The 57,087-nt window shown below is 62.4% G+C and carries 50 protein-coding genes, 1 tRNA gene and 1 pseudogene (1 of these 52 only partly in view); 22 read left to right on the forward strand and 30 right to left on the reverse strand.

Annotated elements, in window-relative coordinates:
• Positions 1–1,256: 1,256 nt before the first annotated feature.
• Both Q0R27_RS12630 and Q0R27_RS12635 read left to right on the forward strand, forming a co-directional pair.
• Complete coding sequence (locus Q0R27_RS12630) at positions 1,257–2,021, forward strand: hypothetical protein (RefSeq protein WP_293945386.1); 765 nt, start codon at positions 1,257–1,259, stop codon at positions 2,019–2,021.
• Positions 2,022–2,110: 89 nt separating this feature from the next.
• Positions 2,111–2,199, forward strand: a tRNA-Ala gene (locus Q0R27_RS12635).
• A gap of 270 nt (positions 2,200–2,469) precedes the next feature.
• Here the strand turns inward: Q0R27_RS12635 and Q0R27_RS12640 are convergent.
• The gene (locus Q0R27_RS12640) at positions 2,470–3,231 is read right to left on the reverse strand and encodes a M48 family metalloprotease (protein ID WP_293945388.1); all 762 of its coding nucleotides are present in this window, start codon (positions 3,229–3,231) and stop codon (positions 2,470–2,472) included.
• 500 nt (positions 3,232–3,731) lie between these two features.
• Here Q0R27_RS12640 and Q0R27_RS12645 point away from each other — a divergent pair, with 500 nt between their 5' ends.
• Positions 3,732–4,226: a DUF4440 domain-containing protein gene (locus tag Q0R27_RS12645; protein ID WP_293945390.1), complete on the forward strand. Its 495-nt coding sequence runs from the start codon at positions 3,732–3,734 to the stop codon at positions 4,224–4,226.
• 209 nt (positions 4,227–4,435) lie between these two features.
• Here Q0R27_RS12645 and Q0R27_RS12650 read toward each other — a convergent pair whose 3' ends face one another.
• From Q0R27_RS12650 to Q0R27_RS12665, 4 genes are all read right to left on the reverse strand, one after another.
• On the reverse strand, positions 4,436–5,467 hold the full coding sequence (locus tag Q0R27_RS12650) for an LLM class flavin-dependent oxidoreductase (RefSeq protein ID WP_293945393.1): 1,032 nt from the start codon (positions 5,465–5,467) through the stop codon (positions 4,436–4,438).
• Positions 5,464–6,381, reverse strand: coding sequence for an alpha-L-glutamate ligase (locus Q0R27_RS12655; protein ID WP_293945395.1), 918 nt, complete (start codon positions 6,379–6,381; stop codon positions 5,464–5,466). Before Q0R27_RS12655 ends, Q0R27_RS12650 begins: the two co-directional genes overlap by 4 nt.
• Positions 6,382–7,073: 692 nt before the next feature.
• Positions 7,074–8,309 carry an MFS transporter gene (locus tag Q0R27_RS12660; RefSeq protein ID WP_366080374.1) on the reverse strand — a complete coding sequence of 412 codons (1,236 nt, stop codon included), beginning with the start codon at positions 8,307–8,309 and terminating at the stop codon, positions 7,074–7,076.
• A gap of 6 nt (positions 8,310–8,315) precedes the next feature.
• Complete coding sequence (locus tag Q0R27_RS12665) at positions 8,316–9,092, reverse strand: aspartate/glutamate racemase family protein (RefSeq protein WP_293945397.1); 777 nt, start codon at positions 9,090–9,092, stop codon at positions 8,316–8,318.
• 180 nt (positions 9,093–9,272) lie between these two features.
• Between Q0R27_RS12665 and Q0R27_RS12670 the strand changes: the two genes are divergently transcribed.
• Positions 9,273–10,031, forward strand: a complete 759-nt coding sequence (locus tag Q0R27_RS12670; RefSeq protein WP_293945400.1) for a GntR family transcriptional regulator — start codon at positions 9,273–9,275, stop codon at positions 10,029–10,031.
• Entirely contained in the window at positions 10,024–10,911 is an 888-nt protein-coding gene (locus tag Q0R27_RS12675; protein ID WP_293945402.1) for a CoA ester lyase, read from the forward strand. Before Q0R27_RS12670 ends, Q0R27_RS12675 begins: the two co-directional genes overlap by 8 nt.
• 20 nt (positions 10,912–10,931) lie before the next feature.
• Here Q0R27_RS12675 and Q0R27_RS12680 read toward each other — a convergent pair whose 3' ends face one another.
• Entirely contained in the window at positions 10,932–12,101 is a 1,170-nt protein-coding gene (locus Q0R27_RS12680) for a CoA transferase (protein WP_293945404.1), read from the reverse strand.
• A gap of 104 nt (positions 12,102–12,205) precedes the next feature.
• Between Q0R27_RS12680 and Q0R27_RS12685 the strand changes: the two genes are divergently transcribed.
• Positions 12,206–13,741: a 4-hydroxyphenylacetate 3-hydroxylase N-terminal domain-containing protein gene (locus tag Q0R27_RS12685; RefSeq protein WP_293945406.1), complete on the forward strand. Its 1,536-nt coding sequence runs from the start codon at positions 12,206–12,208 to the stop codon at positions 13,739–13,741.
• 3 nt (positions 13,742–13,744) lie between these two features.
• Here the strand turns inward: Q0R27_RS12685 and Q0R27_RS12690 are convergent, their stop codons facing one another.
• Genes Q0R27_RS12690 through Q0R27_RS12700 form a run of 3 tightly spaced genes read right to left on the reverse strand, consistent with a single transcriptional unit; the run spans position 13,745 to position 15,936 of the window.
• Positions 13,745–14,383 (reverse strand): DsbA family protein, encoded by a 639-nt coding sequence (locus Q0R27_RS12690; RefSeq protein WP_366080354.1) that lies wholly within the window; start codon positions 14,381–14,383, stop codon positions 13,745–13,747.
• Positions 14,383–15,240, reverse strand: coding sequence for a TauD/TfdA family dioxygenase (locus tag Q0R27_RS12695; RefSeq protein WP_293945408.1), 858 nt, complete (start codon positions 15,238–15,240; stop codon positions 14,383–14,385). The genes Q0R27_RS12690 and Q0R27_RS12695 overlap by 1 nt, the downstream gene beginning before the upstream one ends.
• A 9-nt stretch (positions 15,241–15,249) precedes the next feature.
• Complete coding sequence (locus tag Q0R27_RS12700) at positions 15,250–15,936, reverse strand: isochorismatase family cysteine hydrolase (RefSeq protein ID WP_293945410.1); 687 nt, start codon at positions 15,934–15,936, stop codon at positions 15,250–15,252.
• A 92-nt stretch (positions 15,937–16,028) separates the two neighbouring features.
• Here Q0R27_RS12700 and Q0R27_RS12705 point away from each other — a divergent pair, with 92 nt between their 5' ends.
• Together Q0R27_RS12705 and Q0R27_RS12710 are read left to right on the forward strand one after the other, a co-directional pair.
• A complete protein-coding gene (locus Q0R27_RS12705) occupies positions 16,029–16,763 on the forward strand; it encodes a glutathione S-transferase family protein (RefSeq protein ID WP_293945412.1) in 735 nt (244 codons plus the stop codon).
• Complete coding sequence (locus Q0R27_RS12710) at positions 16,760–17,446, forward strand: glutathione S-transferase N-terminal domain-containing protein (RefSeq protein ID WP_293945413.1); 687 nt, start codon at positions 16,760–16,762, stop codon at positions 17,444–17,446. The genes Q0R27_RS12705 and Q0R27_RS12710 overlap by 4 nt, the downstream gene beginning before the upstream one ends.
• Before the next feature lie 129 nt (positions 17,447–17,575).
• Here Q0R27_RS12710 and Q0R27_RS12715 read toward each other — a convergent pair whose 3' ends face one another.
• Genes Q0R27_RS12715 through Q0R27_RS12730 form a run of 4 tightly spaced genes read right to left on the reverse strand, consistent with a single transcriptional unit; the run spans position 17,576 to position 21,759 of the window.
• Positions 17,576–20,125 carry a TonB-dependent receptor gene (locus Q0R27_RS12715; protein WP_293945415.1) on the reverse strand — a complete coding sequence of 850 codons (2,550 nt, stop codon included), beginning with the start codon at positions 20,123–20,125 and terminating at the stop codon, positions 17,576–17,578.
• A 25-nt stretch (positions 20,126–20,150) separates the two neighbouring features.
• On the reverse strand, positions 20,151–20,549 hold the full coding sequence (locus Q0R27_RS12720) for a nuclear transport factor 2 family protein (RefSeq protein ID WP_293945417.1): 399 nt from the start codon (positions 20,547–20,549) through the stop codon (positions 20,151–20,153).
• Positions 20,549–20,983, reverse strand: a complete 435-nt coding sequence (locus tag Q0R27_RS12725; protein WP_293945419.1) for a nuclear transport factor 2 family protein — start codon at positions 20,981–20,983, stop codon at positions 20,549–20,551. Before Q0R27_RS12725 ends, Q0R27_RS12720 begins: the two co-directional genes overlap by 1 nt.
• Positions 20,983–21,759, reverse strand: coding sequence for an aspartate/glutamate racemase family protein (locus Q0R27_RS12730; protein ID WP_293945421.1), 777 nt, complete (start codon positions 21,757–21,759; stop codon positions 20,983–20,985). The genes Q0R27_RS12725 and Q0R27_RS12730 overlap by 1 nt, the downstream gene beginning before the upstream one ends.
• A 60-nt stretch (positions 21,760–21,819) precedes the next feature.
• Between Q0R27_RS12730 and Q0R27_RS12735 the strand changes: the two genes are divergently transcribed.
• The 5 genes from Q0R27_RS12735 to Q0R27_RS12755 are packed head-to-tail and all read left to right on the forward strand — an operon-like array spanning position 21,820 to position 28,592.
• Positions 21,820–22,494, forward strand: a complete 675-nt coding sequence (locus Q0R27_RS12735; protein ID WP_293945424.1) for a GntR family transcriptional regulator — start codon at positions 21,820–21,822, stop codon at positions 22,492–22,494.
• 41 nt (positions 22,495–22,535) lie between these two features.
• Positions 22,536–23,444 (forward strand): hydroxymethylglutaryl-CoA lyase, encoded by a 909-nt coding sequence (locus Q0R27_RS12740; protein ID WP_293945426.1) that lies wholly within the window; start codon positions 22,536–22,538, stop codon positions 23,442–23,444.
• Positions 23,445–23,459: 15 nt separating this feature from the next.
• Positions 23,460–25,508, forward strand: a complete 2,049-nt coding sequence (locus tag Q0R27_RS12745; protein WP_293945428.1) for a hydantoinase/oxoprolinase family protein — start codon at positions 23,460–23,462, stop codon at positions 25,506–25,508.
• A gap of 13 nt (positions 25,509–25,521) precedes the next feature.
• Positions 25,522–27,396, forward strand: a complete 1,875-nt coding sequence (locus Q0R27_RS12750; RefSeq protein WP_293945430.1) for a hydantoinase B/oxoprolinase family protein — start codon at positions 25,522–25,524, stop codon at positions 27,394–27,396.
• A gap of 5 nt (positions 27,397–27,401) precedes the next feature.
• Positions 27,402–28,592, forward strand: a complete 1,191-nt coding sequence (locus Q0R27_RS12755) for a CoA transferase (protein WP_293945433.1) — start codon at positions 27,402–27,404, stop codon at positions 28,590–28,592.
• 261 nt (positions 28,593–28,853) lie between these two features.
• Here Q0R27_RS12755 and Q0R27_RS12760 read toward each other — a convergent pair whose 3' ends face one another.
• The 4 genes from Q0R27_RS12760 to Q0R27_RS12775 all read right to left on the reverse strand — a co-directional run bounded on the left by Q0R27_RS12760 (position 28,854) and on the right by Q0R27_RS12775 (position 32,116).
• Positions 28,854–29,687, reverse strand: a complete 834-nt coding sequence (locus Q0R27_RS12760; RefSeq protein ID WP_293945435.1) for a hypothetical protein — start codon at positions 29,685–29,687, stop codon at positions 28,854–28,856.
• Entirely contained in the window at positions 29,684–31,057 is a 1,374-nt protein-coding gene (locus Q0R27_RS12765; protein ID WP_293945437.1) for a HAMP domain-containing sensor histidine kinase, read from the reverse strand. The genes Q0R27_RS12760 and Q0R27_RS12765 overlap by 4 nt, the downstream gene beginning before the upstream one ends.
• A complete protein-coding gene (locus Q0R27_RS12770; protein WP_293945439.1) occupies positions 31,050–31,727 on the reverse strand; it encodes a response regulator transcription factor in 678 nt (225 codons plus the stop codon). Before Q0R27_RS12770 ends, Q0R27_RS12765 begins: the two co-directional genes overlap by 8 nt.
• 92 nt (positions 31,728–31,819) lie before the next feature.
• Positions 31,820–32,116: a PepSY domain-containing protein gene (locus tag Q0R27_RS12775; protein ID WP_293945441.1), complete on the reverse strand. Its 297-nt coding sequence runs from the start codon at positions 32,114–32,116 to the stop codon at positions 31,820–31,822.
• Between the two features lie 258 nt (positions 32,117–32,374).
• On the opposite strand from Q0R27_RS12775, the gene Q0R27_RS12780 reads away from it, so the two are divergent.
• The gene (locus Q0R27_RS12780) at positions 32,375–33,754 is read left to right on the forward strand and encodes an NAD-dependent succinate-semialdehyde dehydrogenase (protein ID WP_293945444.1); all 1,380 of its coding nucleotides are present in this window, start codon (positions 32,375–32,377) and stop codon (positions 33,752–33,754) included.
• Between the two features lie 10 nt (positions 33,755–33,764).
• Here the strand turns inward: Q0R27_RS12780 and Q0R27_RS12785 are convergent, their stop codons facing one another.
• Complete coding sequence (locus Q0R27_RS12785) at positions 33,765–34,766, reverse strand: hypothetical protein (protein ID WP_293945446.1); 1,002 nt, start codon at positions 34,764–34,766, stop codon at positions 33,765–33,767.
• A gap of 392 nt (positions 34,767–35,158) precedes the next feature.
• Here Q0R27_RS12785 and Q0R27_RS12790 point away from each other — a divergent pair, with 392 nt between their 5' ends.
• The 7 genes from Q0R27_RS12790 (at position 35,159) to Q0R27_RS12820 (ending at position 42,410) form a co-directional block, all read left to right on the forward strand.
• Positions 35,159–37,273 (forward strand): malate synthase G, encoded by a 2,115-nt coding sequence (locus Q0R27_RS12790; RefSeq protein WP_293945448.1) that lies wholly within the window; start codon positions 35,159–35,161, stop codon positions 37,271–37,273.
• A gap of 224 nt (positions 37,274–37,497) precedes the next feature.
• A complete protein-coding gene (locus Q0R27_RS12795; protein ID WP_366080360.1) occupies positions 37,498–38,490 on the forward strand; it encodes a sulfate ABC transporter substrate-binding protein in 993 nt (330 codons plus the stop codon).
• A gap of 110 nt (positions 38,491–38,600) precedes the next feature.
• Positions 38,601–39,425 (forward strand): sulfate ABC transporter permease subunit CysT, encoded by an 825-nt coding sequence (cysT, locus tag Q0R27_RS12800; RefSeq protein ID WP_293945449.1) that lies wholly within the window; start codon positions 38,601–38,603, stop codon positions 39,423–39,425.
• On the forward strand, positions 39,422–40,258 hold the full coding sequence (gene cysW / locus Q0R27_RS12805; protein WP_293945450.1) for a sulfate ABC transporter permease subunit CysW: 837 nt from the start codon (positions 39,422–39,424) through the stop codon (positions 40,256–40,258). The genes cysT and cysW overlap by 4 nt, the downstream gene beginning before the upstream one ends.
• A complete protein-coding gene (locus tag Q0R27_RS12810; RefSeq protein ID WP_293945451.1) occupies positions 40,255–41,298 on the forward strand; it encodes a sulfate/molybdate ABC transporter ATP-binding protein in 1,044 nt (347 codons plus the stop codon). Before cysW ends, Q0R27_RS12810 begins: the two co-directional genes overlap by 4 nt.
• Positions 41,299–41,409: 111 nt before the next feature.
• Complete coding sequence (locus tag Q0R27_RS12815) at positions 41,410–41,742, forward strand: DUF6481 family protein (RefSeq protein ID WP_293945552.1); 333 nt, start codon at positions 41,410–41,412, stop codon at positions 41,740–41,742.
• Positions 41,739–42,410: an MnmC family methyltransferase gene (locus Q0R27_RS12820; protein WP_293945454.1), complete on the forward strand. Its 672-nt coding sequence runs from the start codon at positions 41,739–41,741 to the stop codon at positions 42,408–42,410. The genes Q0R27_RS12815 and Q0R27_RS12820 overlap by 4 nt, the downstream gene beginning before the upstream one ends.
• A gap of 92 nt (positions 42,411–42,502) precedes the next feature.
• Here Q0R27_RS12820 and pnp read toward each other — a convergent pair whose 3' ends face one another.
• The 12 genes and pseudogenes from pnp to Q0R27_RS12880 form a co-directional block, all read right to left on the reverse strand.
• A complete protein-coding gene (gene pnp, locus Q0R27_RS12825; protein ID WP_293945457.1) occupies positions 42,503–44,884 on the reverse strand; it encodes a polyribonucleotide nucleotidyltransferase in 2,382 nt (793 codons plus the stop codon).
• 224 nt (positions 44,885–45,108) lie between these two features.
• Entirely contained in the window at positions 45,109–45,378 is a 270-nt protein-coding gene (gene rpsO / locus Q0R27_RS12830) for a 30S ribosomal protein S15 (protein WP_293945459.1), read from the reverse strand.
• A 14-nt stretch (positions 45,379–45,392) separates the two neighbouring features.
• Entirely contained in the window at positions 45,393–46,307 is a 915-nt protein-coding gene (gene truB / locus Q0R27_RS12835; RefSeq protein WP_293945469.1) for a tRNA pseudouridine(55) synthase TruB, read from the reverse strand.
• Positions 46,277–46,768, reverse strand: a pseudogene (locus tag Q0R27_RS12840) (GNAT family protein); the annotation flags it as partial. The gene truB and the pseudogene Q0R27_RS12840, both read right to left, overlap by 31 nt.
• 46 nt (positions 46,769–46,814) lie before the next feature.
• Complete coding sequence (gene rbfA, locus Q0R27_RS12845; RefSeq protein WP_293945471.1) at positions 46,815–47,207, reverse strand: 30S ribosome-binding factor RbfA; 393 nt, start codon at positions 47,205–47,207, stop codon at positions 46,815–46,817.
• Entirely contained in the window at positions 47,204–48,583 is a 1,380-nt protein-coding gene (locus Q0R27_RS12850; RefSeq protein ID WP_293945473.1) for an oligosaccharide flippase family protein, read from the reverse strand. Before Q0R27_RS12850 ends, rbfA begins: the two co-directional genes overlap by 4 nt.
• A 64-nt stretch (positions 48,584–48,647) precedes the next feature.
• Complete coding sequence (infB, locus tag Q0R27_RS12855) at positions 48,648–51,188, reverse strand: translation initiation factor IF-2 (RefSeq protein ID WP_293945475.1); 2,541 nt, start codon at positions 51,186–51,188, stop codon at positions 48,648–48,650.
• Complete coding sequence (locus tag Q0R27_RS12860; protein WP_293945554.1) at positions 51,185–51,841, reverse strand: DUF448 domain-containing protein; 657 nt, start codon at positions 51,839–51,841, stop codon at positions 51,185–51,187. The genes infB and Q0R27_RS12860 overlap by 4 nt, the downstream gene beginning before the upstream one ends.
• An 82-nt stretch (positions 51,842–51,923) precedes the next feature.
• Positions 51,924–53,597 carry a transcription termination factor NusA gene (nusA, locus tag Q0R27_RS12865; protein ID WP_293945477.1) on the reverse strand — a complete coding sequence of 558 codons (1,674 nt, stop codon included), beginning with the start codon at positions 53,595–53,597 and terminating at the stop codon, positions 51,924–51,926.
• A 3-nt stretch (positions 53,598–53,600) separates the two neighbouring features.
• Positions 53,601–54,137: a ribosome maturation protein RimP gene (rimP, locus tag Q0R27_RS12870; protein WP_293945479.1), complete on the reverse strand. Its 537-nt coding sequence runs from the start codon at positions 54,135–54,137 to the stop codon at positions 53,601–53,603.
• Positions 54,138–54,309: 172 nt separating this feature from the next.
• The gene (locus Q0R27_RS12875) at positions 54,310–54,798 is read right to left on the reverse strand and encodes an isoprenylcysteine carboxylmethyltransferase family protein (protein WP_293945480.1); all 489 of its coding nucleotides are present in this window, start codon (positions 54,796–54,798) and stop codon (positions 54,310–54,312) included.
• A gap of 22 nt (positions 54,799–54,820) precedes the next feature.
• Complete coding sequence (locus tag Q0R27_RS12880; protein ID WP_293945482.1) at positions 54,821–55,849, reverse strand: 3-oxoacyl-[acyl-carrier-protein] synthase III C-terminal domain-containing protein; 1,029 nt, start codon at positions 55,847–55,849, stop codon at positions 54,821–54,823.
• 64 nt (positions 55,850–55,913) lie between these two features.
• Between Q0R27_RS12880 and Q0R27_RS12885 the strand changes: the two genes are divergently transcribed.
• On the forward strand, positions 55,914–57,087 hold the 5' portion of the coding sequence (locus tag Q0R27_RS12885) for a PQQ-dependent sugar dehydrogenase (RefSeq protein ID WP_293945486.1). Its footprint extends 44 nt past the window's final position; only the first 1,174 of its 1,218 coding nucleotides appear in the window; it begins with the start codon at positions 55,914–55,916; its stop codon lies beyond the right edge, outside the window.

The raw sequence follows: 57,087 nt of genomic DNA on the forward strand, positions 1-57,087 counted from the left end.
CGGCCGTGGCGGTGGCCTATGGATGGGACCCCAGTATATCAACCGAGGAGGCTTTGGAGCAGCTCCTACAGCTAAACTTAAGTGCTATCGCCGCCAACGCGGCGAAAGTTTCTCGCAGGAAATAATATCAGTTTTGAAGACCCGGCTAAAGTGCGCTTGCCTCCCCAAAAGTTACTCTCGCCTCTATAAGCTTTAGGGAAGACAGTGACTTTTCTAGAAAACGGCCTCAACTGTAACTCATTCGGAGCAGTCTCGTTCTCATTCCTGAAACTATAGCGACCCAGGCGCTGGCTTCACTGGCTTTAAGGCTCAAAACACAGGGGTCTCCACTCTCTAAATCTACTCGTTGTGCTATCTTTTCGATGCTGGAAGCGTGTGAGAAAGCTCTCACTGGGGACCTCCCTCCAGCCTACTACCTAGCCTCCGTCGACCCAGGGCAGGGAAAGACCCTCGCCCTTGCCGAGTTTCTTAGAGCTTGGGGTGAACGAGGACACTCAAGGCAGGGAGGTGCACTAATTGGCGTCTCTCGCCTCGATGAGATTAAAACCTACATCGAAGCTGCGAACTTACGGGCGGACCAATTTGGGGTCTTCACCTCCACAGATGAAATGAATGCCCTCGGGGTCTCGAGGGGCAAGCTAGGAGAGGTCCCAATCCTTTTCACTACCCAGCAAATGATCCTATCGCGAACGAAGGGAAAGCAATTCCGAGAGGCCAGCGAGTTTCATTTTCAAGGTAAACCTAGGGCCCTCCGCATATGGGACGAGAGCCTAATTCCCGCTGCTACCCTTTCGGTTGGCCGGGATGACTTGGGGAAACTGCTGTCGCTTCGCCTTCGTAACCCTTGGTACGCTGATGCGATTGAGGGTCTAATGAATGTAATGGGTTCGGCTGCTGAAGGAACTACCGTTACCGTACCTATGGACTTCGCTAGTCGTCCCTCACTCGCAAGGTCGATTCTCGGCAAATCCGAGGCGGACGAGATAGAAAGGCTAACAAGCACACTGGTCTCCCTTGCGGGCAAACCAGCAATCCTCATGTCGGAGGGTGGTCTCGGTAGAGCGCTAGTCACTACCGATGAAGGACTTCCAGCCGATTTCGCCCCTGTTGTCATAGCTGACGCATCGGGCAGGGTCCGTGGAACCTACGCCGCATGGCAAAGGCATCGGGGAAACCTGGTCCGACTTCCAGCGGCGATAAGCGACTATCGGAACCTCCACGTTAGGCTGTGGCAACGGGCAAGCGGTAAGCAAGCGATGGAGGACCTTACCGCTAGGAATGAGGTGATTCAGGGCATAGCGGATGCGGTCAACGAAGACGACGACAAGGATTGGCTTGTAATCCATTATAAGCAGGATGAAGACCTAATAGATGACCTCAAGGCCCGCGTAGCCGATGGACCGAATCGCGTTCAGGGACTCCATTGGGGGAATCATCACGGCACAAATGACTTTAGGGACGTTCGCAACGTCGTACTGGTTGGTCAAATCACCTACCGCCGCTCGGGTTACATGGCGTTAGGGCTAGCGTCCGGCGTACCAGTGGATCAACTTTCCGACACTGACGCCGAGATGCGCGAGGGCGAGCGAGCCCACCATTATCTACAAGCCGCGTGTAGAGGCGCCGTTAGAAAGGTAGCGAATGGGATGGCTGGTGAAATGCGGCTGTTTCTGGTCGCCACCCCTTCACTCACCATTAAGGACCTTCTTTGGCGGACGTTCCCCGGTTGCTCGATTAGCGACTGGAACGCCGAGAATAACCTGAATGGCAAGGTTAAACTGGCCGCCGATTATCTTTTAGAGCGATTCGCCGACCCGTCGGTCATGCGAGTAAAGAAGGGAGAGGTTCGTGAGGCGGCAGGAATCAAACACAAAGGGACGTTCGCCAGCCATGTCATGCGAAACCCAGATTTCAGATCCTTCCTCAACGGCCGCTGGATTGACGAAAGTGGCCAATGGTTTGAGCGGGTCGAGCCATTTAAAGCTGTCGATGACTACGTCTTCTCACCTGAAGACGCTTGACACACTGGTGACACAACGCGGCCTTGCATTGACAGATAATCGGTCGTTACAAGCCACCCGAGCCTTACGTTGAGGGTCCGTTGCTCCTTGGCGCTTAGTAGCGACAGGTAGGTTGTCGATGGGGTCTCCTGCAATCGCACTGCAGAGGTCAGCGGTTCGATCCCGCTCAGCTCCACCACGCTCGGCCGTTGAAAGATAAGCAAAAAACTGCAGATGCGGCCCCGGGGAACGCATCCGAGTGTATCGCAACTCCTGAGACGCGTTCGCATCGCCGGGATTTCAACGATCAGTCAGAACCGCACGTTTGATGCCCTAGGTCGAGCACGAACGGCTGAAAGTGGTGGGAAGCGGACATTGGGCCGGGCCCGATTGTGCAAAGCCACTGGGCCCCGACGTGCCTTGCACGCATCGTTCGCTCATAGCGGGGGCACATCCGACCATCGCTTGCTCACGGCTTCCGCCCGACTCCTGTGCTGACTTCGACAGGCAGGACCTTACCCACCCAACAGAAATTGAAGAGGTTGTCGGCAGCGTTGCCTTCCAAGACCGGCCGCAAACCTGGCGGATCGTTCGCGGCAGCTGCTGTAAAACGGCGCGAGCGGTCAGCCATGCCGAAATGGACGCTGCGTTCCTGATCGCCAAGGTAAGTCCCCTGAAGCTGGGATATTCGCATTTGTTCGATAAGTGCAGCGACGGGCGCCAGCCGCACGTGCGCGCGTTTCATCATGCCTATCGCCGCCTCGTCCGCCACCCTCTCTTCTTCGCCCGAAAAACGCGCTCCAATCTGCCGCCGTTCAGGCCCGTTGAGCCAAGCGGCGAAAATACCGAGGTTGCCGTTGTAGCGAACCATGGCAGCGGTCGGATCGTCGTGACGCAAGTGCGCGAGTTCATGAGCGAGCAGGCCCGCAAGCGCATCGGGATCTATTTGTGACGTCGTATCGTGGAATAACAGGATCTTGTTGGACGGAAGGGCAAGCGCGAAAATTCCGCCTTCCCGAATGCCGATGATGTCAAGCTTCGGTCCGAGTTCCGGATCAAGCCGCGTGAGGATCGCGCGAACTGCGCTTTCACCACCGGGATGATCGCAGCGGACGGGCGCTTGGTTGTCAACATAACCATCGACGAGGCGGGAGCGCGCACTGGCGGACAGCGCCCGTGCTACCCAAGGGGCGGGAAGCTGTTCAAAGACGGTGGCGGTAAGGAATAGCATGCCTGCAACCGCTTTGAAGAGGTGGAGACGATGGAGCGGACGCATTAACCGAGCCAGCGGGCGAGTCCGGACATGCGAGAGCAGCGCTTGGTTGCCGCCGCCAGGAACCGATAACTCCCACCCCGGCTTCCCAAGCCGACCGAACCTGTGGATCGAACCTTGTCCCGGCTCGCGAAAGAGCAACCGCCACCTAACGCTGTCGACAAACGCGTTCGACCCAATGAGGCGGAGTTCGCCAGCATCAAAGTCCAGCTTCACCGAAAGGGGAGGATGGCGGCCCCCCTGCCGAAGGATCCCAATCTCATGCAAGGACGAAGGAAGCCGTGAACATGCCGGCGAATTGCGGCGTCATGCATGCCCCTAAAGGGCCGGGAAACGTTGAGGTGCTCATCATAAGCTGTTGTTCGCACTGTCTGCGAATGTCCGCAATGGGTGGAAATCGGACATTGCGTCTGATCCGCGAACGACTAGCATCTCCAGCTAAACGGGGAGATTTCGCCATGGTAAGATCGATCTGGATAGTCGTCGCGGTGCTCGCCACAGCGGCCTGCGGTGGCAGCCAAACTTCAAGCGACAATTCAAACGCGTTGAGAGCGGCCGATGCAGCGTTGCAAGAGGCTATAGCTAATCGTGACTTGGAGCGCGTTGCATCCTTCTACTCTGACGATGCGGTCCTGATGCCGACGGCCGAACCAATTGTTACTGGGAAAGACGCTATTCGCGCTGAGTGGAGGCACGTATTTGGCATCCCCGGTATGCAAAATAAGTCCGCGTTAAAGCAAGTAGACGTCTCTCAGTCTGGCGACATGGGCTACAGTCGAGGAACGTACACATCTCGCATGGTCGGAGCGGATGGCACACCTGTGACAGAGCCGGGCAAATGGGTTTCGATTTGGAGGAAACAGAGCGACGGCAAATGGCGCATCGTGGTTGACACCTTCAATACGGACATCATGCCTCCCCTCCACAAGCCCTCGACCGCCGACGCTCACTGACCGAACGTGTGCTTTGGGTCGTTTCCGGCCGTTCGTCTCCTCGGCGATCCCGTCGGCGAAATAAGCCTGGCCCGGGTCGCCCGACATGTTGGAGAAGCTCATCACCGCAAATCCGGTTCGATGCAGCCGCCGCGCCCGGCTTGAACAACGCCCAGCCGCCGAGATCGGCGTGGCACAATTCCACCAATCGGGTTTTCGATTTAACTCGATTACTTTTTTATCGGCGCAATGATCGTTTCGGCGAACCTGTCCATCTCCTCGGCCTGCGGGCTCATCTGCAGGAGCAGCAGGTCGAGTCCCGCGGCCTCATACGCCTCGATCTTTTGCCGGACCTGCGCCGGCGTGCCGACCAGATCGGGCATCAGCCCACGGTTGCTCACCGAATAGTCACGCAACTTGATGTCGCGCTCCATTTGCGTGCCCGACAGCCATTGCTCGAAATTGTCGAATCCCTTGGGCGGTGTGGCCGGCATCGCCGTGATCCGCGCCTGTTCCGCGCGCGCTTCCGGTTCGCTGTCGCGCACGATGGCATAGGCCGCCATCCCGAACTGCATCGGCCCTCGCTCCGTGGCGTCCCGGCGGCGCTTCATGTCACTGATCTTGCCACCAATCGCCTCGACGCTGTCGCCATGCATGACATAAGCGTCGCATTGCTCGGCGATCATGGTCTTGGCCGCTTCGCTTTCGCCCCCGGCGTAGACCGTCGGGCGAGGGACGGCGAGCGGCTTGGGCTCGCAGATCGCGTCCTTGAGGTGGTAGCGTTCGCCGTCGTGCGAAAAGCGCGGCTCGGTCCACAATCCGTCGACCACAGTCAACCATTCGCTGGTGCGTGCATAACGGTCGTCGTGCGCATCGAAGGCCAATCCATATTGGGTCGCCTCGTCCGCCCACCAGCTCGACACCACGTTCAGTGCCAGCCGGCCGTTGCTGATATTGTCGATGTTGGCCGCCTGCTTGGCGAACAGCGCCGGCTGATGGAAGTTGGGCCGAACCGCCACCATCAGCTCGATGCTCTGCGTCACTGCCGCCAAGGCCGCCGCGGTTGACCAGGCGTCCAACGCAGGCTGGTCGATACCCTTGATGTCGTTGAGGTTCAGTTCCGCGATCAGGGTCAGGTCCCAGCCGGTCTGCTCGCTGCGCTGGGTCAGCCGCCGGACATATTCCCAGCTTGCGGTCATTCCCTCATCTTCGATGTTGCGGAGCCAACCGCCGAATACGGGCATCCAGTAACCAAACCTCACGAGCGATTCCTTGCTTCGATCTTGTATTGGATGAAGTCGACCAGCCGATCGTGCGGATCCCATCCGAGCACGTCGAGCGGGTTCGCAACGAAGTTGGACAAGGCATTGATGTCGTAAAAGCGCGCCGTCCCGTCGCGGTCATCGATGACATATTCGACCCCGCCGACGTCAAGCCCGGCGGCCGCGGCGATCGCTTCGGCCGCCGCGACCATCTCGGGTGGCGGCTTCGTCGCGGTCATCGTCACCGAACGGCCGGGCACCTGGCAGGCGTCGGCCGGGCACAGGTCGAAGTTGCCGTCGACGGCAATGTCGATCGCGTAGAGGAACTTGCCGCCAAGGGTCTCCATGCGGCAGATGCGCTGCCCGCGCGGTTCGATATAGGCCTGGACGAGCAGCACCTGATCGACGCTTTGCGGCACCGTGCCGGCCTCGATTGCCGCATCGATTTCGGCCATCGCATCGAAGCGTACGATGCCCGCACCGGCACCGCCGATGTTGGCCTTCACGAGCAGCGGAAAGCCGATCGCGCGCGCCGCCACGGGAAGTTCGGCCAGACGGTGGATGACGCGGGTTGGCGGCGTCGCCAAGCCGAGCCCTTCGATCAGCGATAGCTGGCGTGCTTTCGACGCATCGATCGCCATCACCTCGTGCCCATTGATGATCCGCGCGCCGCGGAGGCGCCAATGGTCGAGCGCCGCCATCGCGTGAAAAATGCCATGTTCCGGATCGCGTTGAGGCGCGGACATGGCAACACGGTTGAAAATCAACTCGGCGGGGAAGGTCGGAGACGCTGGATCATATATCAGGCTTCGAGCATCGACCTTCGCCGCCGCTATGCCTCGTCGCTCGAGCGCGGCGAACAGCGGCTCGAACCAGCGCTGATGTTCATAAAGCACGGCAAGCGGAGCGGTCATTGAAGTCCTCGGATGGCGACCTGCCCATATTAGGGTCCTCTGGCTTTCGGACAAGGCGGAACCTGACTTGTGCTGGAGATTCGTGGCGTCCGGAACCCTCGCGGGGCCGCGGCGAAAAGACCGATTAACGCTGCCGCGGGGGCGCTCGATGGCGTCCTTCACTGCGGGTCACTTTTACGTCAGTTTGTTGCGCTCGATACTTGGACGATCCGTCCGATCGCGGCAGGATTAGGTCGTTTAATATATATGAGGATGACGAAGCCTCATTAAATTCCACTGCAGAAAAATGTCTTCGGTGGCGAAACCCTCGCCGATCGGCCGATGCATAGCATTGTTTGTGCACGAGGCTCTTGCCCTATCCCTCTGGTTGGGCGAATAACTACCCCGACGGCAGCTGACGTCCCCCCTGATTTTTCAGCCAGTTTGAAGGTTAGGATCCGGCGTTCTTGGGGTCCCCCAGTTTTTCATCCGGGTCGAAGGTTAGGATCCGGCCTTCATTCAGCGGCCATCGCGACCGCCGCGGCAGCATATTCGAGCGGCGACAGCCAGCCAAGAGACATGTGAGGCCGGCTCTCTCGGGCTTGGCAAAGGTGTCCACTGAATCGAGGGACCATCAAGCAATTGCGTGCCAAACGCACGGATACCCAAGGACGGAGATGTCCCGCCCGATGTTGAAAATCGGTTGGCGGGCGTCACCTGGTTGAGAGGTTATCCGATGAGCGGAGCAATGCGAAGCCCGCGGAAACGGCAAGGACCGCCAGCCCCGCCAAGGCGGCCCGCTTGCTGTCAATGGCGTGATCCAGTTGCACATAGATCAGCGGCGCAACAAGCACGCCCAGATAAGCAAACGATGTTCCGGTCGCGACAGCCTCGGCCGTCTTACCGCTTGGCGCCGCAAGCGCGATCTCGGCCAGTAGAATCCCGTTCCAGCCCATCGCGCTGATGCCAAGCAGAACGCTGCCGGCCATGAGCCGCATGAAAGATGGGAGAGGCCACAGCAACAAGAGCCATGCAAAGCCCGAAAGAATGCCAAGCAGGCCAAGGTGTAAATTGGCCCGGCCGAAGCGCGCGGTCGTCATCCCGAACACAATCCGCGCAGCCGCCCCGGCCATCGTGGCGATTGCAAGATAGCCCGCCGACCGACCGACACTCATTCCATGCAACCAGACCAGGCTTGGCACGAGGTAGGTCGTAAGGGCCGCCTGATTAATCCCATAGGAGCCCGATACCAGCGCAAGACGCCGTGTCGCGGGTTCGGCAAGCGATACCTGCAAGGCGCTTAAAACATGCTCCCTGCCCGGCGGATGGTTCGCTTTGGCTCCAAAGTCTCGCAGACCGCGCTTGGCCAGCAGCGCGGTGACTGCCACCAGGGCCCAAACCACCGCTGCCATATGTTGCCAGCCGTAATGGTGCGCAACAACGGGAGCGATGAGCGCAACCATCGCTGTTCCCACCGGAACGCCGGTTTGCCGCACCGAGACGACCAGCGGCTGCATTCGCTTTGAATAGCATTCGGCTAAAGCCAGCGAACTGGACGGGACGATGACGCCATAAGCCAGCCCCATCAACATGATCCCCGCAATGGCGGTCGCCAAGGGAAGGGGGTCGGTGCCGACCTGGCAGAACAGTTCAAAGCCAAGCCCCGTCGCCAACAAGGCCGCAAACTGGACAAAGCGAATGCTGAAGCTGGCCAATAGCCGGGTGGTAACCATCGAGCCGATGATCGCCGCTGCGTAAATCAGCGAGGTGTAATACCCCATCCAGCTTTCGGGCAGATGCTCATTTTGTACGATCAGAATCGAGATCGCAAATGGCCCCGCAATCGCAAACGAGCCTGCAATCTGAATCAGCGAGGTGGCGAAAAGCGTGCTGAGGCCGCTCTGTTCGAGCGGCCTCTCCGAATGGCTTCGGCCAGGTTGAGCTGTGATCGGATGCTAGCCCTTTGCTCGCTGGACCGAGGCGCCGCCATCAAGCATCCCGCTGATCATGTCACCCATGAACACGTGCGGCTTGGGATAGGCAACACGGCTATGCTTGAGCCCGAGCGACAGTGCAGCTTCAGCCAGCTTGTAGGTCAGCGGGCCCGGATTGATCAAGGGCACGGGCAGACGTTCGGCCAGCCAGGCATGGCTTTGATGCATCGTTGTTGATCCAAGGCAAATGGCCTCGGCACCATCTTCCACGCATTGCATTGCGGCGGCGAGAAGTTTGGGAAAGACATCCTCTTCTTTGCCGCCCAGCAGGTTGGAGACGTCCGGGGGAATATTGGGCGAGCGGATCGACACACATTTGTGCTCGAGGCCATATTCCTTCAGCGTCTTAGTGTAGAGACCTTTCCAGGGATCCCACTGGGTCAGAACCGAAAAATTATTGGCAAAGATAAGCGCGGTCAAAAACGAAGCGCGCCCGGGCGAAATCACGGGAATATCCAGAACCGAACGCAGCGCGTTCATGCCGGAGTCGCTCATCGTATCGATGCAAACCGCATCATAGCCGTCCTTTTCAGCCGAGAGACCGGCTTCAAATATGGAAATGTCGGCCAGCACGTAATCGTGATGACTGTCATACAAGGCCGGTGCAGCTTTAACCGGCTTGTAGTCAAACGTGATGCCGGGACCCAACTGCACCGAACTAAGCTGTGCCTTGCGATTGGCGACGCCGTCGTCGTCTAGCGGGAACGGAACGATCACAAGAACGCGCTTGTCAGTCATGATAGGATCCTTTCAGCAATAGCGGCGCAGGTTACAGACCAGAAAGCCTGACCGGCCGGAGAACCTGACCGCTCTACCCCCAGCGGGCCCGAAACGGCGTTTGCCCACCGCCCGCGAACTATGCTACCAAAGTTTCGATTGGTCCAGACCAATAATGAACCCGCGATCGGATGACGTTCCATGACATCGTTGCTCGCCGCCCCCGTCCCGCGATACCGGGAAATCGCCAATCAAATCGAGCGCGAAATCGTAACAGGCAAATGGTCCATCGGCGAAAAGCTTGCGCCCGAGCAGGCCTTGGCATCGCAATACGAAGTAAGCCGCTTCACCATTCGCGAGGCGATGAGCCGGCTTGAGGAAAGTGGCCTTATCAGCCGCAACCGCAGGCGCGGAACGGTGGTCACATCGGCGGCGCCAATCGATCAGATGGTCCAGAAGCTGGGATCAATGGACGAACTGCTGCAATATGCGCCGCAGACCAGATTGAAAGTGTTGCGCACGCAATTGGTCGAGGCCGATGTCGCCCTGGCGCAAATGCTGGCCTGTTCGGCAGGATCGCGTTGGGCGCGCATTGAAACCATCCGTGTCGAAAGCAAGCGCAGTCCGGTTTGTTGGACAGATATCTATGTTCCGGCCGAGTTTGCCGACCTTGCCGACCAGATCGGAAAAGACGCAACGCCGGCGTTTCGGGTCATGGAGCAGACCTATGGGCTGTTCGCGACCGACATCAATGCCGAACTGTTCGCCGGGTCGCTGACCCAGCGCAAGGCTGAAGCGCTTGAAGTTGAACCTGGCAGCCCTGCCCTGATCATCGTCCGGCGCTACCGCGACCGCAGCGGCCGCTTGTTCGAAGTCTCGGTCAGCGAGCATCCGGCTGGCCGGTTTTCGTATTCGGTCGACCTGCAACGCAAAACAGGAAACACATTACCTCATGACTAAAGCAATTCTCTCGGATTCTGCCGCTCCGATCCGCAGCTTCCTGTTCACGCCGGCGAATCACCCGCGCAAGGTGGAAAAGGTTTTCGCATCGGGTGCGGACGCCATTATCCTTGACCTTGAAGACGCCTGCGCCGCTTCCGAAAAACCGGCAAGCCGGGCGGTGGCGGTGGCAGCATTGTCCGCGCCGCGCTCCTGTCTGGGCTATGTGCGGGTCAATGCTACCGATACCGAATGGTGCTTTCGCGACCTCGATGAGGTTGTCGGTCCGTGGCTTGACGGGATCGTGGCGCCGAAAATCGAACGGCCCGAAGAGATCGTCCTGATCGACTGGATGATCGCGCAATTCGAGCGCGAACGCGGGCTCCCTGTCGGCGCAATCGATCTGATGCCGATCATTGAGACAGGGGCCGGGCTCCATGCCCTGGACGCGATCATTGCGGCAGGCACGCGGATGCGGCGCGTTTCGTTTGGCGCGGGCGATTTCACGCGCGATATGGGCATGAAATGGAGCGCTGACGAAGCCGAACTGGCCTATGCCCGGGGACGGCTCATTCTGGCCTCGCGCGTGGGCGGCCTGGAAGCGCCGATCGATACGGTTCATATCGATCTTGCGGACGAGGACAGCTTTGACCAGTCGGTTGTCACGGGGGTCAAGTTCGGGTTTCAGGGCAAGTTGCTGATCCATCCCAAGCAGGTTGCCCGAACCAATCAATCGTTCATGCCGAGCGCCAAGGAAATCGCCCGCGCCGAAAAGATCGTCGCCGCGTTCAACGCCGCTGAAGGCGCCGGGTCGGCCTCAATTCAGGTCGATGGCTATTTCGTCGACTACCCGATTGTAGAAAAGGCACAGCGCGTGCTGGCCTTGGCGGTGCGCACCTGAGCCGCCACTGGCGGGCACCACTAACCCAGCCAATCGGCCAGGACAGCGGCGGTGTCCGCGCCCAGTTCGCGCCCAGCCCAGCGTATGGAACCTGGCGTATCGCTAAGCCGCGGGCAGACATTCGGCAAGGTCAGGGGGCCCGCGCGTTCGTCGACTATCTGAACGAGATTGTCGCGCGCGGCAAATTGGGGATCCTCAAAGATCTCGTCGATTCCATAGACCGGGCCGCACGGGACCTGGCCGGTTTCGCAGGCGGCGAGAATCTCGTCGCGGGTCATGGCACTGGTCCAGTGGCTTACAAAAGCGTCCACTTCGGCGCGTCTTGCCTCACGCTTGGCAATGGTCCCGTAGAAGCCCTCGCCGGTCACATCCATGCGGTCCATGATCGCGGTCAGGCGACCGAAAATCTTGTCATTGGTGCAGGCGATGGCCACCCATTTTCCGTCCTTGGTGGGGTAGTGACTGTGCGGCACCGCGTTGACCGTGCCCGCGCCCATCCGCTCGCGCACGAAGCCGTTGTAGGCATAAGCCGGCGCCAGCTCATCGAGCAAACGAAAGGTGCCCTCATAGAGCCCAACGTCAACAATCTGTCCCCGCCCCGTGCGATCGCGCGCGCGCAGCGCCGTGAGCACGCCGAGCGCCGCGAACAGCCCGGTGACATAATCCGATAACGTTGCCGTTCCCGGTGATGCCGGCGGCGCCCCCGGCTCACCGCACAGATAGGAAATTCCACTAAAGGCATTGGCAATGCGGCCGAAACCCGGACGATCACTATAAGGACCAGTTTGCCCATAGGCCGTTACGCGGGCGATGATCAGGCGCGGATTGAGCGCCTGCAGGACATCAGGGCCCAGCCCCCAGCGCTCGAGCGTTCCGGGCTGGAAATTCTCGCACAGAATGTCGGCCTGCGCGGCGAGCTTTTTCAGCGTTTCAGCACCCTCGGGTGTCCGCAAATCAAGTTCGATCGATCGCTTGTTGCGCCCTTCACTGAGCCAGACCAAAGTATCACCCGACGGCGTCGGCGTGCCGAACTTGCGGATCGGATCACCGCTGCCCGGAAGCTCTATCTTGACGACATCAGCGCCAAATTCCGCCAGATAAGTGGCGCAATAGGGCCCGGCGATGAAGGTTGCGAGATCAAGCACCTTGAGCCCTTGAAACGCACCCGGAGAAGGGCAATCGCCGATCATTATATGTACTTTCTATTGGTCCAGACCAATGGTAACGGTATCGGAATGGCTGGTTGCCTTCAAGGCAGAAAGTCTGGCAATTGAAAAGGGTCTAAGCCGTGCTCATGTCCGCCGAACAGTATCGTGAATCGCTTCGACGGCTCAAGCCCCGGGTTTATGTTGGCGGCGATCTGGTCACCTCGGTGGCAGACGAGCCCCGGCTCGAGCCCGGCATCAACGCCACAGGCATAACCTATGATTTCGCGCTTGTGCCCGATTATGCAAAAGTCATGGTCACGAACGGGCTTTCGGGTGAGCCGACTAACCGGTTTCTCGCCATCAACCGTTCGCGCCAAGACCTTCTCGACAAGCTCGAAGCCGTCCGGCTAACGTGCCAATATGCTGGCTGCACCCAGCGCTATCTGACCCACGATGCCTTCAACGGTCTGTGGGAAGCAACCTGGCGGATCACCGAGCGCACCGGCAGCGAAAGTCATGACCGGCTGAAGGCATATATCGCCTATTCGCAGGCCAACGATCTCGCCATCGGCATCGCGATGACCGACGGCAAGGGCGATCGCTCAAAGCGTCCGTCCGAGCAGGTCGAACCCCTGTCTTACGTCCACGTCAAGGAGCGCCGGGTTGATGGCATCGTCATCGCCGGAGTGAAGGCGATCGTGACGGGCGGGCCCTATATGCACGAATATCTGGTGCTGCCGTGCCGCCGCATGGGCGCCGAGGACAAGGACTTTGCGGTTGCCTGCGCGGTGCCGATTGATGCGCAAGGTGTAACCGTCGTTTCGCGTCCGGCAGGAAGGCCGGGCCAAGCCGCTGCCAAATTCAGCGCCAAGTTTGCCCAGTCGGTCGCGGCGGTCCATTTCGATGATGTTTTCGTGCCTTGGGACAAAGTGTTCATCGATGGCGAAATCGACGAAGCCCACCTGATGACCACCAACTACGCCTCGCATCACCGCCATAGCTGCATCGGCGCGCGCGCCGGGTTCGGCGATTTGTTGATCGGCGCAGGCGCGTTGATGATGGAGGCCAACGGGCTTGATCTCAACAAGATCTCGCACCTCAAAGACAAGATGGTCGAACTGATCAAGATCACCGAAGGCTTCTATGCCTGCGGTGTTGCGGCCTCGACCTTTGGCGAAGAGGATGCCGCGGGAAATTTCCGGCCGGAACAGATCTACTCAAACATTGGCAAGCTGCTGCTGGCCAACCAGATCTATGACATGCACCGCATCGCCCACGAGGTTTCGGGCGGCCTGATCGTGGGGCTGCCCTCGCCCGAAGAGGATCACAATCCCGCCACGGCGCCGATGATTGAATCGCTGCTGCGCGGCCGGGCCGATGTGCCCTATAAACATCGCGCCAATGTTGCGCGCTTCATCGAAGACCTGACAGCTTCGGAAACGGGCGGCTGGTATTCGGTGATTAGCCTGCACGGCGGCGGATCGCCCGAGGCAATGAAGCTGGAAATCCTGCGCAATTATCCCGTTCAAGATCGCAAGGATCTGGTCCAATCGCTGCTCGATCGCGGCGCGCTCGATCTGGGCAAAGGCCCCTCGCGCGACAGTCAGCCGGGGCGTTGCTGCGCCAAGGGCTGTGCCTCCGACGATGCCATACCCAGTCGCACGAGCTTCACCGCCGAATAAGCCCTAGCGGGGGCGCTCAACCGACATGGGCAAATTTGAAACGCGCGCCATTTCGCCGCGATCGAACAGGCCCGGATCTGCAAGATAGGCGCGCGCCATCGGCATAGCGTCTAGGCCCCAGAACAATTCGTGCCCGACAGCCAAAGTCGGAACACCATAGACACCCGCTGCGACGGCAGCCTCGGTGTTCGTGCGCAGTCGGTCCTTGACCGCTGGATCCTGCACGGCGTCCATCGGAACATCGAGCGCAGAGGCAAGCGCGGCGGCGGTTTCGGCCGACTCCGGATCGCGGCCCTCGACCCAAACCAGCCGGAACGCTGCGGCTGCATCCGCTACGGTCAGGTCCTTGGCGCTGAGCAGCCGGAGCAAGGTTAGCGGGTTGAACGGATGAGCGGGCGGCGCACGAAACGCCAAGCCCCGCTCATCGGCGAGCCATTGCACCATGCGGTATGTCTGCGTGCGCTTGGCCGGGATTTCGGCCGGGCCCAAATGTCCGAAGGCCTTGAGCAAGCCCGCGAAAAGGACTGGCCGAAACATGATATCATGCTGCGCCGAGAGTGCCGTGATTTCTGGGATGACAAGCGCAGCAAAAGGCGAAATGACATCGAAATACCAGACGATTGGCATTTCTGAGCTTGCCATCAGAACGGCACCGCGCGGTCAGGCTGGGGCAAAATGGTCGTCCGATACATCAATCGCTCAAACTCCCCGTCAAAGTCGTCGCGTCGGTGCATGGTGCAGGCGTTGTCCCACATCAGCGCGTCGCTGACATTCCAATCGTGGCGGTAGACGAACTCATCGCGGCAGGTCCACGCAAACAGCTCATCGAGCACGGACCGGCTTTCGTCATCGGGCAATCCGCTGATCTTGATCGTCATGCCCGGGCAGACATAGAGCGCGCGCCGCCCGCTATAGGGATGCGTGCGCACCAGTGGATGCGCTATATCGGGCGTAATGTTGGTCTGTTTGGTATTGGTCGTGGTCGAGTACATCTGGTTGAAGGCGACATACGATTGGATCGCATTACGCCCATCGACCACATCCTTGAGATGACGCGGAAGCCGCGCGTAAGCGGTGGTCATATCGGCAAAATGAGTGCTGCCACCTGTAGGCGGGATCTTGATTGAAAAGAGTAGCGAGCCGACGGCAGGTTTAGGCAGATAGATTTGGTCAAAATGCCAACCAACTTCGCCATCGGCGAGTGCGCCGGTCGGCTTGCCGTCTTCGCGGATGTTGGTGATCTGCAGAAGCTCGGGGTGCGTCTTGTTGAGCCACTCCTCGCGGAGGTGGATCTCGAGCGGCCCGACCAACCGGCTGAACTCGATCAGATCCTCTTTCTCGATATCCTGCTCCCGAAACAGCAGGACCTCGTAGCGCAGCCATAGTGCCCTGATTTCATGAAAGACATCCGGAGCCATTTGACCGGATAGAGTGACACCCAGCACTTCGGCGCCAAAGGTATCGGTCAGCGGCCTGACCTCGAGTGACTTCGCTACCATTTAGGGCCCCTACGCTGCCACGCCAAGCTTGGTGAACTGTTCGATTTCCGCGATGATTTCATCAGTAGTCGCAACCCGACCCCACAGCCGCCTGAACGTATCCTCGAACGCGAGCTGCATGCGGTCGCTGCAGGTGCCCGAGGCATCCGAAGCAACAACAACCCCGAAGCCGCGATCGGTTGCCTCCATCCCGGTCATGCCAACGCAATTGTTGGTCGAGACGCCGGTGACGATGATCTCGCTGATCCCTTTTGAGGTCAGATGCGCGCCAAGCCCGGTCGAGGCAAATCCGCCCATCGTTACCTTGTTGAACACTGGCTCTCCGGGCAGCGGCTTCAGCGGATCGACGATCTCATGCTCACGCGTGCCCGCATGATTGTTGGTCGCTTCGAAGAGCGGCCGCATGTGGCGCGGGGCATCGCTGTAGTCGCTGCGCTCACAGCCCACCGTCAGATGGACAATGTGGGTACCGGATGCACGGAACGCCGCCAGCAGTTTACCGATATTGGGAATGAGCAGCGTGTCGATCCGGTCAAAGCGATAGTCCGCGCTTTCCAGCTGGCATTGATCGCTCAGCAGCTTGCCCAGGCCATGAAATCTGCTGCCGCTCGCGTATTGCATGTCGACAACCACAAGTGCGCTCGTTCGCGTGTTGAGTACGACGGGGGCAGTAAAGCCTTCAAAATAGTTTGACATGGGCAGAGCCTCGTAATGGTCTGGACCTTTCCTAACACGAGGTTGACAAGGCGCACAATAGGAACAAGCATGCCGCTGAGAGGAGTTTTGGCATGAAGCTGTTCTATTCCCCCTTCCACACTTTCGTGCACAAGGTTCTGGTGACCGCGCACGAGTGCGGCCACTGGGACCACATGGAACGCATCGCAACGTTCCCGTTCAAGAACAACCAGGGTGAGGATTGCGGCGACAGCTACGACATCAGCCAGCTGAATCCGCTCGACAAAGTGCCCACTTTGGTAACCGACGACGGCCAGTCCGTTTTTGGCAGCCAGGCCATCTGCGAATATCTCGACAGCACCGCGCGTACCGGCAAAATATACCCCGAGCCGGGTCCCAAACGGTGGGACGCCCTATGCCGGTTGTCGTTGTGCGATTCGATCTTCGAAAGCACCGTCCAGATGGTGATGGAGCAATGGAAGCCGCGCGATCAATGGAACATGGGCCTGTTTGAATGGCTGTGGCCCAAATTTACGGCCGGACTCGATTCTTTGGAACGCGACGCAAAGCGCGGCTGGGACAGCTTCGATGTCGGACATGCGGCCATGCTGCACGCGATCAGCTATCTAGGCTTTCGCGCCGAGTTTTACGAGGCGAAGGACCCGATCCATCCCAATTTCAACTGGCGAGATGGGCGCCCTGCTCTCTCTGCGTGGTATGATGAAGCATTGCAGCGGCCCTCGGTCCAGCGGCACTACAATCAACCGTTCGAAGGCGATGACAGTGCCGCAGCCTGTCAGGCTGCTGTGCGCGCTTGCCTCGACCTTCGCGCAACGAATGGGGCATGATCGACCTTTATTACTGGCCCACGCCAAACGGGCATAAAGTGTCTGTCGCGCTTGAGGAGATGGAACTCGCCTATGCGGTGAAGCCCGTCAACATCCTCTCTGGTGAGCAACACACGGCTGATTTCCAGGCCATCAGTCCGAACACCCGCATCCCCGCCATCGTCGACCACGAAGGCCCTGGCGGCGGCCCGTACGCAGTTTTCGAATCGGGCGCGATTCTGATGTACCTTGCCGAAAAGTCTGGCCGTTTCTGGCCTGCCGAACTGGCCCAGCGATCCAACATCGTCCAATGGCTGTTCTTTCAATGCGCCAACATCGGCCCCATGTTTGGGCAATGCGGACATTTCAGGGGCTATGCACCCGAACGGATCGACTATGGGATAAACCGCTATTGCGGTGAAACTGTCAGGCTTTATGGCCTCATGAATGAAGTGTTGGGCACGCGCGACTTTCTCGCCGGCGCGAATTACTCGATTGCCGACATGGCGACCTACCCGTGGTGCGCGCCCATCGTTCGCGACCTCCACGCGATCGACATCAATGACTTTCCCAATGTAAAACGCTGGGCCGGCGCCATTGAGAGTCGGCCAGCCGTCCAGCGCGGCATGGCATTGATGAGCGATGTGATGAAGATTGGCGATCCCGACGATGCCACGCGGGAAGCGCTATTCGGCAAACAGTAGTTCCGCATCAACAGGCTCTGGGCCGGCGAACCTAAAACAAGGTCGGCCTGGTGGGCTGTTAGTCGCGGCACCCCCAATGAAAACGGGCGAGGCTAACGACCTCGCCCGTATCCATGTTCATCAGGGCGCTCAGAACTTGAAGCCAACCTCCACGCCATAATAGGCGCGTGCACCCGGCGAGATGAAGTCACCGCCGAATTCAGGCGCCGGAATAACTTCGGCCAGATAGTTCTTGTTCAACACGTTGTTGCCGAACGCCGCAATACTCCAGTTGTGGGCGCTCACCGCAGCCCGCAAATTTAAGACACCATAGGCGCTACGCCGGGAGTTCTTGAAGTTCCCCGGAACTGCGCCACCGAAAAACAGGTTCGGCACGTTGTTGTCTTGCACCGTATGAAAGAACGTCGGGCCAGTGATGCGGTAATCAGCCCGCAGCGCTAGATTGAACGCATCGGCAAGCGGGACATCAACCTGCGATCCCAGATTGATGGTGTAATCGGCCGTATAAGGTGATTTGTTTCCGACCGTGTAGGGACGTACGCTGTTCTTCTTGATCTTGCTCTCGGTCACATTTGCCGAGCCAAATACTGTCCATCCCTTGATCACGCGCGCACTCAGCGAGGCTTCACCGCCGTAGAGCTCGACCTTATCGATATTGGAAACAACCCGCAGCAGTCCGAACGGACCCACGAAGAACTCGAAGAACTGCATGTCCTTTACCGTGGTATAATAACCGGCCAGTTCATAAGTGATGCGGTTGTTGGCGAAGCCGCCTTTAATACCAACCTCGAAGGCGCTGCTGGTTTCCTTCTTGTACTGGTCGGTGATTGCCAGCCCGGCGTTTATCGGAACAGGCGCGAACAGCGCTGTGCCATTGTTGAAGAAGCCATCGATAATGGCCTTGCTACCGCCCGCGTTGAACCCGCCTGACTTGAAGCCGATCCCCCAGTTGGCGAACAGCGTCGTCGAAGGGCCAGGCTTGTAGGTCAGGGTCACCTTGGGCTCGATCTGCTGGAAGGTTGCCGACCGCGCCGCAAGGACGCCGCTTGGATTGTAGGCCGGATCGAGACCGGGGTTCAGGTAGTAGTTCGCTGGTGTGCTGATCGTACCGTTGGGGAAGCCGGTAAGCGGATTGCCAACCCAGCGGGTTCGTGCGGCCGCTGGAATATTGTTTCCGACCTTGCGCTCTTCAACATCATAGCGGAGCGCGAAGCCGGCCTTTAGCGTGTCGGAAACCTTGTAGTCGAGCGCACCGAAGGCCGCGTAGACGTTGGTTTTAAAGGTGTCGTCGGCCAATCCTTCCGTCGGATTGCGCGGATCATTCGTATAGCATTCCCTGATTACGCCCTGCCCCGTGTCGAGCCCGAGATTAACGCAAACCCGGCGGTTGATGTGGAGCAGATAGCCACCGAGTTGCCAGGTCAACGGACCATCGGACTTCGATGCGAGACGAAGCTCAGCGCTGATGTCTTCCTGGTTACGGCGCTGATACTGGGTGCCATCGCAAGTGCTCGGGCCATAAGGCTGCGATCCGCGGAACGGGCCGATCGTCTGGAACGGTTCCTGAACCACTATGCCGGCCGTTGCGGCCGCGGTTGCGGTACAGTGCGGCTCGTTTCCAAAGAAGCCGAACGCCCCGCTGGTGCCATCGGCGTAAAAATCATTCTCGATCTTACTGTAGGAAACATAGCCCGTCAGCTTGCCGAAACCGACATCGGAATCAAACCGGCCTGAGGCTTCGAACGTCTTTTGATAGTTGTTCGGCACGATGTTGGAATCAAACCTGAAGATATGGTCGTTGACGTTGATGTTGGAATCGATCGTCTTGCTGATCGAAAACAGCCCCGGGATCTGAAAAACACCGTTGAAAGCGATCGCGCCGGCCTTGACCTCGCCATAGCGCGCCTTGAGATCGATTTCGGTCGAGCCTCCGATTTTTGCGATCAAGCGACCGTTGATGTCGAACTTTCGGTAGTTGTCAACCGAAGCGGCGCGGGTCGAGTTGCCCGGATAAGTTGCGGTGTTGACAGCAGTGGGCAAAAACGTGTTGCGATAGAACCCGTCCGACTTGCCATAGTCGCCGGAAATAACAAAACCGAGTGAATCTCCGATCGGACCGCTGACCAGGCCCGAAGCCGAGTAGGTTTTATTGTTGCCGTACGACGCCTTGCCTTCCATCTGCAGGTGGTCACCCGGCTTGCGGGTGGTAATGACGATCGCGCCAGCCGAGGCGTTGCGCCCATAAATGGCACCTTGCGGACCCTTCAAAACTTCGATTTGCTTCAGAGTACCTTGATTCTGGTTGAGCGCCGAGGTGTTGGTTTTAAGAATGCCGTCAACCACCAGAGCGACGTTGTTTTCGGCATCGCGCGCGCCATTCAGACCTCGAATATTGATTTGGGTGTCGCCAGATTCAGCAGTGCCGGTCACAATGCTCACACCTGGGGTGAGTTTGACGAAATCGCTGGCTGTCTTCACCCCGGTCTGCTCAAGCGTCGCTGCGGTGAACACGGTCACCGATGCAGGAACATCCTGAAGCTTTTCGTTCTGGCGGCGTGCCGTAACAATGATTTCTCCAGGAGAAGCCCCTACTTCCTCCGCATTTTGAGCAAGCGCCGGACTGGCCGCACAGCTGATGCATGCGATTGAACTCAGCAAGACGAATTTTGCAGTGCGCATTTTTGAACTCCCCGATTTTATTATATTAAACTAGAACGTTGGCTCCACTGAAATACACATAGACTTCCTGGAATTTTCCATCGCGGAAACGCCAGAAATTTGTGTTGTAAAACCGTGTTATCCCCCCGTCATGACCTGTCAGAACTGCCTCGAACGATGCAGTCACGCGACCGTTTTTTTCATCCACCGTGCATGCGAAGTCCTTGTGGACGATGGCTGCATAAGATCCGGTGAAATCTTCCAGCATGCGTCTTATCGACGCCTTGCCGGCGTGGCGAGTGAACGCGGTCTGGACGCAAAACAGCGCTTCATCGTTGAAGCATGCAATCGCCGCGTCGATGTTCTTCGCATCGACATTGCCGAAGTATTTGATTGTCGCGATATCGATCAACTCGTCGCGGCTGAGCGTTGGCTCATACTGCATCAGGCTTCTCCTTCCTTCAGCAAATTGTCGCCGCTCATATAAACATAAACGCGGTGAAACTTATCGCCTTTGAGATAAAAGCGGTTGCAGTTTTCATAGCGAAGCTCGGTGCTGCTATTGGGCGTAATAAGCACGGTAAACTGCGAGCAGACCGAATTCGACTGCGGATCGGCGGTGTGCACAAAATTACCGTGCCAGATTTCGGCAAAATCAGAGAACAGCCGCGCAAACATCGCACGGACGCCGGCATCGCGTCCGGCGTGCACGGTGTTCGAGGTCACTTCAGTTAGCAAGGCATCTTCAGTGAAGCAGGCCAGCACCTGCTCCATGTCCTTATTGTCGACGCCATCGAAATAGCGCTTGGTGACGATGTCGATGTAATAGGGATAGGGCAGGGATGTCTGCCCCGCTCCGGCTTCGGTCCAGTCCGACATCAAGCGCTTCCTTTGCGAATGCCCGCATCATTGCCAACCTCTGGGAAGGGGAAGGCTTTCTTGCTGTGCGAAAGGCCAAGTTGAACGAGGAGTTCGGCCTGCTTGTAGGCAATCAACCCCGGATTGATGACCGGGATAGGCAGGTTATCAGCAAGCCAGCGCGCCGATTGATGCATCGTCGTCGAGCCGAGCACGATCACATCGGCACCATCTTCCGCAATAGCTGCTTCTGCCTCGGCCTTCAGCTTTGCAAAGATAACCTCTTCCTTGCCGGCCAGCAGTTCGGCGACATCGGGGCGCGTCTTGATCGACCTGAGCGATGCGCAGCGCGGCCAGAAGCCATATTCCGTCAGCGTCTTTTCATAGAGCGGGAACCATTCATCCCACATGGTGAGGACGCAAAACTTCTTGCCCAGCGTCATGGCCATGTGAAACGCGCATTCACCGGGCCCGAGCACAGGGATCGACAGCCGCGAGCGTAGCGCCCGCAAACCGGAATCGCTCACCGTATCGATCACGACCGCAGAATAACCCTCGTTCTCAGCATCGATGCCGGCCTGGAAAACTGTCCAGTCCATGAGCAGCATGTTATGATAGGAATCACCAAAGGCCGCGCCCCATTCCACCGCGACGAATTCAGGCTTGAAGCCCGGGGCGATCAAATTGACCGGTAGCTGGCTGGCGCGATTCGCAACGCCCGTTGCATCCATCGGAATTGGAACGATAACCTTGATGCGTTTTTCTACCACTGGCTTTTCATCTACAGCTAATTGCAATGGACCGAGCTTAGGCTTAATGTATACAAAGCTATCCGGTCAAGCTCATGGAAAAAAAGAATGTCGCGCGCATCCGATCGAGCATATTCAATGATCAGGAACAAGATCCTTTCCGGTGAACTTCGATCGGGAGCAAAGATCGGCGAGGAGGCCCTTGCGGAGCAGTGCGGTGTTTCGCGCACCCCGGTTCGCGAAGCGCTGGGTCGGCTCGAAGCGGAATATCTGATCCGTCGCAGCGAAACACAGCGCAGTTTCGTGGCTGACTGGTCGCTGGACGATGTCGAGGAAGCGTTCGAATTGCGCGGCATGCTGGAGAGCCGAGCCGCACGCCGAGCTGCCAAACGCATCAACCAAAGTCAGATTGAGCGGATGAAAGTGCACAATCACGCTTTGCAGAAAGCAGTCGAACGCGACATTCCTGATACGCGGGTTTTCCTCGATCACAACCAGCAGTTCCACACCATCATTCTTGAGGCGTCGGCATCTCAACGCCTGACCAACGCGCTGGCCAAGCTCATCGAACAACCGGTTATCTGGCGAACTGTTCAGAATTTTACAGCCGGGGACTTGCAACGATCGTATCGTGAGCATGAGGAGCTGTTGGCTGCCTTCGAGCAGCATGATCCGACCTGGGCCGAGGCTGTCATGACCTCCCACATCCGCAGGGCATTCCACACTTATGCAAACGCCCACATGAACCAGCGGATTGTCGATAGCTCGCAAGCCGCTGAGTGACGGGGCCTTGATTTTGTATCCAAAACTGCGATGTTTATGAAATGGCTGTTCCATCCATTGCATTTGTCGAAGTGGGTCCGCGCGACGGCCTTCAAAACGAGCGCGAAACGATTGCCACTGGCGACAAGATCAAACTGATCGAACGGGCCATCGCCGCCGGAGCCAAGCGGATCGAGGTCACCAGCTTTGTCAACCCGAAGCGCGTCCCGCAAATGGCTGACGCCGAAGCCGTTTGCGCAGCGTTGCCGGACCGCGCCGATGTCACCTTTGTCGGGCTGGTGATGAATGCCAGGGGCGCCGAGCGCGCTATCGCAACAGGCCGGATTGACCAGCTGGGCGCCGTCGCGGTGGCAACCGACCGATTTGCCATCGCGAACCAGGGCCAGACCAGCGACGGATCAGTCGAGGCGGCCAGGACGATCATCGCCATGGCCCGCGCCGCAGGGCTGACCGGTCAGGCCACCATCGCCGCCGCGTTCGGGTGTCCTTTCGAAGGCGAGGTTGGCGAGGCGCGTGTCGTTGCCATGGCGCGGCGGCTGGCCGAAGCCGGACCAGTCGAAATCGCGCTGGCCGACACCATCGGCGTGGGAAATCCCGCGCATGTCGCACGGCTTGTCGCGCGTGTACGCGAGGCGATCGATCCGCTGCCGGTGCGGGTTCATTTTCACAACACCCGCAATACCGGGCTTGCCAATGTATGGGCAGCGGTGGAGGCCGGCGCGAGCGTCGTTGATGGTTCGCTCGGTGGGCTTGGCGGCTGCCCCTTTGCACCCGGCGCGGCGGGCAATGTGCCGAGTGAAGATGTGATCTACATGCTCGAACGGGCCGGGATCGGCACGGGAATGGATCTGGAACAGCTGATTGCCGGGAGCATATGGCTTTCGGCAGTAATCGGGCGAAAACTGCCGGGGATGGTAGCGCAGGCACCGCGCTTCCCGCAGGCCGCATAATCGAAGGGGACGTAAATGGGTTACCGTTTGGGCGTTGATGTCGGGGGCACGTTCACCGATCTGCTGTTGTTCAATGAAGCAACTGGCGCATTCTGGCGTCACAAGACGCCTTCGACACCGCATGACAGTTCGGAAGGCGTTCTGACCGGGGTGGAGGCGATTTGCGTCGCGGCGAACGTAGATCCTAAGGAAATTGGGTATTTCCTCCATGGTACCACGGTTGCCACCAATGCCATGCTCGAAGGGAAAGGGGCACGCGTCGGCCTCATAACCACCGAAGGCTATCGTCATATCCTGCAGATCGCTCGCTCCTACGTTCCTGGCGGATTGGCAGCGTGGATCATCTGGCCCAAACCCACGCCGCTTGCAGCGCTTGAAGACACGGTCACGGTGGGCGGGCGCATTGATGCTGCGGGCACAGAAGTCCGGCCGCTGGACGAAGCGAGCGTGAAAGCGGCACTGACCAAGCTCAAGAACCAGGGAGTTGAGGCGATCACGGTTTCGCTCGTGAATGCCTATGTTAACGGAGACCAGGAAAAGCGCATCGGTGCCATGGCGCGCGAAATGATGCAGGATATCCCGGTGTCGCTCAGCCACGAGGTCCTGCCCGAGATGCAGGAGTATGAGCGCACACTGACAACCGTCGCCAATGCCGCCGTCCGTCCGGTGGTCGGCCGCTACGTGTCGAGTCTCCGCGAAAAGCTGGCCAAGTCCGGGATGAACGGGAAACTGTCGTTGTTGCGCTCAGACGGCGGCCTGATGTCGGCGCAAAAGGCCGAGGAACACCCGGTCAACATCCTGATGTCGGGCCCGGCCGGGGGCGTTACTGGAGCGCTCTGGGTGGGCAAGAATTCGGGCCTGAACAACATTCTGACCTTGGATGTCGGCGGCACTTCAACTGACGTGGCGCTGATTGAAAATCTTGAACCGCGCCGCGTCCGGACAACTGACGTCGGCCATTTGTCGGTCCGCGCCTCCTCGCTCGATGTGAAAACCGTGGGTGCCGGCGGGGGCTCGATTGCCTATGTCCCCGAACTTACCAAGGCTTTGCGGGTTGGTCCGCAGTCTGCCGGTGCCGTTCCGGGGCCAGTTGCTTATGGCAAGGGCGGCACTTTGCCGACGGTGACCGACGCCAATGTGGTGCTCGGCTATCTGCCCGAAAACTTGCTGGGCGGAAGCTTCAAGCTCGACCGCGAGGGGGCCAAAGTCGCCGTTCAGACAATCGCGGACGCGCTTGGCATCGATTTGATGGCGGCGGCGCGCGGCATCATCGATATCGTCAACGAGAACATGTTTGGCGCACTCCGAATGATCTCCGTGCAGCAGGGCTATGATCCGCGCCACTTCGCGTTGATGGGCTTTGGCGGTGCGGGCCCGTTGCATGTCAACGCGGTTGCAAGACTGATGAGCAGCTGGCCTGCGGTTTCGCCGGTCTCTCCCGGCGTGCTGTGCGCGTTGGGTGACGCGACAACGCGGATGCGGACCGAGACTGCGCGTTCGTTCTCACGGCTAGCGATCACGACCGACGCCGATGAACTGATTGCCATCCTCAAGGAGATGGCCGCACAAACCCGCGCTGAACTGCGCTCGGACGGATTGGCTGACAGCACGATCGAAAGCGAGTTCGAGATTGACGTTCGCTATGTGGGTCAGGCCTTTGAAGTGCCGCTGATGATTACCATTGCGGCACTCGAAAGCGACGGTGTCGCCGGAATCCTGCGCAGATTTGACGAGGAGCACTTGCGCCTGTTCACGTTCAACATGGACACGCCGCACGAAATTGTGAACTTGCGCGCGGTGGCCCTGGGGCAATCGCTCGACCTTCCGGCCGCAGAACTGGCCAAAGGCAATGGCGATCCTTCGGGCGCCAAGATGCGCGATCACACGTTGTGGATGGACGGCAAGGAACAGGCGGCGGTGATCTATGATCGCTCCAGATTGCTCCAAGGAGATATCATCCCCGGGCCTGCCATCGTTATCGAAATGGACTCTACAACCCTGATTGAAACCGGATGCATCGCAGTAGTCGATCGCGTCGGTAACATCCTGATCAACCCGGCTTGAGGAGGCAAGGACAATGCCAGCAACCATTATCCAGACCAACGCCGTCCCGTTCCAAAAGACAGCGATTGATCCCGTTACTCTCGACATCATCGAAAATGCGCTGCGCAATGCGCGCAACGAAATGGACGCAACCTTGAAGCGAACCGCCATGTCGCCCGGCATCCGCGAGCAAGGCGATGCCTTCCCGTTGATCGCAGATCACGCAGGCAAGATGATTGTGGGCCAATTCGGCAGCTTCATCGGCGGTTTCCTCGAAAGCTACGAGGGGACCTTGGAAGAAGGCGACATGATCTTGCTTTCGGATCCGTATAGCTGTGCAGGCGCCGTCAGCCATTCGAACGACTGGCTGGTGCTTTTGCCGGTGTTCAAGAACGGCCGTATCCTCGGCTACACCGCCATGTTCGGCCACCAGGCGGACATCGGCGGCAAAGTTGTCGGCTCCATGCCCGTCGATTCTCGCTCAATCTTTGAAGAGGGTGTTCGAATTCCGCCGGTGAAGATCTGGAAGAAGGGCGAATACAATGAGGATCTGATAAAGCTGGTCATGCACCAGACGCGCAAACCCGATTGGTGCCAGGCCGATCTCAATGCCTTGATCGCCTCATGCCGCGTGGCCGCGCGCCGCGTCATCGAAATGGCCGAGCGGTTTGGTGATGATGTCTACATTTCTGCGACCGAGGAATTGCTCGCCCGCAACCATCGCGCGATGAAGCACCTGATCGCCAACGCGATCGGCGAGGCACCAGTCACGTTTGAAGACTATATTTGCGACGACGGCATGGGCGCTGGCCCGTTCAAGATCAAATGCACGATGTGGCGCGAGGGCGAACGCGTGGTACTCGATTTTGCCGGGACCGACCCTCAAAGCCAGTATTCGATCAACTTCCTGCTCAACGAGAACATGTTCCGCATGTTTTTCGGCATCTACATGATCATGGTTTTCGACCCGCAGATCCTGTTCAATGACGGCTTCTATGATCTGATTGATGTTCGTATTCCGGAAGGATCGCTCCTGAAGCCGGTCTTTCCGGCCGCGCTTTCCGGGCGCACGCACGCACTGGGCCGCATTTTTGACGTTCTCGGCGGTTTGCTTGGCCAAAAGACTCCGGAATTCCTAAATGCTGCTGGGTTTTCGTCGAGCCCGCACCTGTTTTATTCAGGGCATGATGCCAAGGGGAAATGGTTCCAGCTCTTTCAAATCGGGTTTGGCGGCATACCCGGACGTCCAATGGGCGATGGCCCTGATGGACACTCGCTGTGGCCGGGCTTTACCAACGTGCCCAACGAGTTCCTCGAACGCTATTTCCCGCTCCTGATCGAGAACTATGAAACGGTGCCGGACAGCGGTGGTGCCGGGCTCCATCGCGGCGGCAACGGCATTCACATGACCTATCGCTTCCTGGCCGCAGGCACGATCTCGGCGCATGATGACCGCTGGTTTGTGCCTCCATGGGGGGTCAATGGCGGCGAGCCGGGCCGCCGTGCGCGCAAGATCATTGAGAAGCCGGACGGCACGCAGGTCAACATTGGCAACAAGGTTGATGCCTATCCCGTCGAAGCCAACGATTTGCTCCATTTCATCACCTGGGGCGGCGGCGGCTGGGGCGATCCGCTTGAACGCGCGCCCGAATTGGTCGGTAAGGAGATTGCGCAGGGTCTAGTGACTTCCGCTGGTGCCCGCTCTTATGGTGTTGTCGCCAATGACAATGGCGCCGTCGATATGGCAGCTACCGAAACGCTCCGTGCAAAGATGCGCACCGAGCGCTCGCCCCTCGCTGTGTTCAACTATGGCCCTGACATCGAAACGCTGCGCGCGAATTGCGAGGCCGAAACCGGGCTCCCGGCCCCTGTGCAGCCCGTCTGGCAAACGCTGCAAGCGGCAGACTAGCCCTCATGGAGAATCAGGGCGCACTTAAGGATATCCGCGTCGTCGAACTGGGCCAGTTGCTCGCGGGACCATTTTGCGGCCAGCTGCTGGGAGACATGGGCGCCGAAGTGATCAAGGTCGAACCGCCTGGCGAGGGCGATCCGATGCGTGTTTGGGGCCTTGGCGATGACAAGGTGAATTGGGAGGTCATCTCCCGCAATAAAAAGTCGGTCTCGGCCAACTTGCGTGTTCCTGAAGGGCAAGAGCTTGTCCGCAAGCTGATCGCCACGGCCGATGTCTTGGTCGAAAACTTCAAACCCGGCACGCTTGAAAAATGGGGTCTTGGTCCCGAAGCGTTGCACGCGATCAATCCGGGCCTGATTATTGCGCGCATGTCGGGCTATGGTCAGACAGGCCCTTATTCCGATCGCGCCGGCTTTGGCGGGATCGGGGAAGCTATGGGCGGTTGGCGCTATATCGTGGGCGAACCCGATCGCCCGCCAAGCCGGATGGGCATTTCGATCGGCGACACGTTGACAGCGACTTATGGCTGCATGGGCGTGCTTGCCGCGCTCCATGCGCGTACCGCGACCGGCGAAGGCCAGGTGATTGACACCGCGCTTTACGAGGCGGTGCTGCAAGTCATGGAAAGCGTCATCTCCGAATATGACCACTCGGGAATCATCCGCGAACGATCCGGCTCGTTCCTGCCCGGCATCGCACCGTCGAACGTCTATCGGTGCAGCGATGGGGACTTCATGATCGGCGCAAACAAGGACGCCATTTTTGCGCGCCTTGCACAGGCCATGGGCAAAGCAGAACTGGCGACCGACCCCCGTTATTCGTCCCACGTCGCGAGGGGCGAGAACCAGATCGAACTCGATGAACTGATCAATGCTTGGACCTGGCACCACACCGTTGCCGAGGTCGATGCCTTGATGATCGCGCATTCGGTGCCCGCAGGAAAAGTATACCGCGCGCCTGAGATGCTCCAAGATCCGCATTTCCAAGCCCGCCAAGCCATCATCGACGTGGAGACCGAACGGTTTGGCAAGCTCAAAATGCAGAATGTAGTGCCCCGTTTTTCCGCGACACCAAGCAGTGTGCGCACACCCGCGCCGTCCTGCGTTGGCCAGCACAATGCCGAAGTCTATGGCAATCTCTTGGGCATGTCGGATCAACAGCGCAATGATCTTGCCCAACGAGGGGTCATTTGATGGGCAGCGACTACGACGCGTTGGCTGCAAATTACACGGGTGCTTTTGACGGTCACATTGCTTTCGGCCAAAACCTGCGCTCGTGATCGTCGATGTGGTCATAAATAGACACGAATCGCCGAACAGCGGCGTAGACTTCCACGGCGAACATCCCCTCTGCTCCCCAAAAAGGAGCAGCCTATCCACTGGCCGGATTTTACTCCGCCTCGCTCAGCACCACGCAGGCGTTCCAGTGGCCTGCTTTGTCACCGCCCTGCACAATCATGCCGCCACTTCGCTTGAAGGATGAAGTCCCGCGCGCTGCGGGAGTACCAGGATAAGCGCGAGGATCACGGCGGCGAGCGCCATTGATGCCACCGGACGGCTGAACTCGAGCCCGCCCTTGGTGACCGGCTTGTCGATGAAGTCTCCCACGGTGGCGCCGAGCGGACGGGTCAGGATGAATGCCGCCCAGAACAGGATGACCCGGTTGATGCTGGTCGCATAGTAGACCAGCGTCAGCACGGTGAGCATCGCGCCGAAAATCAGCGCCCCGCCTGAATAGCCTGGTCCGGCGTCGGCCACCCAGTCACCGAGCGCGGTGCCGAGGGTCTGCGAGAAGGTGATCGTGATCCAGTAAAACGCTTCGGCGCTGGGGGTGACGACGGTGTCAACGTTGACCGTTCCGAGCGTGCGATGCCAGACGAACAGCGAGGCAATCACGCAGGAAAACAGCAACAGCGATCCACCGGAATAGCCGATGCCGAGCGAGCGGTCGGCGAAGTCAGCGAGCGTCGTTCCAGCTGTGGTCGAGGCGACAATCGTCGCCCAGTAGAGCAAGGGATGAAAGCGCTTGGCATTCATCTGCGCCCACACCAGCACGACGAGGCAGGTCGCGAACAGCAGGGTGCCGACGACATAACCCAGATTATCAGGCGAGATCGGCGGCGCAGTGCCGAACAGGCTGGTCCACAGCGCGACTAGATTGTTCTTCCACGTCATACTGACGGTGTCGCCTGCGGTTTCGCCAAGTGTGGTGGCGAGAATCTTCACGATCCAGAAACCCAGCGTCACCGCCGGGACCTTGCTCGCATCGATGGTTTGGTCGTTCGTCACTGTTCCACCTCAATCTTGGGATGGTGCATCGAGCGCACCGGGAATTCCATGGTTGCGCTGAGACCGGGATCCGCGTCGCGAAGGACCAGTTGCCCGCCATGCAGCCGGGTAACTGCGCGAACCAAATTGAGCCCGAGGCCGTGACCCTCAGTAGTGCGACTGCGATCGAGCCGGGTGAAACGCTCGACGATCCGTGCGCGATCCGCCTTCGCCACCCCCGGGCCATTATCGACTATCTGGAGGCAGATCCACGCGCCGGACGAAACCAGCGTGAGGCGGATCAGGGTGCCGGTCGGAGTGTGGCGTTGCGCGTTCTCGATGAGGTTGATCGCCGCTTGGGCAATCAGATCACGATCCCCGTCCATGATAAGCGCCGGCTCGACCGACCATAGTAAGGTACGCCCGCCTTCCGCGACCGACGGGAAATAACTGTCGGCCAGCTCGGTGATCATCGCGCTGATGTCGAACAGAGCAAAAAACTTGCGCGTCTCGCCGCTCTCGACCTCGGCGATCCGCAAGATTGCGCCGAACAGGGACAGCAGTTCGTCGACCCGGCGAATGCCATCTTCGATCACCGGCCCAGCAGACGCACCGGCACCAGCAAGTCCCTCCTCGAGACCATTGCGGAGCCGGGCAAGCGGGGTGCGCAGGTCATGTGCAACGTCACTCGAAACCTGACGCAGATTGTCGAGGAGCCCCTCAATCCGGTCGAGCATGCGGTTGAGCGTCTTGGCGAGCTCGTCGAATTCGTCCTGTCGCAGGCTGACCGGCATTCGCCTGCGAACATCGCCCGCGATAATCGCTTCTGCGCCACCGCTGATTGCCTGGAGGCGTCGGCGAAGATAGGCCCCCAACAATAGCGCGCTGGCCAAGCCTGACAGGCAAACGGCGAGAAAGCCGGCGGCGAATACGGTGATTACGGTCTGGTCAGCACGTTCGATCGATTCGCGGTCGGCGGCGACGACCAGCCGCTCGCGTGGCGACAAGTCGATTGCCAACCCTCTCGCCGCGTCGGCGCCTCCGCGCGGGTCGATAAAGCCGATGTCGCGCAGTCCGAGCGCCGGACGTGCTGTGTCCAGCGACCCCAGCAATCGGCGCCCATCAGCAGCAAACACCGCGTAGAGCAAACGGGTCGGCGAGCGAGAAGCCTCCCGCTGCGCGATCGCGTCGGCCAGCTCGGTGCCACCGTCATTGTGATATTCGCCGACGAGCGTCCGCGCTTCGTCGGTTACGGTGGCGTCGAGCTGACGCGTGAAGTCGAGGTGCATCGTCTCGAAAATTACGAGGCCAAGCAGTGCGACGCCCAACGCGAGGATTGCGGTATAGGCGAACCCAATTCGGTAGGCCGCGCTGCTCTTGCGACTAGTCATTGCCGCGCATCCGGTAGCCGGCACCGCGCACCGTTTCGATCAGGTCGTTCTTGCTGCCCTCGTTGAGCTTCGCGCGCAAGCGGCTGATATGCGTATCGACGATGTTAGTCTGGGGGTCGAAATGATAACCCCATACGCGCTCAAGCAGCATCGTGCGTGTGACGACCCGGTCGCCGCCGCGGAGCAATTCTTCCAGCAGGCGAAACTCGCGTGGCTGAAGCGGGATGACCTTACCCTCGCGGCGCACCTCGCGCTTCAACAGGTCGAGCGAGATCGAGCCATGCTCAAGCCGGGTCGGTTCGGGATTGGCCGGTGGCCGCCGATGCAAGGCGTTCAGGCGTGCGGCGAGCTCGGAAAAGGCGAACGGCTTGACCAGATAATCGTCGGCGCCCGCGTCGAGACCCTCGACCCGATCCTCGATCCGGCCGAGCGCGGTCAGCAGAAGCACCGGCGCGTGGATGTTCGCCGCACGGAGGCGACGCAGCACGGCCAGACCGTCGAGACCTGGCAGCAGGCGATCGAGGATCAGCACGTCAAACGGCTCTGTCACGGCGAAATGGAGCGCATCGGGCCCATTATCCGCGCGCAGCACCGCGTGGCCGAGTTCCTCGAGCCCGCGCGTGATGAAACCGGCCGTTTCGAGGTCGTCTTCGGCAAGCAGGATCTGCATCGAATCTCCGCGGCGCGGTCAAGCCGCCCATAAGAGCATGAACGTGCCACCGGCGGAAGCGCAAGGCACCTCCGCCGACGGCGTTACAGTGTCTAGTCGTGGTCGACCTTGCCCTCGGACTTGTTCTCGACCACGCGGCCGGTCTGGCCGTCGATGCCGATCTCCTGGACATGGCCTTTCTGCTGGATATCGAACGAATAGCGCCAACCGTGCTCATTCTCATATTCGCTTGAAATAAGCTTTCCCGGCGCAAGATGCAGCGCCTTGGCGCGCGCTGCGGCCATGGTAATCCTTGGCTTGGGGGCGGAACTCGTAGCGGCGACCGCTGCACCGGCGAAAACGAGCGTGCCGGCGAGCAATGTCGCCGAGATGCGTGCGAAACGGGTCATTTTCTCTCCTGGATATGGACGAAATGTCCAATCCCACAGCTTGTCGCATAATGCGGGTTCGCCCTTTGTGACGCGCGCATTGAAAAGCCCCAATGTTCCCGAATGGCAGAGACAAGATTGTACGGTTCCTGTCACACTCCGTTGATCGCGGACGGCACATTTCACGACGGCTCCCGCTTTTCGTCGCTTTCTTGGGCACCGGAACGCCGGGTGGCATGAAACGTTGGCCCACCAACCTCAGCAGCAGCGGATGACCCCATGTTCAAAAGCATCAATCCCGCGACCGGTGACGAGATCGGCACCTACCCCGAACTCACTTCCGAGGAGCTCGAGGGGAAGGTCGCGCGCGCCGCCTCGCGTTTCGCCAGCTGGCGTTTCAGCCCGGTGCCTGAGCGGACCCAGCTGCTCGAGAAGATCGCCGAAATCTTCGATACGCGGCTTGAGCCAATGGCGCGGATGGCGAGCGCGGAGATGGGCAAGACGCTCGTCTCGGCTCGTGCCGAGGTTCAGAAATGCGCCGCCGCCTTTCGCTATTATGCTCAAAACGGTGAGGCTTTCCTCAAGCCGCGGCCGATCGCCGGGGCGAAGGGCGAGGTCCATTTGCTCCCGCTCGGCGTCATCCTGGCGGTGATGCCGTGGAACTTCCCCTACTGGCAAGCAGTCCGCTTCCTCGCTCCGACGATCCTTGCCGGAAATGTCGGGCTGTTGAAGCACGCCAGCATCGTTCAGGGGGTCGCCGGGATGATCGAGGAGGCGGTGATCGCCGCTGGCGCGCCCGACGGGCTGTTCCAGAATTTGGCGATCAAGTCGGGCAATGTCGCGGCGCTGATCGCCGACGAGCGGGTGGCGGCGGTAACGCTGACCGGGAGCGAAGGCGCGGGCCGCTCGGTCGCCGTGGCGGCGGGTGGCGCGCTCAAGAAAGCGGTGCTCGAGCTCGGCGGGTCGGACCCATTCATCGTCATGCCGTCGGCCGACCTCGATCTCGCCGTCAAGGCCGCCGTCACCGCGCGGATCCAGAATAGCGGCCAGTCCTGCGTCTGCGCCAAACGGATGATCGTCCACGCCGATGTGTATGACGCCTTCGCCGAGCGGTTCATCGCCGGCATGCTGGCTGCGAAGGCAGGCGATCCGATGGACCCGGCGAGCGACATGGGTCCGCTGTCGAGTTTCGAGCAAATGGACACCGTGCTCGGCCAACTCGAGGAGGCGAAGGCGGCGGGAGCGACCCTGATCGGTGGCGAGGCTCTGCCGGGCAAGGGCGCTTATATCGGCGGCGGCGTGCTGACCGGCGTGCCGCTCGACAGCAAGCTCGCCCATGAGGAGATTTTCGGGCCGATTGCGATGCTGTTCAAGGTGGCGGATATCGACGAGGCGATCCGGCTCGCCAACGCGATTCCGTTCGGTCTTGGGTCTTCGGTATGGACCCGCGAACCTGCCGAGGAAGCGCGGTTCATCGTAGGAATCGAGGCTGGTATGACCGCGGTCAACCAGATGCTCGCCTCCGCTCCCGAGGCTCCGTTCGGCGGGATCAAGCGCTCAGGCCACGGCCGCGAATTGGGGCAGTGGGGGCTTCATGAGTTCATGAACGTGAAAACGGTCCTCCGCTCGGGGACAAGCGGAGGACCGGATAGGTCTTGAAGCCAAGCGGTTAGTTGGCGGTGAATGCCGGGCGGAGCGCTGGGTCGTCGCGGCCGAACATCAGCCCGCCCGGCGCCGGATTGGCCCAGGTCGACACGTTCGGCTTCGGCGTTTCGGATCGGGCCGTCTTGGCCGACGGCGGGATGAAGTGGCCGTTGCGCTCCATCTGGTCGAGCGCGGTGGCCCGCTTCAGCCGCTTGCGCAGCGACAGCGACGGATTGTCCTCGCTCGGGCCCGCATAGGCAGCCTGGATGCGTGGACTCCGGTCGCTGGCGTCGAATGCGGCGGGAAGCGTCGTCGTGGCAACCACTGCCGGAGCCGGGGTAAAGCGCGGCTCGGGGGCGATCACTTGCTCGGCCATGATCAGCTCGGCGACTGGCTCGTCGGCGGGGACATAGGACCCATCGGCGAATTGCTCCTCGTCACGGCGGCGACGCCGGCGGCTGAGCGCGAAGCCCGCACCGGCGAGTGCCAGCGCCGCGGCGCCCGCGCCAAAGATCGGCAGCGTCTGGTCGGTCGGCGCGGTCGTGGTGGTGGTCTCGGCGACCGGAGCTGAATTGGTCGGTGCAATCGGGGTCGAGGTCATGTCTGTCACGGGCAAAGCCGATTGAGCCGGAACGATTGGCACCGGAACCGGGGCGGGAGCGGCAGCCTTTGCGGCGATCGGCGAAGCGGTCCTGGCTGTGGTCCGAGCGGCAACCGGTGCGGCCTTGCTGACCGTGCGCATCGTGGTCGTTGCTACGGTTCTGGTCACGACTTTCCTGGGCGTAGGCTTGGTCGTCGTGGTGGGCGTGGTAGCGGCGAGCGGATCGGCGGCGATGGGCGCCGGAGCAGTGATTACGGGCGCAACCGAGGTCGGGGCTGCGCTTATCGGAGCGGGATCGGCGGCGATGGGTGACGGGCTTGCCGTGGCCGGATCGGCGGTCTGGGCAAGCAGCGAAGTGGACGAAAGGGCGAGGACAGCGGCAATCGCGGTCAGGCCGGGGCGAACGATGCTGGGTTTGCAGGTCATGTCAAAAGCAACCGTTCCGCGACCGATTCGGGTACAGCGTTTCCGGCCAAGCGGGTCGGCCGAGGGACGAGTTGAGCATATTTGCACATCCAGGGAGCAAGGCTGCGACTCAAGCCAGACTAACGTAACGAAGCGTATCGCAAACAGCGTGAATTTGACGGATTAGACGCCAAAACTATGCAGTTTTTCTCGCTTTGCTCTCTGTAACTGCATTCAATCGCTGCGGTCGCACTGCTTGGATAAATGGTTCGATCCCGCTTAGCGCCACCACGTCCCCGGCGACTTCTTCGGCGGTGATATTCGACGAAAGTCTGGTGCGGCGGGGCTGGACCGCCAGCGCGCGTCCGGGCATTGCGCCGCCCTAATTGGATCCCGTTTAGAAGGGCGTGCGCATGACTGAGCTTATCGACAAGGCTGGCCTCCGGGTCGCGGCGGAACTGGCGCAGTTCATTGACGAGCAGGCATTACCCGGGACGGGGCTCGATCCCGACCGCTTCTGGACCGGCATGGCGTCGATCTTCGCTCGTTTCGCGCCCGAGAACGGCGAACTGCTGGCTATCCGCAATACGATTCAGGCGAAGATCGACGCGTGGCACTTGGCGCGCCCCGGACAGCCGATCGACCAGACCGAATACCAGCCGTTCCTGCGCGAAATCGGCTATCTCGTTCCCGAGCCCGCGCCGTTTGCGGTGACGACGACCAACGTCGATGACGAGATCGCGCGGATGGCGGGTCCGCAACTGGTCGTGCCGGTGCTCAACGCGCGGTTCGTGCTCAACGCCGCCAACGCCCGCTGGGGGAGCCTCTACGATGCGCTCTACGGCACCGACGCGCTGCCCGGCACGGCGGTGGGGAAGTGCTACGACCCCGCGCGGGGCGCGCAAGTCATCGACTGGGCCAAGGCCTTCCTCGACGAAGCGGTGCCACTGGCGAGCGGGTCGTGGACCAGCTGGACCGGCAGCGCGCCCGCACTCGCCGATCCGGCGCAGCTGGTGGGCCGCGCCGGGGACAACCTCCTCCTGCGTCACAACGGGCTGCACATTGAGATCGTCATCGACAAGGGTCACCCGATCGGCCGCGACGACCCCGCCGGGATTGCCGACGTCATCCTCGAATCCGCGCTGACGACGATCGTCGACCTCGAGGATTCGATCGCCGCGGTCGACGCCGAGGACAAGGTCGCGGCCTATGCCAACTGGCTGGGTTTGATGAACGGCACCCTCGAAGCGCGATTCGACAAGGGCGGACGCACCATGACCCGCGCGCTCGAGCCCGATCGCCGCTTCTCCGCACCCGACGGCGGGGAGCTGATCCTTCCCGGTCGCAGCCTGCTGTTCGTCCGCAACGTCGGCCACCTGATGACCACCCCGGCGGTCCGCCTCGCCGACGGCAGCGAGGTCCCCGAGGGGATCCTCGACGCGATCGTCACCAGCCTGATCGCGATCCACGATCTCGATGGCAGTGCGCGCTTCCGCAACAGCCGGGCGGGATCGGTCTACATCGTCAAGCCCAAGATGCACGGCCCCGACGAGGCGGCGTTCACGAACCGTCTGTTCGACGCGGTCGAGGATCTGCTCGGGCTGGAGCGCCACACGGTCAAGGTTGGGGTGATGGACGAGGAGCGCCGCACCTCGGCGAACCTCGCCGCCTGCATCGCTGCGGTGAAGGATCGCATCGTCTTCATCAACACCGGTTTCCTCGATCGCACTGGCGACGAGATGCACACGTCGATGCGGGCCGGTCCGATGATCCGCAAGGGCGAGATGAAGAACTCGGCGTGGATCAAGGCATATGAGGACCGCAACGTCCAGATCGGGCTCGCCTGCGGCCTGTCGGGCAAGGCGCAGATCGGCAAGGGGATGTGGGCCGCGCCCGACCGCATGGCCGACATGCTCGAGCAGAAGGTTGCCCACCCGCTGACCGGCGCCAACACCGCCTGGGTGCCGAGCCCGACCGCGGCGACGCTCCACGCGACGCACTATCACCGGGTCGACGTGTTCGCGCGCCAGGCGGAGCGCCGGGCCGAGCCGGTCGCGCCGCTCGACGCGCTCCTCGATGTGCCAGTCGCGCTCGGGCGCAACTGGGCGCCGGACGAGGTGCGCGAGGAGCTCGACAATAATGCCCAGGGGATCCTCGGCTATGTCGTCCGCTGGATCGACCAGGGGGTTGGCTGCTCGAAGGTGCCCGACATCCACGACATCGGCCTGATGGAGGACCGCGCGACACTGCGTATTTCGTCGCAGCACATGGCCAACTGGCTGCTCCACGGCGTCGCCACTCCGACCGAGGCCGATGCGGCGTTCGAGCGGATGGCGGCCAAGGTCGATGGGCAGAACGAGGGCGACCCGCTGTACCGCCCGATGGCCGGGAACGAAGCGACCAGCCTGGCCTTCCAGGCGGCCCGCGCGCTGGTGTTCGAGGGGGTCGACCAACCGAATGGCTATACTGAGCCGCTGCTTCACACCTATCGGGCGCGGGTGAAGGCGGCGGGGGCTAATCCGCAATAGCGCGGAAAGATCGCGCCGCGATCACCTAGAAAACGACGGTTCACGGCAAGATTCTTTCAATCCGGCGACACGTTGCGGCTGCTTGTCTGCTCTTATAAGCTCGGCTCTTGCCAAAGTTAGCGGTTGCAGCATGGATACCGCCGCGACGCTTGGGGCCATACGAATCGTTCGTTTGAGGCCAGGGAAAAGGGCATTTAAGGTTGACCAGGTGGTGGAGCGCGGTTTTGGCCGCGGCATTGATGGTGACCGGCTGCGGCGGCAGCGGTGGCGGCGCTGACGGCTCGGTCAAGCTGCTCAACGTCAGCTATGATCCGACGCGCGAGCTGTACAAGGATATCAACCGCGCCTTCGCCGCTTCGTGGAAGAGAGATCACGGCCAGGACGTCACGTTCGAGATGAGCCACGGTGGGTCGGGCAAGCAATCGCGTGCGGTGATCGACGGGCTTGGTGCCGATGTCGTGACGCTGGCGCTGGCTGGCGATATAGATGCGATCGCGGCGAAATCGGGCAAGCTTCCCGTCGGATGGCAGGCGCGGCTGCCCCACAATAGCGCACCCTACACCTCGACCATCGTATTCCTCGTGCGCAAGGGCAATCCCAAGCGCATCCGCGACTGGGGCGACCTGGTGAAGCCGGGCGTCGAGGTCATCACCCCCAATCCCAAATCGTCGGGTGGCGCGCGCTGGAACGTGCTCGCCGCACTGGCGTGGGGCCGGGCAACGCTCGGATCCGACGCTAAGGCCGAAGCCTATCTCGGCGACCTCTTCTCCCATGTGCCGGTGCTCGACAGCGGCGCGCGCGGCGCGACCACGACCTTCGTCGAGCGCGGCATCGGCGACGTGCTGATCGGCTGGGAAAATGAGGCGATGCTGGCGCGTGACAAGCTCGGCGCCGACAAGGTCGAGATGATTATGCCCTCGGTCTCTGTCCTCGCTGAGCCGCCGGTGGCGGTGATCGACGCGAATGCGAAGAAACACGGCACGTTCGACGTCGCCACCGCCTTTCTCAAATTCCTTTACACCCCGGCCGCGCAGGAAATGATCGCCAAGAATCACTACCGTCCGCGCGATGCCGCCGTCGCTGCGCGCCACGCCGCCGACTTCCCGCAGGTCAGGCTGGCGACGATTGGCGACTTTGGCGGCTGGGCGACAGCGCAGAAACGTTATTTCGCCGACGACGGGCTGTTCGACAAGATCATGGCGAAGCGCGGCCAGTGATCGCGAGCGTTGCCCTTTCGGCTTCCGGGCGAGCATCGGAACAGCCTCAGTTGGGCGACGCGTCCGGGTCCGGTTTCGTGCCGCATTTGCCCCGCCTCAAGAGGCCACGCGTGCGCCGCTCGATTATTCCTGGCTTCGGGCTCAGCCTCGGGGTGACCGTCGCCTGGCTGTCGCTGATCGTCTTCCTGCCGCTGGCCGCGCTGGCGCTGAAGGCAGCGCAAATGGGCCCGGCCGATTTCGTCGCCTCGGCGCTAAATGCGCGCGCGATCGCGGCTTACAAGGTGAGCTTCGGCACGGCGCTGCTCGCGGCGCTGATCAACGCCTTTTTCGGGACGCTCGTCGCCTGGGTGCTGGTGCGCTACTCCTTCCCGGGGCGTCGGCTGGTCAGCGCGATGGTCGATCTTCCCTTCGCGCTGCCTACCGCTGTCGCCGGTATCGCGCTGACCACTCTCTACGCGGAGAATGGCTGGATCGGCTCGCTGCTCGCCCCGCTCGGGATCAAGGTCGCTTTTACCTGGATCGGCATCACCGTCGCTTTGACCTTCGTTGGCATGCCGTTCGTCGTGCGCTCGATCGAGCCGGTGCTGGCCGACCTCGGCAATGACGTCGAAGAAGTCGCGACGACCCTCGGCGCGACTCGTATCCAGACCTTCAACCGGGTGATCTTCCCGGCAATCTTTCCAGCCCTGCTGACCGGCTTCGCGATGGCCTTCGCAAGGGGTGTCGGTGAATATGGCTCGGTCATCTTCATCGCCGGCAACATGCCATACCGCACCGAAATCGCGCCGCTGTTGATCGTCACCCAGCTCGAGCAATATGATTATGACGGGGCCAGCGCGATCGCGGTCGTGTTGCTGCTGGCCTCGTTTGCACTGCTCGTCCTGCTCAATCTTTACCAGGCGTGGAATGCCAAGCGCGGCGGGCGCGGCGAATGAGGATCGCGATCGGCGAGGGCCGGGGCGGGCGCACTGTCCTCATCACGATAGCCTTGGCGTTCCTCGCGCTGATGCTGGCGCTGCCGCTCGTCACCGTCTTCAGCCAGGCGCTCGATCATGGGGTGCCCGCCTTCCTCGACGCGATCCGCCAGCCCGATGCGCTCGCCGCGATGCGGCTAACCCTGCTCGTCGCGGTAATCGCGGTGCCCGCCAACGTCATCTTCGGCCTCGCCGCGAGCTGGGCGATCACCAAGTTCGACTTCCCCGGCAAGAGCCTGCTGACCAGCTTCATCGACCTACCGCTGTCGGTCTCGCCGGTCGTGTCGGGGCTGATCTATGTCCTGCTGTTCGGCGCGCAGGGCTGGTTCGGCCCGTGGCTCGCCGAGCATGACGTCCAGATCATCTTCGCCGTCCCCGGAATCGTGCTCGCGACGATGTTCGTCACCTTCCCGTTCGTCGCGCGCGAGCTCATTCCGCTGATGCAGGGGCAGGGACGCGACGACGAGGAAGCCGCGCTGTCGCTCGGCGCAACGGGGTTCCAGACCTTCTTTCGCGTCACTTTGCCGAACATCCGCTGGGGGCTGCTTTACGGCGTCCTTCTGTGCAACGCCCGCGCGATGGGCGAATTCGGCGCGGTGTCGGTCGTCTCGGGCCACATCCGCGGCCAGACCAACACCATGCCGCTCCATGTCGAGATCCTCTATAACGAGTATGATTATGTCGCCGCCTTTGCCGTTGCCGCGCTTCTCGCCCTGCTTGCGCTCGTGACGCTGGCCCTCAAGAGCTTGCTCGAATGGCGCTACGGCCATGCCTCGGCGGGAGCGGGGCATTGAGCATCATCCTCAAGAACATCAGCAAGCGGTTCGGTACCTACGCCGCGCTTCACGATGTCAGCCTCGAAGCGCGCGACGGCGAGTTCCTCGCCCTGCTCGGCCCGTCAGGATCGGGCAAGACCACGTTGCTGAGGATCATCGCCGGGCTGGAATTCCCCGACGAGGGTCGGGTGTTTTTCGGCGACGAGGACGTCACCGACCTCAAGGCCGCCGCCCGCCGCGTCGGCTTCGTGTTCCAGCAATACGCCTTGTTCAAGCACATGACCGTCGCAGAGAATGTCGCGTTCGGGCTCAACGTGCGCAAGCGCCGCGACCGTCCGCCGACCGCCGAGATCAAGCGCCGGGTCGAGGAATTGCTCGACCTCGTCCAGCTTGGCGGCCGCGGTGATCGCTATCCGGCGCAGCTCTCGGGCGGCCAGCGCCAACGCATCGCGCTCGCCCGAGCGCTCGCCGTTGAACCGCGCCTGCTGCTGCTCGACGAACCGTTCGGCGCGCTCGACGCGAAGGTTCGCAAGGAACTCCGCCGCTGGCTCCGCACCTTGCACGATAGCATGGGGGTGACGTCGGTTTTCGTCACCCACGACCAGGATGAGGCGCTCGAACTCGCCGACCGCGTGGTCGTCATGGACTATGGCCGGATCGAGCAGGTTGCCCGCCCGCGCACGATCTACGACCGTCCCGAAAACGCGTTCGTTTATGACTTCGTCGGCGACAGCAATCGCCTGCCAGTCGAGGTCGTCGCCGAACGTGGCAGCTTCGCCGGCCGGCCGCTCGCGGTAGTGCTCGACGGCGCCAGCGATGGCCCCGCCAACCTCTGGTTCCGCCCACATGAGGTTCGGTTGACGGAAAACCCCGATGGCGCACTCGAGGGCCGCGTGACGCTCATCCTGCCGCGCGCCGGCACGCTGCGGGTCGAGGCCGAGGTTGACGGTATCGACCGCCCGGTCGAACTCGACCTGCCGCTCGACGCGCCGGTCAAGATTGGCGACGTGATCCGCTTCGTGCCGACCGAGCCAAGGATGTTTCCGAAGGCGGACTAAGAGCGAATTAGCCCGAAACTATCGGTTCCTTTGGGTCCGCGCTTCGTTGCGGCTAAGGGGGGCATATTGGCGGTCATCACGATTGCCCCAACACCAGCGGATTACATCATCATGGCAGCCTACAAGACCCCCGACTTCACCGAACGCGCCGCGCTGGCCCGCGAGGCGAAGCAGCGCGCGCTCGACCAGCTGCGCGCCAAGCCCGCCCCCGACGCCGCGACGATCGCCGCGCGCCAGGAGGCACTGGCCGCGCGCGAAGCCGCCGCCGCCGAAAAGCGCGCCGCCAAGCTGGCCGCCGCCGAAGCCGCCAAGGTCGCGCGGGCGGAAGCCAAGGCCGCAGCCGAGCTCGCCCGCAAGGAATCAGAAGTCGCCCCGCCGACCGAGGCCGAGCTCAAGGCCGCGCGCGATGCCCGCTATGCCGCGCGGAAGACGCGTAGGCGGTGATCCCGCGGGAGCTGATCGATACCGCCGAGGTTCCCGGCGGGCTGCCGCTCAAGCTTTACCGGCGCGGCAATGATTACATGATCACGCTCGAGCGCAACGAATTGATGAGCAGCCGGATGAGCGGTTCGGAAGCGGCGCTGGGCACCATGACCTGCGAGCACCTCGGGTCACGCCCCGCCCCCCGGCTGTTGGTCGGCGGCTACGGCATGGGCTTCACCCTGCGCGCGGTGCTGGCGAAGTTGGGGGCAGACGCGACCATCGTCGTGGCCGAACTGGTGCCAAAGATCATCGCCTGGGCGCGCGGGCCAATGGCGGCATTGGCCGACGGCTGTCTCGACGATCCACGGGTCGAAGTCGTTCTCGGCGACGTGGGCGCTGCCATCGAAACCGCCTCAGCCGATTATGACGCCATCCTGCTCGATGTTGACAACGGTCCCGATGGCCTGACGCGCCAGGCCAACGATGGCCTCTACACCGCGCGCGGCCTCGCCAATGTCAAGGTCGCGCTCAAGTCCGGCGGGATCCTCGCCATCTGGTCCGCCGCCCCCGACCCGGCCTTCACCCGCCGCCTGACCCAGGCTGGCTTCGACACCGAAGAAGTCCGCGTCCGGGCACGCGACAATGGCAAGGGCCCAACTCACACGATCTGGTTCGCCCGTCGCAGCTGAAAAGCGCATGATCGTCAGCGCGCCTTAGCTCGAACGAAAAAGGCCCCGCATTGCTGCGGGGCCTTTCGTTGCTTCGGCGCTGGGCCGATCGCTTACTCGTCGTTGCCGCCCGTCAGGAACGCCGGGGCGAACTCGGGGGCGGGGCCGCTGTCGCTACGGTCACTGGTTTCGCGGCGCGGGCCACGGTCGCCACCTTCGCGGCGGGGACCACGGTCGCCGCCGTCACGGCGCGGGCCGCGATCACCGCCGCCGCCACCGGGGCCACGACCCTCGCCACCACGACCACCGCCGCCATCACGGCGCGGGCCACGATCGGGACGGTCGCCACGCGGGCGGTCACCGCCCTCGCGAGCTTCGCGCGGGGGACGCGTGTCTTCAAGCTCGGCACCGGTTTCCTGGTCGACGACGCGCATCGACAGGCGGACCTTGCCGCGCTGATCGACCTCGAGCAGCTTGACCTTGACGTCTTGGCCTTCGCTCAGCACGTCGCGGACATTCTCGACCCGGTCGTTGCGGATTTCGGACACGTGGACGAGCCCGTCCTTGCCCGGCATGAAGGTCACGAACGCGCCGAAATCGACGATGTTGGCGACCTTGCCGTTGTAGATCGTGCCGATCTCGGGCTCGGCGACGATTCCGTGGATCCACGCGCGGGCGGCCTCGATCTGCGTAACATCCGAAGACGAGATCTTGATCACGCCCTCGTCGTCAATGTCGACCTTGGCGCCGGTCGTCGCGACGATCTCGCGGATGACCTTGCCGCCGGTACCGATGATCTCGCGGATCTTGTCCTTGGGCACCGACATCGTCTCGATGCGTGGGGCATGCGCGCTGAGTTCCGAACGCTCGTGGTCGAGCGCCTTGGCCATTTCGCCAAGGATGTGCGCGCGACCGTCCTTCGCCTGGGCGAGGGCGACCTTCATGATCTCCTCGGTGATTCCGGCGACCTTGATGTCCATCTGGAGCGAGGTGATGCCCTCGGACGTGCCGGCGACCTTGAAGTCCATGTCGCCAAGGTGATCCTCGTCGCCAAGGATGTCGCTGATGACGGCAAAGTCCTTGCCTTCGAGGATGAGGCCCATGGCGATGCCCGCGACCGGACGGATCAGCGGAACGCCCGCGTCCATCATCGACAGCGAACCGCCGCAGACCGTCGCCATCGACGAGGAGCCATTGCTCTCGGTAATGTCGGACAGAACGCGGATGGTGTAGGGGAAGTCCGCGTTCGACGGCAGCATCGGGTGCAGCGCGCGCCACGCCAGCTTGCCGTGGCCGATTTCGCGGCGGCCCGGCGCGCCGAAGCGGCCGACTTCACCGACCGAGTAGGGCGGGAAGTTATAGTGGAGCATGAAGCGCGAGTAGGACAGGCCGTCGAGCCCGTCGATCATCTGCTCGCTGTCCTTCGTGCCGAGCGTGGTGGTGCAGATCGCCTGCGTCTCGCCGCGGGTGAACAGCGCCGAACCGTGGGTGCGCGGCAGAAAGCCGACCATCGCTTCGATCGGGCGAACCGTCTTGGTGTCGCGGCCGTCGATGCGGCGGCCTTCCTTGAGGATCGCGGTGCGGACGATGTCGGCCTCGAGCGACTTGACCGCCTTCGATGCGGACATCTGCTCCTGCGGGGTGGCGTCGGCGAAGGCGGCCTTGGCCTTATCGCGGACGATCGTCAGCGCCTTCGAGCGCTCGCCCTTGTCGGTCAGCTTGTAGGCCGCTTCGATGTCCTTGCCGACGACGGTCTTGAGCTTCGCCTTGGCGGCGGTCTTGGCGTCGTTGGTGGCGAGGTCCCACGGGTCCTTGGCGGCCTTCTCGGCCAGCTGGATGATGCCTTCGCAGACCTTCTTCGAGGCGGCATGGGCGAACATCACCGCGCCGAGCATGACGTCTTCCGACAGCTCCTTGGCCTCGGATTCGACCATCATCACTGCGCCCATCGTGCCGGCGACGACGAGGTCGAGGTCGCCCGCCTTGATCTGCTCAGGCGACGGGTTAAGGATGTACTCGCCATTCTCGTAGCCGACGCGCGCGCCGCCGATCGGGCCCATGAACGGCACGCCGCTGAGAGTGAGGGCGGCGGAGGCGGCGATCATCGCGAGGATGTCGGGCTCATTCTCGCCGTCGTAGGAAAGGACCTGCGCGATGACGAGGACCTCGTTGTAGAAGCCTTCGGGGAACAGCGGGCGGATCGGGCGATCGATCAGGCGGCTGGTCAGCGTTTCCTTTTCGGTCGCGCCGCGCTCGCGCTTGAAGAAGCCGCCCGGGATTCGCCCGGCGGCCGAGAATTTTTCCTGATAGTGGACGGTCAACGGGAAGAAGTCCTGACCCGGCTTGACCGACTTGGCGGCGGTGACGGCGCACAGCACCACGGTTTCGCCCAGGGTCGCCATCACGGCGCCGTCGGCCTGGCGGGCAACGCGCCCGGTTTCGAGCTTCAGCGTCTTGCCGCCGAGATCGATTTCCACAGTCTTTACATTGAACATGTTGTTTCCTTCACCCGGACGCCAGATGCGGCCGGGACGTCGTGGTGGGACAGCCGGTCCACCATCGGTCGGGGCCTAAAAAATGCCCCAGGGACGCCAGCCGAATTGCCGGTTTCCCGATACGAAAAGGGCACCGCCCAGAGACTGATCGTTGGCAGGAGGCGCGCTGTGCGCGACTGCTGAAAACGTGAATCAGGCACTGCGCAAACGACGCGCCCTTATTTTTACTTGCGAAGGCCGAGCTTGGCGATCAGGTCGGTGTAGCGGGTAGCGTCCTCGCGCTTGAGATAGTCGAGCAGCGAGCGGCGCTTGTTGACCATCATGAGCAGGCCGCGACGCGAATGGTTATCCTTCGCGTGGGTTTTGAAATGCTCGGTCAGGGTCAGGATGCGGCTGGTGATGATCGCGATCTGGACCTCGGGCGAACCCGTGTCATTTTCGGCGCGACCATGTTCGGTGATCAACTTCTGCTTGTTTTCAGCGGTAATCGACATCAAATACTCCTTGATTAGATGTTGAACCCGCGGACGACCCGAAGGCCGTCGGTTCCGGCTTCGACCAAGGCCACCGGACGACCAGCGTCGGTGGCAAGGACAAGGCCCGGTGTCGCGAGCGTCCGATCGAGCTTCTGTCCGTGACGGAGCAGGGTGGCTTCTTCGGGAGTGACGGGGAGGGCCGGGATGTCGTCCAGCCCCGCGATGAGCGGGAGGACCGCCCCATCAAGCTGCCGCGCCTTAGCAAGGTCGGCCAATTTGTCCAGCGATATCGCCTGAGCGAGCGAGAAGGGTCCGGCGCGGGTGCGGCGCAGCCGGGTCACATGGCCGACCGTCCCGGCCGCGACTGCCAGGTCGCGGGCGAGGGACCGGATGTAAGTGCCCTTCGATACGGACGTCACGAATGTCGCGCTGTCCCCGACGAATTCGATCAGGCGCAGCTGATGGATCGTCACCTGCCGTGTCGCCAGCGCCACCTCCTCACCGGCCCGGGCAAGATCATAAGCACGCTTGCCGTCGACCTTCAGCGCCGAATAGGCCGGCGGGATCTGGTCGATGATCCCGGTGAAGCGGGGCAGGATTTCGGCGACCGTCGCCGCCGTCGGGCGAACCGGGCTGGTCGCGATCACCGCGCCCTCGAGGTCGAGCGTGTCGGTTTGCGCTCCGAAGGTGACGGTGAAGGCATAGTCCTTCGTCGCGTCTAGCATGTGCCCCGCAAGCTTGGTCGCCTCGCCCAGCGCGATCGGGAGGACCCCGGACGCGAGCGGGTCGAGCGTGCCCCCGTGCCCGACCTTGGTCTTCGCCTCACCCGCCTCGCGCAGCGCGCGCTTGACCGCCGAGACGCACGGGGTCGAGCCGATCCCGACCGGCTTGTCGAGGATGATCCAGCCGCTGAGCATCAGGCGGCGGGTGCGCCTGCGATCGGCCATTCGTCCTTCAGGATTGCGAACAGCACCGTGTCGCGGACGTGGCCGGTCCAGGTGATCCGGTCGGCGCGAAGTACGCCCTCGCGCACCGCACCGAGCTTCTTGCATGCCGCCTGGCTGCGCTCGTTGCGCCGGTCGACGCGGAATTCGACCCGGCGGAAGCCGCACGAGAAAGCGCGCTCGAGCATCATGTCCTTGACGCGGGCGTTGAGGCCGGTGCCGCGCATCGCCGGGCGATAATAGGTTGCGCCGATTTCCAGCGTCTGGCGCGCCGGGTCGATGCCGAGGAAGCTCGCCATCCCGGCCAGCGTATCGCCGTCGAACAGCACGAGCACATGGTTGCGCGGGTTGGCGGAGAGGGCATCGATACTCTCGTCGAAATGGTCCGGGTCGAATGAGCTCGAATAGATCGCCCAGATGTCGCGATCCTCGGCGCAGGCAGCCATCAGCATCGCGCGGTGGTCCTCGCCGAGCGGCTCGGCGCGGCAGCCCTCGCCGCGGCGAGATCGGTCATTCCTCGCCGAGGTCCCGCGCGACCTTGGGCGAGCGCAGGATCGCGTCGATCTTGCCGCCTTCGTCGAAGCTCTCGTCCGCGCGGAATTTGATCTTCGCGGCGTATCTGACGCGCACGCGGTTGGCGACTTCGCGCTGGAAGAAGGCGGTGTTGGTGCGCAAGGCCTTGAGCACCGCCTCCTCGTCCTGCCCGAGCAGTGGTTTCACGAAGACGATCGCGTGGCGCAGGTCGGGCGTCATGCGCACCTCGGTGACGCTGACGAGATGGCTGGCGAGTGTCTCGTCATGCACATCGCCGCGCATCAGGATGTCGGACAGCACATGCCGCACCTGCTCGCCAACGCGAAGCAGACGGACCGAGCGGCCCTCGGGGGTTTCGTTCGTCTTCACTTCATTTCACCGGCCTGCAGGGCAATCAGGGTTTCCGCCTCGTCGGAATTCAACGGCCGCGACCGATTTTTCCGACGGGCGAACCGGTCACTGAAAATCATCAGGGCTAGGAGGAAGAATGTCCCGGTGACCATCGCAATGCCATAACCCGTCGCGCCGAGCGTGGGAATGAGCGCGGCGAACAATAGCGTCAACAGCGCCGCGTAGGGGAGTTGTACCCAGAATTGGCGCCACATCATCGCCGCTCCGATCATCTCCTGCAAATAGACGTTGGAAATGACCATCGGAACCGTCGACAGGACCACCAGCGAGAAGGCGAAGGCACCCGCGTGAAATCCGGGGCCGTAGGCCGACATCACCAGCGGCGAAAACAGGACCAGGGGAAGGGTGCCGGCAATAGCGACCAGACCGCTGATCCATGCAAGCTTGTTGCGCAGACGAGCCGAATTATCGTGATCGCCCGCTCCGTGATGGCGGCTGAAGCGCGGGATGGCGACCGTGCCGAGTGCGCTGGTAATGAGCAAGGCCGGGCCACGCCATTGAAGCCCGGTGGTGGCGACTGCAACCGCACTGAGTCCGCCCGCGTGACTCGAAAGCCAATAGATGCCGAACCAGTTGGCAAGTCCCGACAGAGCCCCGACCCCGACCGTCGGCAAGGCGAAGTCGAGGAACAGGCTCCGGGCCGAAAGCGGTTCGCCAGACCTCGGAATGTTGAACTTGCGGCGCAGTCGGTTGACATGCGCTCTCAGGATGAATGTCCTCGGTAACATCATCGCCAGCATGACGATCAACGCCCCGACCAGGCCAAACTCCCGCGCGCTGAAAAACGTCAACGGAAGCGAGACGATTCCGATGGCGACGCGCAGGCTCGCCAGAAAACGGAAGGATTCGAAGCCCTGCGCAAATCCGTCCTGGATACCGCTCCAGACCGCCCCGGATATCAGCAGGATGCCGATCAGCGTGGCCTGTTCGTAGCCGCTGCGATGATAGAGAAAGACCGATGCCTCGCGGTAGAAAGGTATCAGCGCCAGCACCACGACCGTGCTGATTCCGATCGCGAGCTTGGTGAGCGATCCGATAACACCGGCGACCTTCGCGGGGTCAGAATGGAGATGCCGGCTGACGAAGACGGTCGCAGCAAGGCCGGACTGGAACCCGACGATGGTAGTGACCACGCCAAGCGTCGCGAACAGCACGCCATAAGCGCCATAGTCCGTTATCCCGAGCAGACGTGACAGCATTACGGTTTGGCCAACCGCAATCAGCCGGTCAAAGCCCAACAGAACCGTGTACCAACCCGCCTTGTTCCCGAAATCTGACCGTGCAAGGCCGCCGACCTTTCGCGCGGTACGCCCCCACAGCGACTGAGCGGTCATGATGGTCCCTTGGTCGCGAGTGAAGTGACAGGCCGCACGACGGCAGATCCGGATGCGGCTGGCCTCACAGCGTCCGCGCGCGCTCCTCGACTTCGAAGGTTTCGAGGAAGTCGCCGGCTTTCAGGTCGATGAAGTTCTGCGTGAAAGTCACGCCGCACTCGAGCCCGGCGCGGACTTCGGCGACATCGTCCTTGAACCGGCGCAGCGAGGCGATTTCTCCGGTGTAGGTGATGACATCGTCGCGCGTGATCCGCGCTTTGAGCGCCTTGCGGATGATGCCTTCGACCACCAGCAGCCCGGCCGCCTTGCCATGCTTGCCGGCCGAGAAGACTTCGCGGATTTCTGCGCGGCCGACGACCGTCTCGATGATCTCGGGACCGAGTTCGCCGGCCATTGCGCCCTTGGCCCAGTCGGTGAGGTGATAGATCACGTCGTAATAGCGTAATTCGACCTTGTGCCGCGTGGCGACTTCGCGCGCCTTGGCGTTGGGGCGGACGTTGAACCCGATGATCGGCGCGCCCGATGCCGAGGCCAGCGTGACGTCGCTTTCGGTGATCGCGCCGACACCTGAATTGAGGATGCGGACCTTGATCTCGTCGGTCGACAGCCGGTTCAATGCGTTGACGATTGCTTCGGCCGAGCCCTGGACGTCGGCCTTCACCACGAGCGGGAACTCGATCATCGTCGACGAGCGGTCGGCGAACATATTCTCGAGGCTGATCGGCGCGCTGGTGGTGCGCTTGCGGTCGAGCAGCGTCTGGCGATAGGCGGCGACCTCGCGGGCGCGGGCCTCGTTCTCGACCACCGTGAACGGGTCGCCGGCCGACGGCACTGCGCTGAGGCCGAGGACCTCGACCGGGACGGCGGGGCCGGCTTCCTTGATCGGCCGGCCATGGTCGTCGAGCATCGCGCGGACCTTGCCCGATGCCGCGCCGACGACGAAGATGTCGCCGACCTTGAGCGTGCCGCGCTGGACCAGCACGGTGGCGAGCGGGCCGCGGCCCTTGTCGAGCCGGGCCTCGATCACGGTCGCTTCGGCGGGGCGGTCGGGGTTGGCCTTCAATTCGAGAATTTCGGCCTGGAGCTCGATCGCCTCGAGCAATTTGTCGAGCCCAGTCTTCTTGAGCGCGGAGATCTCTACGTCCTGGACGTCGCCGCCCATGTCCTCGACCACGATCTCGTACTGGAGGAGTTCCTCGCGCACCTTCTGTGGCTTGGCTTCGGGCTTGTCGATCTTGTTGATCGCCACGATCATCGGCACGCCGGCCGCCTTGGTGTGGTTGATCGCCTCGATCGTCTGCGGGCGCAGGCCATCGTCGGCGGCAACCACCAGAATAACGATGTCGGTGACGTTGGCGCCGCGCTGGCGCATCTCGGTGAACGCTTCGTGGCCCGGTGTGTCGAGGAAAGTAACCTTCGACTTGTCGGGCAACGTGACTTGGTAGGCGCCGATGTGCTGGGTGATACCGCCGGCCTCGCCCGACTGGACGCTGGCACCGCGGATCGCGTCGAGCAGCGATGTCTTGCCATGATCGACGTGGCCCATGATCGTGACCACCGGCGGGCGCGTGACGAGCGTCTCGGGCGCATCGACGTCGGCGGCGGAGTCGATGTCGACATCGCTCTCGCTGACGCGCTTGATGTTATGGCCGAACTCGGTGACCAGCAGCTCGGCGGTGTCCTGATCGATGGTGTCGACCAGCGCCGAGGGCGAACCCATCTTGAACAGCGACTTGATCAGGTCTGAGCCGCGCTCGGCCATGCGGTTGGCGAGTTCCTGCACCGTGATCGATTCTGGAACGACGACGTCGCGGACCTGCTTGGCCGACGGACCAGCCGACTGGTGAGCGCGCTTTTCCTTTTCGCGCGCTCGGCGCAGCGCGGCGAGTGAGCGAGCACGATTGTCGTCTTCGCCGGACAGCGCGCGGGTGACGGTGAGCTTGCCCGAGTGGCGGCGGTCGTCGCCGCGGCCACGCACCGGACGTGCAATTTCGGGGCGCTTGACGACCTGAACCGGACCGGGCTTGCGGTACGCACGATCTTCGCCCGGACGGCTTTCTTCGCCGACTTCGGGCTCAACAGCGGGCGCGCCCGGCGCCGGCGCCGGCTCGGGAGCGGGCTCTGCGGCGATGCGCGCGGCTTCGGCGGCCGATTCGTCCTCGGCCTTGCGATTGTCCTCGGCACGGCGCTTCTCGTCCTCGGTCTGCTCGACCTTGGCGCGATCGTCACGGCGGCGCGCGTCGCTGAGGCTCGTCATGCGCGCCTCTTCGGCTTCACGCAGCAGGCGTTCCTGAAGCTCGCGGCGCGACGCGATGTCGTCGACCGGCCGTCGCGGCGCGGGGGTTGCGGCCGGGCGCGGCGCAGGGCGCTGCGGGGAAGGAGCCGAAACGGCGGCAACCGGCGCGGGGGCGGGCGCCTCGGCGGCGGGGGCAGCGACGGGCGCTTCGCCCGGCTTGCCGAGGATGCGGCGCTTCTTGACCTCGACCACGACGGTGTTCGAGCGGCCGTGGCTGAAGCTCTGCTTCACCTTGCCGGTCTCGACCGTGCGCTTGAGGCCCAGCGGGGGCCGGGTACCAAGCTTGGGCTTGTCGCTCTGGTCGGTCATTCTTGTCCTTCGTCAAACGCAGCAGTCGAGCCGGGGCTCGGGGCGGCAGCACCGCCCTCTAGCCCCGCATCGGGAGAGATGAAAGCTTGCCACCGGGCAATCGCGCGGGAAACGCGAGCGGCAGCGGCGGAGTCAATCAAGGCGACGTGTACCACGTTTTCGCGGCCGAGCGCCATCGACAAGATGGGGCGCGCTTCGGGGAAAACCAGCCCTCGGTCATACCCGCGCCGGTCCGACCCGCCAACCCGCCACGCCGAATCGAGCCGCTTGCGCCCATCCTCGCGCGCATCGGCGGCGTGGAGCAGCAGGTGGACTTGGCCTGAGCGGGCGGCGGATTCGACCTTATCGGCCCCGCTGAGGAGTGTGCCCCCGCGAGCCTCGAGCCCGAGCCGGTCGAGCGTTGCCTGGCGCAAGGCGTCGGTGATGCGCTCGCCAAGGTCGGCGGGGACGTTGATCTCGCCGGTCTTGAACGCGCGGGACAGCGCTCCCTTGAGCTTGCCCTTGGCGTTGGCCGCATCGAGCGCCGCTCGGTCGACCCCGATCCACGCGCCGCGCCCGGGGGCACGCGCGCCGACGTCGGGCGCAACGCTCCCGTCCGGGCCCAGCGCGAGCCGGATCAGCGTGTCGCGGGTGCCGGGCGTGCGGGTGAGCACGCAGGTGCGGACAGTGTCCGCCGCCCGCGCCGCCGGCCCGCCAAGACTTGGTCCGTTGACCAGAGGTGCCTCAGCTAGCGGGTCATTCTGCTTGTTCCGCAACCGCGTCCTCCCCACCAGCGGCGGAGGCCGCATCACCGACAGCCGGAAGAGCGGTGGCAGCGTCGTCATCCTCGAACCAGTGGGCCCGCGCCGCCATGATGATCTCGTTGCCCTGCTCTTCGCTGAGGTTGAAGTCGGCAAGGATGCCGCCCTTGTCCTCGGGCCGCTTGACGGCGGTTTCGGCGCGGCGGCGCGGTTCCTGGCGCTTCTTCTGGATCAGCTCGTCGGTGGCGAGGTCGGCGAGATCGTCGAGGTTCCGGATGTTGGCCTTGCCGAGCACGACCAGCATCGCCTCGGACATGTGCGGCAATTCGGCCAGCGAATCCTCGACACCCAGCCCGCGGCGGATTTCGCGCGCGGCGGCTTCGCGGCGCTCGAGCGCTTCGGTCGCGCGGTTCTGCAGTTCGCCGGCGATCTCGTCGTCGAGCCCCTCGATCGAGGCGATTTCATCGCTTTCGACGTAGGCCACTTCTTCCATGCTGGTGAAGCCTTCGGCGACCAGCAGCTGAGCGAGCGTCTCGTCGACGTCGAGTTCCTCCTGGAACATGGTCGAGCGCTCGACGAATTCGCGTTGGCGCTTCTCGCTCGCATCGGCCTCGGTCAAGATGTCGATCTGCGAATTGGTCAGCTGGCTGGCGAGGCGAACGTTCTGCCCGCGCCGGCCAATCGCCAGGCTGAGCTGGTCGTCGGGAACGACCACCTCGATCCGGTTTTCTTCCTCGTCGATGACGACGCGCGCGACGGTGGCCGGCTGCAGGGCGTTGACGACGAAGGTGGCGAGGTCCTCGCTCCACGGAATGATGTCGATCTTCTCGCCCTGCATTTCCTGGACGACCGCTTGGACGCGGCTGCCCTTCATGCCGACACAGGCGCCGACCGGGTCGATGCTGCTGTCATAGCTGATCACGCCGATCTTGGCGCGGCTGCCAGGGTCGCGGGCGGCGGCCTTGATCTCGATGATCCCGTCGTAGATTTCGGGGACTTCCTGCGCGAACAGCTTTTTCATGAAGTCGGGGTGCGCGCGGGACAGGAAGATCTGGGGGCCGCGCGCTTCGCGGGCGACGCGCAGGATCAGGCTGCGGATGCGGTCGCCGACGCGGACCATTTCGCGCGGGATCTGCTGGTCGCGGCGGATGACGCCCTCGGCGCGGCCCAGGTCGACGACGACGTGGCCGAACTCGACGCGCTTGACGACGCCGGTGATGATCTCGCCGCCGCGCTCCTTGAATTCCTCATATTGGCGGTCGCGCTCGGCGTCGCGAACCTTCTGGAAGATGACCTGCTTTGCGGCCTGAGCGGCGATGCGGCCGAACTCGATCGGGGGCAGCGGATCGACGATGAAATCGCCGACGGTGGCATCGGCCTGGAGCTTCGTCGCGCCCTTCAGATCGACCTGCTTGAAATAATCGTCGACCTCCTCGACCACTTCGACGACGCGCCACAGGCGGAGGTCGCCAGTGACGGGGTCGAGCTTGGCGCGGATGTCGTTCTCAGCGCCGTAGCGCGAGCGGGCGGCGCGCTGGATCGCGTCTTCCATCGCCTCGATGACGATGGCGCGGTCGATCAATTTCTCCTTCGCCACCGCATCGGCGATGGCGAGCAGTTCGGCCTTGTTGGCGCTGGGGCCGGCGGTCGGCGGGGCAACAGTTGCCATCGGTTAACTCTCCGTCTTGATGGTGTCGGCGCCGTCGGTGCTGAGCGGCGCGGTGGCGTTGATGAGCTTGTCGGTTAGTAGCAGTTTGGCCGCGGCGATCGACGAGAAGGGGAAAGCGCGGGCGCCCCTCGGCGACGAGATGGTGACGATTTCGCCGTCGATCCCGTCGATGATCCCGCTGACCTGCTTGGCGCCGTCCTGCGGTTCGATGAACTTGATGCGCGCTTCGTGACCGACCCAGTCGGCATAGTCGGACGGGCGGGTCAGCGGGCGATCGATCCCGGGTGACGAGACCTCGAGCCGATAGGCACCCTCGACCGGGTCGCGGCCGGCTGCTTCCTCGGCGTCGAGCACTTCGGAGATCCGGCGCGACAGCGTTTCGCAATCGCCGAGCACGAGTTGCCTGGTGTCGGGGCGTTCGGCCATTACCTGCAGCGTGGGGTCCGACGTCCCGCCGATCATGATCACGCGCACCAAGCTGAGCCCAAGGGCTTCGGCCTCGGGCGCGATCAGCGCGGTAATGACGGGAATGTCGGCCAAGCCTGGGTCCTGTGAAGTTTAGTCAAAGGCGCTCGCTGCCGGGCCCCGGGGGACCCAGCCTCAGCATCCGGCGATGTCGAGGAGTGGTTGCGTTATAGGCGCAGCCGGGAAGCGGCGCAAGCGGTGCTTAGAGTCTGTTTCAACAGAACCGGACGGTGCCGATGAACAGGCTCTAGCCCCTGAGCGCGCGGTTCTCGGCGCGGATGCGGATGGTGAGGATGGCGGCGTTGAGGAGCAAGAAGATCAGCGCGGTCCTCCATAGCCCGAACACCAGCGGGAGCACCGCGATCTCGCCGATCACGAGCAGGTAATTGGGGTGGCGGACGAAGCGGTAAGGGCCGCGCGCGACGAGGCTCTCGCCGGGAACGACAATGATCCGTGTCGTCCAGCGCGGACCGAGCGTTCGCAGGGTCCACACCCGGAAGGCCTGGAGCAGGATGAACAGCGCGAGGAAAAGGAGGTGAACCGCCTTGCCCGGCGCCTGCACCCACAACGCGGCGAGCCACGTGGCGTGAAGCGCGACGATCGCGGGATAATGGCCCGGCGCGACTTCATGGCCGCCGTGGGCGAGGAGGCGCTTGGTATTGGCCCTCGCGACCGGCAATTCGGTCAGCCGCTGGAGCGTGACGAAGCCGAGGATCGCGACCGCGGGCCAGATCATCGCGTGAGGCCCGATGACTGAATCAAGGACGGCGGAGCGACAGTGCGGCGAGCGTGAAGCCCGGCCCGAGCGCGGTCATCAGCGTGCGGCCCGGGAGCCCGCGCTCGATCAGCTTTTGGAGCACGAACAGCACCGTCGGCGCGCTCATGTTGCCATGCTCGCGCAGCACCTCGCGCTCGAGGTCGAGGGTGCCGGTCTGGAGGCCGAGCGCACTCTCCATCGCGGTCAATACCTTGGCCCCGCCGGGGTGGCTGCACAGCCGGTCGAAGTCGGCGAAGCTCATGCCCATGCTGGCGAGGATCGAGTCGAGGCCGGCAGAGAGGTTTGCCTCGAGGAATGGGGGAATTGCGCGGTCGAACACGACTGCGAGCCCCGGATCCTCGACCCGCCAGCCCATGATGCCGAGCGTGTCGGGCCAAAGGCGTTCGCCCGAGCCTTCGACAAAGGCGATCGCATCACCATCGGTCGAGATCACCGCAGCGGCCGACCCGTCGCCGAACAAGGCGGTGGCGACGATCGCGGCGGGGTCGTCGCTGTCGAGGCGGATCGAGATCGAGCAGGTCTCGACCGTGACGAACAGCCAGCGGCTGCCCGGATCGGCGGCGGCGAGGCGGGCGGCGGTGGCGAGACCGGACACGCCTCCGGCGCAACCAAGCCCGAAGATCGGCACGCGGCGGATATCGGGTCGAAGTCCGAGCGCCTTGGCGTTGCGCGCTTCGAGGCTCGGCGTGGCGATGCCGGTGGTCGACACCGCGATGACCCCGTCGATGTCGCTCGGCTGAAGGCCGGCCCGCTCGATCGCGCCGCGCGCCGCCTCGATGAACAGTGCGTCGGCGGCGGCGAGATAGGTCCGGTTGCGTTCGCTCCAGCCGTGGTTTTCGCCATACCAGACGAGCGGCGCGACCAGTTGGCGCTCGTCGATTTCGGCATTGTCGAACACGCCGGATAGGCGGTCGAACAGCGCCTTCCGGCCGGCGAACAGCGCGCGGCCGGTTGCCTTCGCCTCCGCCTGGCTGACAGGGAAGGGCGGGACGGCGGTCGCGAGGGACAAAAGGGAAGCGGTCAGCTTGAATCTTTCAAAGGGCCAGATCAGTAACGGCCAAGGGAGACATTGGATGCAACGCACTTCATTGCAAGCGCTTATACTCGTTCCAGCGCTAGCCGCCTGCACGGCCGGCCCCGCCGCCACGACTTTGCCCAGGCCGTTCGTCGCGACCGAGATCGCGAAGTTCGATTCGCCGTTCGGAATGGCGTTCCTTCCCGATGGTTCGGCGCTCATTACCGAGAAGGCGGGGAAGCTCAAATGGTGGCGCGCCGGGCAGCCGATTGGCGATGTCGCCGGAGTACCGACGGTAGCCAACGTCGATCAGGGCGGGTTGCTTGGGGTCGCCTTGTCGCCGCTTTTTGCCACCGACCGGCTGGTGTATCTGACCTATTCGGAGCGCTCGGCGACGGGCGGCAGCGGACTGGCGCTCGCGCGTGGTGCACTCGCGCCGGACGGCTCGCGGCTGACCGACGTGCGCGTGCTGTGGCACGACCCGCAGGGCGGCGAGGGCGGACAATTTGGCGCCGCGATTGCCTTCGCTCCCGACGGCAAATCGCTGTTCCTGAGCTCGGGCGAGCGCCAGCGCTTTACCCCGGCGCAGGACCCAAACCAGCCGCTGGGCAAGATTCTCCACCTCACCCTCGACGGCCAGCCGGCACTGGACAATCCGGACGCGGGTAAGCTCGGTGCGACAACAACGTCGATCACTACCCCGCCCGACAATAGCGGCGCGGCGAAAAGTGCGGATGGTCGCCCGTTCCGCTGGACCACCCTCAACCGCACCCCCGGCGAGACGTGGAGCACGGGCTACCGCAACCCCTATGGCCTCGCATTCGACGCCGACGGACGGCTGTGGGAGAGCGAGATGGGGCCGCAGGGCGGGGATGAGGTCAACCTCGTCAAGTCGGGGCGAAACTATGCCTGGCCCGATGCCTCCAACGGCAGCAATTACGACGACACGGATATCCCCGATCACAAGCCGGGCGATGGCTACGAACCGCCGAAAGTCTGGTGGAACCCGTCTATCTCGCCCGGCGGGCTGATGATTTATCGTGGCGGCAAATGGCCGCAGTGGAAGGGCGATGCGTTCGTTCCGGCGCTGTCGGCCCAAGCGCTGATCCGCGTCGATCTCGACGGCGACAGCGCGACCAAGGCCGAGCAGTGGAACATGGACAACCGCATTCGCGCCGTGGCCCAATCGCCTGCGGGAGACATCTACTTGCTCGAGGACGGCGACGGGGCGC

The organism is Sphingomonas sp. (assembly GCF_025362505.1).
In the GTDB taxonomy this organism is placed as follows: Bacteria; Pseudomonadota; Alphaproteobacteria; order Sphingomonadales; family Sphingomonadaceae; genus Sphingomicrobium.

What these genes read in the sequence shown, in the direction of transcription:
- Q0R27_RS12630 (WP_293945386.1), top strand. Translation starts at nt 1,257, where the DNA reads ATGGAGGACCTTACCGCTAGGAATGAGGTGATTCAGGGCATAGCGGAT.
- Q0R27_RS12640 (WP_293945388.1), bottom strand. Translation starts at nt 3,231, where the DNA reads ATGCTATTCCTTACCGCCACCGTCTTTGAACAGCTTCCCGCCCCTTGG.
- Q0R27_RS12645 (WP_293945390.1), top strand. Translation starts at nt 3,732, where the DNA reads ATGGTAAGATCGATCTGGATAGTCGTCGCGGTGCTCGCCACAGCGGCC.
- Q0R27_RS12655 (WP_293945395.1), bottom strand. Translation starts at nt 6,381, where the DNA reads ATGACCGCTCCGCTTGCCGTGCTTTATGAACATCAGCGCTGGTTCGAG.
- Q0R27_RS12665 (WP_293945397.1), bottom strand. Translation starts at nt 9,092, where the DNA reads ATGACTGACAAGCGCGTTCTTGTGATCGTTCCGTTCCCGCTAGACGAC.
- Q0R27_RS12670 (WP_293945400.1), top strand. Translation starts at nt 9,273, where the DNA reads ATGACATCGTTGCTCGCCGCCCCCGTCCCGCGATACCGGGAAATCGCC.
- Q0R27_RS12675 (WP_293945402.1), top strand. Translation starts at nt 10,024, where the DNA reads ATGACTAAAGCAATTCTCTCGGATTCTGCCGCTCCGATCCGCAGCTTC.
- Q0R27_RS12680 (WP_293945404.1), bottom strand. Translation starts at nt 12,101, where the DNA reads ATGATCGGCGATTGCCCTTCTCCGGGTGCGTTTCAAGGGCTCAAGGTG.
- Q0R27_RS12685 (WP_293945406.1), top strand. Translation starts at nt 12,206, where the DNA reads ATGTCCGCCGAACAGTATCGTGAATCGCTTCGACGGCTCAAGCCCCGG.
- Q0R27_RS12690 (WP_366080354.1), bottom strand. Translation starts at nt 14,383, where the DNA reads ATGGCAAGCTCAGAAATGCCAATCGTCTGGTATTTCGATGTCATTTCG.
- Q0R27_RS12695 (WP_293945408.1), bottom strand. Translation starts at nt 15,240, where the DNA reads ATGGTAGCGAAGTCACTCGAGGTCAGGCCGCTGACCGATACCTTTGGC.
- Q0R27_RS12700 (WP_293945410.1), bottom strand. Translation starts at nt 15,936, where the DNA reads ATGTCAAACTATTTTGAAGGCTTTACTGCCCCCGTCGTACTCAACACG.
- Q0R27_RS12705 (WP_293945412.1), top strand. Translation starts at nt 16,029, where the DNA reads ATGAAGCTGTTCTATTCCCCCTTCCACACTTTCGTGCACAAGGTTCTG.
- Q0R27_RS12710 (WP_293945413.1), top strand. Translation starts at nt 16,760, where the DNA reads ATGATCGACCTTTATTACTGGCCCACGCCAAACGGGCATAAAGTGTCT.
- Q0R27_RS12715 (WP_293945415.1), bottom strand. Translation starts at nt 20,125, where the DNA reads ATGCGCACTGCAAAATTCGTCTTGCTGAGTTCAATCGCATGCATCAGC.
- Q0R27_RS12720 (WP_293945417.1), bottom strand. Translation starts at nt 20,549, where the DNA reads ATGCAGTATGAGCCAACGCTCAGCCGCGACGAGTTGATCGATATCGCG.
- Q0R27_RS12725 (WP_293945419.1), bottom strand. Translation starts at nt 20,983, where the DNA reads ATGTCGGACTGGACCGAAGCCGGAGCGGGGCAGACATCCCTGCCCTAT.
- Q0R27_RS12735 (WP_293945424.1), top strand. Translation starts at nt 21,820, where the DNA reads ATGTCGCGCGCATCCGATCGAGCATATTCAATGATCAGGAACAAGATC.
- Q0R27_RS12740 (WP_293945426.1), top strand. Translation starts at nt 22,536, where the DNA reads ATGGCTGTTCCATCCATTGCATTTGTCGAAGTGGGTCCGCGCGACGGC.
- Q0R27_RS12745 (WP_293945428.1), top strand. Translation starts at nt 23,460, where the DNA reads ATGGGTTACCGTTTGGGCGTTGATGTCGGGGGCACGTTCACCGATCTG.
- Q0R27_RS12750 (WP_293945430.1), top strand. Translation starts at nt 25,522, where the DNA reads ATGCCAGCAACCATTATCCAGACCAACGCCGTCCCGTTCCAAAAGACA.
- Q0R27_RS12755 (WP_293945433.1), top strand. Translation starts at nt 27,402, where the DNA reads ATGGAGAATCAGGGCGCACTTAAGGATATCCGCGTCGTCGAACTGGGC.
- Q0R27_RS12765 (WP_293945437.1), bottom strand. Translation starts at nt 31,057, where the DNA reads ATGACTAGTCGCAAGAGCAGCGCGGCCTACCGAATTGGGTTCGCCTAT.
- Q0R27_RS12770 (WP_293945439.1), bottom strand. Translation starts at nt 31,727, where the DNA reads ATGCAGATCCTGCTTGCCGAAGACGACCTCGAAACGGCCGGTTTCATC.
- Q0R27_RS12775 (WP_293945441.1), bottom strand. Translation starts at nt 32,116, where the DNA reads ATGACCCGTTTCGCACGCATCTCGGCGACATTGCTCGCCGGCACGCTC.
- Q0R27_RS12780 (WP_293945444.1), top strand. Translation starts at nt 32,375, where the DNA reads ATGTTCAAAAGCATCAATCCCGCGACCGGTGACGAGATCGGCACCTAC.
- Q0R27_RS12785 (WP_293945446.1), bottom strand. Translation starts at nt 34,766, where the DNA reads ATGACCTGCAAACCCAGCATCGTTCGCCCCGGCCTGACCGCGATTGCC.
- Q0R27_RS12790 (WP_293945448.1), top strand. Translation starts at nt 35,159, where the DNA reads ATGACTGAGCTTATCGACAAGGCTGGCCTCCGGGTCGCGGCGGAACTG.
- cysW (WP_293945450.1), top strand. Translation starts at nt 39,422, where the DNA reads ATGAGGATCGCGATCGGCGAGGGCCGGGGCGGGCGCACTGTCCTCATC.
- Q0R27_RS12815 (WP_293945552.1), top strand. Translation starts at nt 41,410, where the DNA reads ATGGCAGCCTACAAGACCCCCGACTTCACCGAACGCGCCGCGCTGGCC.
- pnp (WP_293945457.1), bottom strand. Translation starts at nt 44,884, where the DNA reads ATGTTCAATGTAAAGACTGTGGAAATCGATCTCGGCGGCAAGACGCTG.
- rpsO (WP_293945459.1), bottom strand. Translation starts at nt 45,378, where the DNA reads ATGTCGATTACCGCTGAAAACAAGCAGAAGTTGATCACCGAACATGGT.
- truB (WP_293945469.1), bottom strand. Translation starts at nt 46,307, where the DNA reads ATGGCCGATCGCAGGCGCACCCGCCGCCTGATGCTCAGCGGCTGGATC.
- Q0R27_RS12850 (WP_293945473.1), bottom strand. Translation starts at nt 48,583, where the DNA reads ATGACCGCTCAGTCGCTGTGGGGGCGTACCGCGCGAAAGGTCGGCGGC.
- infB (WP_293945475.1), bottom strand. Translation starts at nt 51,188, where the DNA reads ATGACCGACCAGAGCGACAAGCCCAAGCTTGGTACCCGGCCCCCGCTG.
- nusA (WP_293945477.1), bottom strand. Translation starts at nt 53,597, where the DNA reads ATGGCAACTGTTGCCCCGCCGACCGCCGGCCCCAGCGCCAACAAGGCC.
- Q0R27_RS12875 (WP_293945480.1), bottom strand. Translation starts at nt 54,798, where the DNA reads ATGATCTGGCCCGCGGTCGCGATCCTCGGCTTCGTCACGCTCCAGCGG.